This window comes from Paenibacillus kobensis NBRC 15729, assembly GCF_004000825.1.
Classification (GTDB): domain Bacteria; phylum Bacillota; class Bacilli; order Paenibacillales; family Paenibacillaceae; genus Paenibacillus_T; species Paenibacillus_T kobensis.
Map to the genome: position 1 here is coordinate 57,672 of NZ_BILZ01000017.1, position 42,693 is coordinate 100,364.

The 42,693-nt window shown below is 52.6% G+C and carries 33 protein-coding genes (1 of these 33 cut by a window edge); 24 read left to right on the top strand and 9 right to left on the bottom strand.

Annotated elements, in window-relative coordinates:
- The 4 genes from PKO01S_RS12310 to PKO01S_RS12325 form a co-directional block, all read left to right on the top strand.
- A protein-coding gene (locus PKO01S_RS12310; protein ID WP_127531644.1) for an MFS transporter crosses the window boundary here: on the top strand, positions 1–601 show its end. The gene continues 605 nt to the left of window position 1, outside the view; 601 of the gene's 1,206 nt are visible here — the last part of the coding sequence; its start codon lies beyond the left edge, outside the window; it ends in the stop codon at positions 599–601.
- Positions 602–707: 106 nt separating this feature from the next.
- On the top strand, positions 708–887 hold the full coding sequence (locus PKO01S_RS12315) for a methyltransferase domain-containing protein (protein ID WP_127531645.1): 180 nt from the start codon (positions 708–710) through the stop codon (positions 885–887).
- Between the two features lie 124 nt (positions 888–1,011).
- Positions 1,012–1,992 carry an aldo/keto reductase gene (locus tag PKO01S_RS12320; RefSeq protein WP_127531646.1) on the top strand — a complete coding sequence of 327 codons (981 nt, stop codon included), beginning with the start codon at positions 1,012–1,014 and terminating at the stop codon, positions 1,990–1,992.
- Positions 1,993–2,225: 233 nt separating this feature from the next.
- A complete protein-coding gene (locus PKO01S_RS12325) occupies positions 2,226–2,846 on the top strand; it encodes an NAD(P)-dependent oxidoreductase (protein WP_127531647.1) in 621 nt (206 codons plus the stop codon).
- 47 nt (positions 2,847–2,893) lie between these two features.
- On the opposite strand, the gene PKO01S_RS12330 is transcribed toward PKO01S_RS12325, so the two are convergent.
- Positions 2,894–4,918 (bottom strand): right-handed parallel beta-helix repeat-containing protein, encoded by a 2,025-nt coding sequence (locus PKO01S_RS12330; protein WP_127531648.1) that lies wholly within the window; start codon positions 4,916–4,918, stop codon positions 2,894–2,896.
- Between the two features lie 370 nt (positions 4,919–5,288).
- Here PKO01S_RS12330 and PKO01S_RS12335 point away from each other — a divergent pair, with 370 nt between their 5' ends.
- Positions 5,289–5,690, top strand: a complete 402-nt coding sequence (locus PKO01S_RS12335; RefSeq protein ID WP_127531649.1) for a VOC family protein — start codon at positions 5,289–5,291, stop codon at positions 5,688–5,690.
- Positions 5,691–5,736: 46 nt separating this feature from the next.
- Entirely contained in the window at positions 5,737–6,318 is a 582-nt protein-coding gene (locus PKO01S_RS12340) for a GNAT family N-acetyltransferase (protein ID WP_127531650.1), read from the top strand.
- A gap of 43 nt (positions 6,319–6,361) precedes the next feature.
- Here the strand turns inward: PKO01S_RS12340 and PKO01S_RS12345 are convergent, their stop codons facing one another.
- The gene (locus tag PKO01S_RS12345) at positions 6,362–6,823 is read right to left on the bottom strand and encodes an AraC family transcriptional regulator (protein ID WP_127531651.1); all 462 of its coding nucleotides are present in this window, start codon (positions 6,821–6,823) and stop codon (positions 6,362–6,364) included.
- Positions 6,824–7,310: 487 nt separating this feature from the next.
- Here PKO01S_RS12345 and PKO01S_RS12350 point away from each other — a divergent pair, with 487 nt between their 5' ends.
- Positions 7,311–9,038 (top strand): extracellular solute-binding protein, encoded by a 1,728-nt coding sequence (locus PKO01S_RS12350; protein WP_127531652.1) that lies wholly within the window; start codon positions 7,311–7,313, stop codon positions 9,036–9,038.
- A gap of 86 nt (positions 9,039–9,124) precedes the next feature.
- Here the strand turns inward: PKO01S_RS12350 and PKO01S_RS12355 are convergent, their stop codons facing one another.
- Together PKO01S_RS12355 and PKO01S_RS12360 are read right to left on the bottom strand one after the other, a co-directional pair.
- Positions 9,125–10,771, bottom strand: a complete 1,647-nt coding sequence (locus tag PKO01S_RS12355; protein WP_127531653.1) for a response regulator — start codon at positions 10,769–10,771, stop codon at positions 9,125–9,127.
- A gap of 9 nt (positions 10,772–10,780) precedes the next feature.
- Positions 10,781–12,490, bottom strand: coding sequence for a sensor histidine kinase (locus tag PKO01S_RS12360; RefSeq protein WP_127531654.1), 1,710 nt, complete (start codon positions 12,488–12,490; stop codon positions 10,781–10,783).
- A 240-nt stretch (positions 12,491–12,730) separates the two neighbouring features.
- Here PKO01S_RS12360 and PKO01S_RS12365 point away from each other — a divergent pair, with 240 nt between their 5' ends.
- From PKO01S_RS12365 to PKO01S_RS12375, 3 genes are all read left to right on the top strand, one after another.
- Positions 12,731–13,591, top strand: a complete 861-nt coding sequence (locus tag PKO01S_RS12365; RefSeq protein WP_127531655.1) for an ABC transporter permease — start codon at positions 12,731–12,733, stop codon at positions 13,589–13,591.
- Between the two features lie 56 nt (positions 13,592–13,647).
- On the top strand, positions 13,648–14,526 hold the full coding sequence (locus PKO01S_RS12370; RefSeq protein ID WP_127531656.1) for a carbohydrate ABC transporter permease: 879 nt from the start codon (positions 13,648–13,650) through the stop codon (positions 14,524–14,526).
- 132 nt (positions 14,527–14,658) lie between these two features.
- The gene (locus tag PKO01S_RS12375) at positions 14,659–19,056 is read left to right on the top strand and encodes a carbohydrate binding domain-containing protein (RefSeq protein WP_127531657.1); all 4,398 of its coding nucleotides are present in this window, start codon (positions 14,659–14,661) and stop codon (positions 19,054–19,056) included.
- A gap of 411 nt (positions 19,057–19,467) precedes the next feature.
- Here PKO01S_RS12375 and bglS read toward each other — a convergent pair whose 3' ends face one another.
- Positions 19,468–20,157, bottom strand: a complete 690-nt coding sequence (gene bglS / locus PKO01S_RS12380; protein WP_246070551.1) for a beta-glucanase — start codon at positions 20,155–20,157, stop codon at positions 19,468–19,470.
- A 268-nt stretch (positions 20,158–20,425) separates the two neighbouring features.
- Between bglS and PKO01S_RS12385 the strand changes: the two genes are divergently transcribed.
- The 4 genes from PKO01S_RS12385 (at position 20,426) to PKO01S_RS12400 (ending at position 25,210) form a co-directional block, all read left to right on the top strand.
- Positions 20,426–22,471: a serine hydrolase gene (locus PKO01S_RS12385; RefSeq protein WP_127531658.1), complete on the top strand. Its 2,046-nt coding sequence runs from the start codon at positions 20,426–20,428 to the stop codon at positions 22,469–22,471.
- A 68-nt stretch (positions 22,472–22,539) separates the two neighbouring features.
- Positions 22,540–23,241, top strand: coding sequence for a response regulator transcription factor (locus tag PKO01S_RS12390; RefSeq protein ID WP_246070548.1), 702 nt, complete (start codon positions 22,540–22,542; stop codon positions 23,239–23,241).
- On the top strand, positions 23,228–24,619 hold the full coding sequence (locus PKO01S_RS12395) for a HAMP domain-containing sensor histidine kinase (protein ID WP_246070549.1): 1,392 nt from the start codon (positions 23,228–23,230) through the stop codon (positions 24,617–24,619). Before PKO01S_RS12390 ends, PKO01S_RS12395 begins: the two co-directional genes overlap by 14 nt.
- 90 nt (positions 24,620–24,709) lie before the next feature.
- Entirely contained in the window at positions 24,710–25,210 is a 501-nt protein-coding gene (locus PKO01S_RS12400) for a hypothetical protein (protein WP_127531659.1), read from the top strand.
- Between the two features lie 459 nt (positions 25,211–25,669).
- Here PKO01S_RS12400 and PKO01S_RS12405 read toward each other — a convergent pair whose 3' ends face one another.
- The 3 genes from PKO01S_RS12405 to PKO01S_RS12415 are packed head-to-tail and all read right to left on the bottom strand — an operon-like array spanning position 25,670 to position 29,079.
- Positions 25,670–27,601: a carbohydrate-binding domain-containing protein gene (locus PKO01S_RS12405; protein WP_127531660.1), complete on the bottom strand. Its 1,932-nt coding sequence runs from the start codon at positions 27,599–27,601 to the stop codon at positions 25,670–25,672.
- A 60-nt stretch (positions 27,602–27,661) separates the two neighbouring features.
- Complete coding sequence (locus PKO01S_RS12410) at positions 27,662–28,342, bottom strand: DUF4956 domain-containing protein (RefSeq protein WP_127531661.1); 681 nt, start codon at positions 28,340–28,342, stop codon at positions 27,662–27,664.
- On the bottom strand, positions 28,339–29,079 hold the full coding sequence (locus PKO01S_RS12415) for a polyphosphate polymerase domain-containing protein (RefSeq protein ID WP_127531662.1): 741 nt from the start codon (positions 29,077–29,079) through the stop codon (positions 28,339–28,341). Before PKO01S_RS12415 ends, PKO01S_RS12410 begins: the two co-directional genes overlap by 4 nt.
- 217 nt (positions 29,080–29,296) lie before the next feature.
- On the opposite strand from PKO01S_RS12415, the gene PKO01S_RS12420 reads away from it, so the two are divergent.
- Entirely contained in the window at positions 29,297–29,974 is a 678-nt protein-coding gene (locus tag PKO01S_RS12420; protein ID WP_127531663.1) for a response regulator transcription factor, read from the top strand.
- A complete protein-coding gene (locus PKO01S_RS12425; RefSeq protein ID WP_127531664.1) occupies positions 29,974–31,260 on the top strand; it encodes a sensor histidine kinase in 1,287 nt (428 codons plus the stop codon). The genes PKO01S_RS12420 and PKO01S_RS12425 overlap by 1 nt, the downstream gene beginning before the upstream one ends.
- A gap of 330 nt (positions 31,261–31,590) precedes the next feature.
- On the opposite strand, the gene PKO01S_RS12430 is transcribed toward PKO01S_RS12425, so the two are convergent.
- The gene (locus PKO01S_RS12430; protein ID WP_407669648.1) at positions 31,591–33,027 is read right to left on the bottom strand and encodes a DHA2 family efflux MFS transporter permease subunit; all 1,437 of its coding nucleotides are present in this window, start codon (positions 33,025–33,027) and stop codon (positions 31,591–31,593) included.
- 287 nt (positions 33,028–33,314) lie between these two features.
- Here PKO01S_RS12430 and PKO01S_RS12435 point away from each other — a divergent pair, with 287 nt between their 5' ends.
- From PKO01S_RS12435 to PKO01S_RS12470, 8 genes are all read left to right on the top strand, one after another.
- Positions 33,315–33,914 (top strand): TetR/AcrR family transcriptional regulator, encoded by a 600-nt coding sequence (locus PKO01S_RS12435; RefSeq protein ID WP_127531666.1) that lies wholly within the window; start codon positions 33,315–33,317, stop codon positions 33,912–33,914.
- Positions 33,915–34,139: 225 nt separating this feature from the next.
- Complete coding sequence (locus PKO01S_RS12440; protein ID WP_127531667.1) at positions 34,140–35,054, top strand: hypothetical protein; 915 nt, start codon at positions 34,140–34,142, stop codon at positions 35,052–35,054.
- A 55-nt stretch (positions 35,055–35,109) separates the two neighbouring features.
- Positions 35,110–35,883, top strand: a complete 774-nt coding sequence (locus PKO01S_RS12445) for an ABC transporter ATP-binding protein (protein ID WP_127531668.1) — start codon at positions 35,110–35,112, stop codon at positions 35,881–35,883.
- Complete coding sequence (locus tag PKO01S_RS12450) at positions 35,855–36,607, top strand: ABC transporter permease (protein ID WP_127531669.1); 753 nt, start codon at positions 35,855–35,857, stop codon at positions 36,605–36,607. Before PKO01S_RS12445 ends, PKO01S_RS12450 begins: the two co-directional genes overlap by 29 nt.
- Before the next feature lie 11 nt (positions 36,608–36,618).
- The gene (locus tag PKO01S_RS12455; RefSeq protein ID WP_127531670.1) at positions 36,619–38,109 is read left to right on the top strand and encodes a sensor histidine kinase; all 1,491 of its coding nucleotides are present in this window, start codon (positions 36,619–36,621) and stop codon (positions 38,107–38,109) included.
- On the top strand, positions 38,106–38,792 hold the full coding sequence (locus PKO01S_RS12460; protein WP_127531671.1) for a response regulator transcription factor: 687 nt from the start codon (positions 38,106–38,108) through the stop codon (positions 38,790–38,792). The genes PKO01S_RS12455 and PKO01S_RS12460 overlap by 4 nt, the downstream gene beginning before the upstream one ends.
- Positions 38,793–38,860: 68 nt before the next feature.
- Positions 38,861–39,667 (top strand): polysaccharide deacetylase family protein, encoded by an 807-nt coding sequence (locus tag PKO01S_RS12465; RefSeq protein WP_127531672.1) that lies wholly within the window; start codon positions 38,861–38,863, stop codon positions 39,665–39,667.
- Positions 39,668–40,134: 467 nt separating this feature from the next.
- The gene (locus tag PKO01S_RS12470) at positions 40,135–42,132 is read left to right on the top strand and encodes an endo-1,4-beta-xylanase (protein ID WP_127531673.1); all 1,998 of its coding nucleotides are present in this window, start codon (positions 40,135–40,137) and stop codon (positions 42,130–42,132) included.
- Positions 42,133–42,693: the final 561 nt, after the last annotated feature.

Here is a 42,693-nt window from a genome sequence, read left to right on the forward strand (position 1 = left end):
GCGGAGCAGCCTGTTTTATCAGTTGGTCCATTCGTACCGGGAGCCGTACTTTATGGGCCTCGTCCTCGTGTTCGTCATGTCCTTCGGCTTGGCGAATTTCGAGACGTTGTTCGGACTGTTCTTCGATCATAAGTTTGGCTTCGGGCCCAAAGATATCGCCTTTATTCTGACGTTCGGCTCCATTGCCGGTGCGGTCGTCCAAGTTACTGCATTCAGCTGGATCTTGAACCGGTTTGGAGAGGCGCGAGTCATATCGGTCTGTCTTCTCTTTGCAGGAGTGTTTATTCTCGTGACGCTGTTCGTACACAAGTATTGGATTATTTTTGCCGTTACCTTTATCGTCTTTCTCGCAACCGATATTTTGCGTCCGGCGATCAGCACGCAGATGTCTAAGCTGGCTAAGGATCAACAAGGTTATGTTGCCGGTCTGAACTCTGCCTTTACGAGTCTTGGGAATATTGCGGGTCCCATCGTTGCAGGGGCGTTGTTCGATATCAACATTAACTATCCGTATATGTTAGCATGTATCGTGCTGCTTAGCTGCTTCGTCATGACGTTAGTCGCCCGAAGCCGCGGCATACGGGATACGTTAGTTGAGTGATCTGGGAGCAGTTTGCCGCTGTGCGGCAGCTGCTCCTTCTGCTGTTAAGTGGGTTCGAGGAATCAGCTGTGAGCAATGCCGTTCACGGTCAAGAGTCCGAGGTTCCTTGACCAATAGGCTCGATGCCTATGAAACGTTTCTGGCTGGAGCAAAGAAAGACGCTATTATCGATCTTGGGTGCGGTTACGGCGGTGATACACTCTACTTGACGGAGCGCGGTTATCGTTACAGTAAGCCGAAACGGTGTTGGGAACCGGCTGCTGTAAAGGTGCATTTCTCGCCGTAAATCCTGTCATGAGAGCGGAAGATAAATAACGCTTGCCTTAAAGTGTACTTTAAGATGTATGATGAATATGGCTGAACATAAATGACTATTTGACCCATTATTGGATAGAAAGGTGTGAATGACTTTGAAGTCAAGATCGTTAGGCAACAGCGGCTTAGAGGTGTCGGCACTCGGACTCGGCTGCATGGGCATGTCAGACTTTTACAGCGGACGTGATGAAGAAGAGGCCATCCGGACCATTCACAGAGCAATAGAATTTGGAGTCACTTTACTGGACACGGCCGACATGTATGGCGTAGGAAAAAACGAGGAGCTTATCGGCAGAGCCGTAAAAGGGCGCCGCGGCGAAGTTATTTTGGCAACAAAATTCGGTAATATGCGAAGCGAAGATGGTAAATTCCTGGGCGTCAACGGCCGTCCGGAATATGTAAAAGCTGCGTGTGACGCCAGTCTTCGCCGTCTTGGCGTTGATTATATCGATCTGTACTATCAGCACAGGGTAGACCCTCTTACTCCGATTGAAGAAACGGTCGGCGCTATGTCCGAACTGGTGAGCGAAGGCAAAGTCCGTTATATCGGGTTATCCGAAGCCGCTGCAACGACCATTCGGCGTGCACATGCGGTACACCGGATCTCCGCGCTGCAGACAGAGTATTCGCTCTGGAGCCGCGACGTGGAGGATGAGATCTTACCGGTTTGCCGAGAACTCGGAATTGGATTTGTTCCATACAGTCCGCTCGGACGGGGATTTCTTACGGGTCAAATCCAAAAGTTCGAAGACTTGGCGGAAGACGATTATCGACGGTTCTCGCCCCGGTTTCAAGGAGATAATTTCATCAAGAATTTGGAACTCGTTAGACGTGTGGAGGAAATTGCCGCCGAGAAAGGCGTAATGCCGTCCCAATTGGCTTTAGCTTGGTTATTGGCACAAGGAAACGACATTGTACCCATTCCGGGAACGAAACGCAGAGAGTACCTGGAGGAGAATATCGGCGCTCTTGCGATCGAACTGACGAAAGAGGATTTGGCGCGTATCGATGAAGCTGCTCCCAAAGGAGCGGCCTTCGGAACCCGTTATCCTGATATGAGAAGCGTAAACCTATAGCATAGCGATCTATGAGAAGGTGTTCATATTGAGCTTTTCAATAAAAGTAGTTTCAGAACGGTTCGGGATATATATGGAGCAGTTTGCCGGCGGCAGCTGCTCCATTTTTCATTAAGCCTACGGGCAGTTTCCCTAAGCCTCACTAAATAGAAGCCCCTATTAGTTGATATAGACGATATAATAACTTTTAATTACTGAGTCATATTTGTTTTCGTAAGAGGAGGTTCGTTCGCATGAATATTTTAATTTTGGGGGCAACTGGACGAGTCGGAGGTCACATCGTTACTTACGCCCTTCATGACAGACATCGTGTTACTGTATTAGTTCGCACTCCGGAGAAGATTCAAATGAACAATGAGAAGCTAACTATAATACAAGGAAATGTTCTAAATAAAGATGATATCGTACGTGCAACACATGGGATTGATGTAGTGATTAGCGCGTTGAATACGGACGGGACAACTACTCTATCAGAAAGTATGCCGCTACTTATCGAAGCAATGAACAACGAAGGTATACAACGAATTATAACTGTAGGAACTGCTGGCATCCTGCAAAGTAGAACCGCCCCTAATTTACTGCGATATCAGTCAAGCGAATCAAAGCGGAAGACAACCCGTGCAGCAGAAGAACATCATAAAGTTTACGAGATGCTGCAACAATCAACACTCGAATGGACGATTGTCTGTCCTACGTATTTGCCGGATGGAGAAAGCGTGGGTAACTATCGCGTAGAACGTCATTTTTTGCCGGAAGGCGGCGTTGAAATATCTGTGCCGGATACAGCGCAATTTACATATAGCCAAATAAACAATAGTGACTTTATCCAATCACGTGTGGGTATCGCCTACTGATATAAGAGGAGGATCCAATCATAAATGACTGGATCCTCCATAATAAACTAGAACTCAAAATCAATGGTACCATTGTCGGTCAATTCAAACGGACCGGGTGTGACATCTGCATCAGGTCTCTTTCTTCCGAACAAGTCGGAGTCGAGACGATATGGAGTGCTGTCCGGTTCCTCATACTTCATATCGGCGTGATAAGTTTTGCCAAGCAGGTCAGTGGTAACCAGCATCGCAGAGGCTCCCCGAAGCCATTCGGGCTCATGGATCTGAATTTGCACCTTGCCTTGCGCAGGATTTATCTCAACTTGTATGCCCTTCTGCGCATATATCTTCGCATTGGATTCATGACTGCTTGGAACCGCATTGTTCAGATATAAATTCCCGCCCATAGCCACCGGAAGAACTGCATTTCCGATAAAGAAATCCTTGGCGGCATCGCCAAGCTCAATAAGCTCCTCTCTGGTGTATTCCCACCATTTCTTATCTTTTACATCAGGGTGTTTGTCGTAACCCCCCAGTCCCACAGCATGAAGATAGCAAATGGAATTGTCCGGAACACCATCCATGACCGTCTTCCCGTCTTCTCCAACGGCATCCCTTGGTTTAAGTGGTAGATGCTCGAAAAAGGTTATTGGAACAGGCTCCTTATTAGCAGCATTATCCCCTAAGAAGATATTGTTGTAGTATCGGTCATCGCCTCCAGTGATATTGGAGTACCCTGCCATTGCCGTCTCGTGGGGGAAGTGATACGGCGTAATACGGGTAATCTCGGAACGAACTACAAATCTGCCTGCAAACAAATTATGGGCAAAAGCTCCGCCCTGCGCCATATTTCTGAAATTCATGGGAGAGAGGAACAGATTGTGATCGACCATATACGGACCATGGCAAACCTCAACGAATAAGTCTTCAGAAAGGTTGTCATAAAATACATTGCGGCTGATGCGGGTGCCTTGTGCCTGCCAGTCAAGCCAAAGCGCACGGTAACAGCTATAGATTGTATTTTCACTAATTTGAGTATCCAGGGAAGCATGCAGTTTGATTCCTGCTACTTCGGCACCGTGTCTGAGTCGTTTGTGGTGAATATTGTAAATACGGTTCTGATAAATGCGGCTGAAGGCTGCCCCCATATGACCCACAATACCTGCCTGTTCGCAATCATGAATCACATTACCTCGAACGACGTGACTGCCGATTCTATCCTTATGCCAGCCGGAACGTAATGCCCGCAGAATAACCTCCTGCTCACGTTGAGTACCGCCTTTAATATGCTTGTCCGAAGACTTAGTGTGGCCCGTACCGATTTCGGTACCTAGGCTGATGCCAACGCATTTGGATTCACTGATCGTATTGTTCTCAATAATCCAACCCTTGCTCCAGTGAGGTCCGATCAAGCCTTCCTGGTAGTCAGTAGGCGGCGCCCATTGAGGAGAGGCTTGACGAAGAGTGAATCCGCTTACAGTAATATAGTCAAGTCCTGGTTTCTCAGGCCAGAAGCAATAAGGACGGACATTAATTTCTACATTTTCCTTACGAGGATCCTTCCCGCCGAAATTGGCCCAGATTTTGGTCGTCGAAGAACCAACTTCAGCATGCCATTGCAACAGCGAGTCCTCGGGATATTTGGCTTCCGGCCAAACTTCGGGCTTATGAACCTTTTCAACACTATCGCATTCATACAAAGATTTGCCATCCAAATATACGTCACCAAGATGAACCGGGAAGGGCCCGTCAAACACCCAGTCTCCGCTCAACTCCACTTCAAAGGGATTACGAACGGAAAACATGGAATTGAGTACTTCCGTGCTCCAAACATTGTCTCCTTCAGACTTCCAGTCGGTAATTCGTTCAGCTCCTGTAATGACTACTTCTCCGTCTCCAGCGGATCGATATATGATTCTATGCTCCGCTGTTCCTCCATTAGCCGGGTTAACCCATTCCCTGTATACTCCGGCATGAACGACAACCGTATCGCCAGCCATGGCAAGAGCCGCAGCTCGTGATATTGTACGGAAGGGCTGATCGGATGTTCCTTTTGCCTGATCATTCCCATGTATGGAAACATGATATTCCATATAAACGCTCCTTCTTTCTACCTTATAAAAGGCAGGCGATGTATAAAATTATTGTTGTATAAAGCTATAATACATTTCCTTAATGAATGCATCTACTAGTACAGCAGTATTTTCTTTTTCTTTTGGAATATCACTGTTCATCTGACCCAATATTTGAGCTAGTCGCTGCAGCGGATTGGATAGGGGTGAAGGAGGGCCCGAACTCCCTCGGGAGACGATAGCATAACGACGAACTGACTGCCGATTAATCGGGGGCTTGTTGCGCTAAAGAGCAGTTTTATTGGAAAGTGCATATCCAGGGAAGGAATTTATTGGGTTTAAAGCGAAGATAATCTTGATTTGATATGATTCTTATTTGGGAGTGTTCACTATGTCAGAGATTATCATTAATGGTTCTTCTTTCGTCCTGTTAGTCAAAAATATGGAACAAACCGTTCAGTTTTATTCCGATTTAGGTTTCAAATATGAAGTGATCGGCGACAAGGTGCTTCACCACCATGTTTCGAGAGGTAAACTGACTCTTATTCTTGTTGAGGCTAAAGAAGAAGATGAGGTGAAACCAATCAGTTCCAGATATGAGGAACAATATTTTGATGTATTTTGTTATACGAATGCAGTTGATTTGATAGCTCGAGAAATAATGGAAAAAAATATAACCATCGTTAGAGAACCGAATTACACCAATCATTGGAGTGAGTTTACATTCCGTGATCTCAACGGCTATCAGATTACCGTCGGAGGAGACATTGTAAATAAAGAACTTATTTCGTGATAATGATTAATGGAAAACGTTTAGAGTTGGCCCTCAGGAGGATCATATGAGCAGCTTACAAGATATGAGCACAAGCATCTTTACAATTGAGTGCAGGGATATCATTCTGAGGGAGTATCAGGTTGAGGACTTAGACGATCTACAGAATGTTACTTGGCAACCTCACTTCTATGAATTTTTAATAGATTGGAATGTATCCAAGGAGCAACGGGAAGATTGGATCAAGAATTATGAAATCCCAGATAATGAACGGTTTTTAGAAGCAGTATCCAAAGACGGAGAAATTGGAGAACTGCGTTTGCGATTGGGTATAATATCTAAAGAATCTGGGCGGTTTATAGGGGTCTGCGGTACAGCGATGTTGGATAAAGTATCACCTCCCAATAGAGAGATTTATTATGGGATCTCTAATGACCACAGAAATAAGGGATACTCTACTCAAGCTGCAAAAGGATTAATCAAATATTTGTTTGATCATACAAACGTTGAGGAACTTATTGCTATCGCTCAGATACGTAACCTTCCATCGAATAAAGTGATACAAAATTGCGGGTTTGAATTACAAAGCGATATTGAAATCGAAAATAAGAAATTCAATTATTACAAACTTAGAAAGAACCGGCTGTAAAGCAGGAAACTAAGGGGCTGCCACATGGCAGCCTTTTAACTTTTCAATGAACGTCAGCCACAGGCACACAGATCTCGCAATAATCGTTGAGCAGCATGTCACCTGCGTATCGTTCAACGATCGGTCTATTATCCAATATGAACCCGCTGCTGTGCAGGTGGGCAGGAATAGTGTGCCACGCCTGTTGAATGTCTTCCGCTGTGTGTTTAACGGTATAAATCACATAGTTACCGCCGTTAAAAACATGCTCGCCGACGATGGGTTGATCGAGCGTGAGGTCGCTAGGAATGACGATGCACGCATCATACCGGCAGTTCTCGGGAGGCGTCGTCTGCGGGTTGTCCTGCGGAATGCCAAGCAGGATCGCCGATTCAGTAAGCAACTGGCGCTCTTGCGCCCATTCTTTTAATTTCCCCATGGCTTGGAGGTTCCCCGGACCATACGGCCCGGTCTGCCTCACATAGGCGAGACGGTATTGCGGCAATGTTTCGAGTTTGAATTCCATAGAGTATCATTCCTTTTTATACTATATTTGGTGCAATTCGAATGCTAACATGATATAAAATAATATTCCAATTGGAAATTTGTACGTTACGTAGACGCGTCAAATAGGTGCGTTTGGGCACCTAAGTGGCCCGAGGTTGGCGTAGATGCGTCAAATAGGTGCGTCTGGGCACCTAAGTGGCCCGAAGTTGGCGTAGACGCGTCAAATAGGTGCGTTTAGGCACCTAAGTGGCCCGAAGTTGGCGTAGATGCGTCAAATAGGTGCGTTGCTACGAACGGGACGTTAGTTTTTAAATGTAATTAACTGGTCGATTGTATCGTTTAAACATACCAAGTATGATGAGAGGGATACAAATTTTAAGATACATATTCAATTTGCAATATGATAAAGAAGTACAACTAATGTTGCAATCTTAGTATAGGCTGCCGAAGGCGAACTCCTTAATATTAGCGATGTAAGCTAACTGATCTCACAGGGGGAAAACCAGATGAACCAACTAAAAAGAAAACGGCTGCCAGTAGCGCTCATGGCGGGCATGGTGTCGATCATGGCCGTTGCAAGCGGATGCGGCAGCCAATCATCTGACAGTAAGCCACCGGCGCAATCGGCTACGGGCGAAACGAACAATACGGGCAGCGCGAATACAGATAACGGCAGCGGCTTGAAGGACGGCAAGTTCGATCCGCCGGTTACGATCACCTATTTGCGTCCTTGGGGACCGGACGTGAAGTTCAAGTCGGGCGAGGACGAGAACAATAACGTTCATACGAAGTGGGCGCACGACAAACTGGGGATTGATTTGAAAAATCTATGGACCGCGCCTTCGACGAATAACGCGTTCGAGACGAAGCTTCGCCTGACGCTTGCGACGAATGAAAAGATGCCGGACGTCATTTCGTACCGGGGCGATTTCAACCTCGTTCGGGAGCTGATCGATTCGGGCATGTTCATCGATGCGGGCGAATTGTTCGACAAGTACGCCAGCCAGACTTGGAAAGATGCGATGAACGAGGATCCGACGGTATGGTATCCATACATGGAGGACGGCAAGCGGATCGGTATCCCGATTCTGGACTATGCGTATAACGGCGATCCGGTCATGTGGATTCGCGAGGATTGGATGCAGAAGCTGGGCCTGTCCGCTCCGAAGACGCTGGACGATCTGGAGAAAGTGATGGAGGCGTTCACGAACCAAGATCCGGACGGCAATGGCAAGAAGGATACGTACGGTCTTGCAATCGGCTTCAAGAACTGGATTAATACGTGGATGTCGGATGCGGGTTGGGTATTCGGTGCCTATGGCACGATGCCGAACCAGTGGAACAAGAAGGCGGACGGCACGCTGGAGTACGGCTCGGTAACGGAAGGCGCGAAGCAAGCGCTCGGCACGCTGCAAAGCTGGATGTCCAAAGGCTATCTGCCTCAAGAGGCGGGGTTGTACGACGAGGCGAAGGCGGCGGAAGACTTCACGGCAGGCAAAGCAGGTATCGTCGTCGGCCCGCACTGGATGCCGGCATGGCCGCTTGAGGACGTTAAGAAAAACAATAAGGACGCGCAGTACAAGGCTTATCCGATCCCATCGGGTCCAGACGGCAAAGCGGGCAGACGCGGAACGCCGAATGGCAACGGCGTTGTTCTGATCAACAAAGACATGGCTAATCCAGAAGCGTTCTTTACCTATCAGAACTACCTGTTCGACAACTACGCGAACCCGAAGGCCGGCGGGGAATTCGAGAACGGTCTGGCGGAAGGCTATGATTATGCGATGGTGGACGGCAAGCCGGTGACGGATGTAGCCATCACGGGCGGCTATGCGCCGGAGAAATACACGCTTACATTCGATGGTGCGCGTATTCCAAGCCTGAACATGGCGGCATTGTCCAAGATTGCGGGCGGCGAAGCTCCGTCAACGCCGTTTGAGAAAAAGCTTGCCTCCAGCACGTCGAAGGCGATGCTCGAAGCAGCTTCGATCGTAATGAGCCAGAAGGACATCGTTATTCCGTCCATGTTCACAGGTGCGCCGACGGCAACGATGCAGACGAGCAACGATATTCTGGCTAAGCTGGAGAAAGATACGGTATCGCAAATCATTTACGGCAAGCTGTCGCTTGATGCATTCGATAAATTTGTCGACAAGTGGAAATCTTCCGGCGGCGACCAAATTACGAAGGAAGTCAACGAGTGGTACCAATCCGTTAGCGGCGGAGCAAAATAAGAATCAGATAGCCGGCGTAACGAAGAAGCCGATGCCCAAGGTCGTCATTGACCTGAGGCATCGGCTTTTTGCTGCGCTTATCGACGTTAAGTTTGCGCTTGATCGCGGTATTCCTGCGGCGTTACCTCGAAAAACTTCTTGAATACGCGAATGAAGTAGGCGGTGTTGTTATAGCCAACCGCCTCGGCAATCTCGAGCACTTTGGACGGTGTCGTGCGGAGGAGGAAAGCCGCCTTCTCCATTCGAAGCCGATAGACGTATTCCGTCAGCGCTTCGCCCGTTTCGGCCTTGTACACCTTCGACAGGTATACGGGATGCAGATGGACATGATCGGCAATCGCCGGCAGCGATACGTCGCCAGCGAGACGGAAATCGACAAAGCTGCGGACGCTGCGGACAATGGTGCTATGATTGTCCTTCTGCTCTTGCACGGCATCCTCCTTGATACGGTGCAGAATCCGGATCGACCAATCCATCAGCTGCGTTGCCGTGGTGTACGTCGGCGTACGGAAGTATTTCACCTCTTCGGGCGGCAGCATGTTCGACAGCTGTCTGCCGTTCTTATGAATAATGTACGCGAAGGCGCCCGCGAGCAGATGATACGTCTCAATGAGCTGCTCGGAAATGTCCTGGCCGGCATCTTCTTGAAGCAAGCCGCGGAAGATGTGCAGAATCTTATGCTCCACGTCCTCGAATCGTCCTGCATCCAGCAAGCTGTGCAGGGTAGGGGGCTCATACAGCGGCCATACGGTATGCACAGATCGCTGCGAGGATGGCTCAGGGGCCGAGGTGACGAACAAGCCCTGGCCTTGTCCCATATGCCTGCGCATAGTGACGACCGCATGCTCATACATTTGCTGCGTTTGAGAAGGGAACACTCCCCAGCCGCCGACGAGAACGGATATGCCGCCCTTCAGGTATGTGTGTACGTTCGTCTGAATTTGAGCGGCATACCGCTCGAGAAGCAGCTTCGGATGCTGCTTGTCGGACGGATAGGACGATCCATTGACGCTGCGCGGCTTGACGACGAACACGATATATTCGTGAGCATCCCTCGTATGCCAGATTTCATAATCGCCGTGCATCAGCTCGTTCACGATATTGCAGATTGCGTATTCCATCAGCGCAAGATCTTGGACGGGAAGCTCGGCGAAATACTCCTCCATCCGAATAAGCATCATGCCGGTATGATCGCCAGCGGCGAAAGGCAGATCGAGCAGCTTCATTTTATCGGCTAACGAGCTGTCCGAGTACGACTTGCCCTGCAGGAGCTCATTGAGCGTATTCGAGCGGAGCAGCGGCAAATTTTCTTGAAACGCATACAGCGCCTTCCGGACGGAAGCGACTTCTGCCCACTTGCTGCGAATTTGATCCCCGACGCGCTTCACGGAATGAATCAGGTCATCGTCGCTGACGGGCTTGAGCAAATAATCGAACGTTTGCTGCGTAATCGCTTGCTTCGCGTATTCGAAATCGGCATAGCCGGACAACAAAATCGAACGAATATGGGGCCATCGTTCATGCAGGATTGTAATGAGTTCAATGCCCGACATGCCAGGCATGCGGATATCGGTAATGACGATATCGATCGGATGCTTGTCCAGAATGTCCAGCGCCATTGCGCCGGATAATGCCTCATGCACCGTACCGATTCCGCATGTCTCCCAGGGAATCGTCTCCGCGAGCGTCTCCACCACCCAACGCTCATCGTCTACCAATAAAAGCTGCAACATTTGATTCACCTACTCTTTCTTATGGTCTTTCCAAGTAATCACGGTTCGGACTCCGCCTAAGCTGGAGCGGGAATAGGACAAGCCCGCCTCCTCGCCAAAAAGATGGGTCAGCCTTTGATGCACGTTCCACGTCCCGCAGCCCATGTTCTCGTCAAGCGGCTTGGTCAAATTGCGCTGCAGCTGGGCCAATGCTTCTTCCGTCATGCCGACCCCGCTGTCATCGACCGTAATGGTGCAGAATCCGTCCTCGTACGTCCCGGCTATTCGAATCGCGCCGCTCTCGGCCCGTGGCTCTAAGCCATGAATAATCGCGTTCTCGATGACCGGCTGCAGCGTTAGACGGGTTATCGACTTATCCAGCAAGCAATCTGGAATATCGATCGTATAAGTCATGCGCTCGATCCGAAGCGATTGAATGCTTAAATAGTTATTCACCATGTTGAGCTCGTCCCGGACCGTGGCGAGATCGTTCTCCGAACGGGTAATGTACCGGAAATATTCACCCAGATTGAGCGACATGGCGACGACGGCCTCTTCGTTCCTCATGCGCGCCATATTTTTGATAAAGAACAGGCAGTTGTACAGAAAATGCGGATCGATCTGGGATTGCAGCTGCTTCAGTGTCGCTTCGCGCCGCCGCAGCTTCTCTTCGTACACGTTCTCGATCAGCTCTTGAATCCGCCCCGCCATGATGTTGAAGCGGCCGATGAGCAGGCTGAATTCGGAATTTCCTTTCGGACTGAGCCGGACGGAGAAGTCACCCGACGATACCCTCATCGTGCCTCGAACGAGCTGCAGGAGCGGAACTTGAACGCTTCGGTAGATGGCGAATACGACAACGAGACTCATCACGAGTAGGACTGCGATCGACGAATAGAACAGAGTGCGGCTATTCGTGATCGGGCTCAAAATACGCTGTACCGGCACATAGTCGACGTAATACCAATCCAGGCTTGCCGACCTCATGTACGACACGTAATATTCGGTGCCGCTTAGCTTCGTTTTGAAGCCGCCGTTGTCCGACAGCGATACGGTGTTCAGCTGCTTCGCCAATTCCGCGATTAAGCCTTCGTTAGCCGAACCGTTGCGGAGCGTTCCGAATCCGGCATGGAAGAGAAATGGATCGCCGCTATTGTTCACTTTGTTCTGGTCGAGGAGGGCGGTCAACTGACTGACCGGGAAGCTGATCTTCGAGATGAGCCGCGCGCTGCCCGGATTGGACCATGCCGAGATCGGATCGGTCGCGTACCACGTGAAGCTGCCTCCCCCGAAATGCCAGGTGCGAGGGAACGGCTTCGAGAACTCCTTCTCATCGTATGTATACGCGTTGTAATAGTCGGTCGAGATGACCTCGCTTTTGCGCGGGAAATAAAGCGTAATAACGGAATGCCAACGGCTCGCCGCCGTATACAGATTCATTTTCTCCAGCACAGCGCTGCTCAGCTTAACGTGGTCATACGAGTTGCCGGTGTCCGGCTGTTGAAACTCTTGGATGCTGGAGTCCTGACCGATCGAGACGCCATATAGCGAAAGCTGGTAAATATTCGATTCTACCTGCGAGGCGAACATCGACAGCCGGTTGTTCGTGTTGCTTTGAATCTCGTTCTCGATAACGCTTACACTTTCTTCGCTGGAGTAGGTGTAGAGCGAGATGACCGGGATGAGAAGCAGCAGGACGAGGAGTGAGATTTTGGTGAAAACATTAGAACGCCACCGCATGAGGATGCATCCTCCATTTAGTTAAAATATCAATACTGTTGTTGCAATATTAGGATATAGTCCGGGAATTACCGTTGCTATAATAAATATATTACAAGTGATGTGGGATGAAAAGAAAAATATTTGTAAGAACATGGAGGTATTTAGTTGAAAGAATTAACAATAAATCGAGAGAGTGAACAGCTGTCTTTGAAAATAAGTAGAAAAAAATGGGATATTAAAAGAAATTGGCCGTTACATATGATGCTGGTTCCTGCTATTATACTGACGATTGTTTTTCAATATTTACCGATGGCCGGCATCGTGATCGCGTTTCAGGATTTTAAACCGTGGCTGGGCCTCACCGGCTCCAAGTGGGTGGGGCTGGACAACTTCCGCTTCCTGTTCAAGTATCCCGATATCGACCAGGTGATCTGGAATACGTTCATTATCGCTTTCTTCAAAATGGCTGCGGGCTTGGTCGTTCCTTTCCTGTTCGCCGTTCTGCTGAACGAAGTGCGAAATATCGGATTCAAGCGGATGACGCAGACGCTCGTATACTTGCCGCATTTTCTGTCGTGGGTCATTCTGGGCGGCATATTGCTCGATATATTGGCTCCGGACGGAGGAATGGTGAATAAGCTGGTCACGGCGCTCGGGGGCAAACCAGTATTTTTCCTCGGGGACGGGGATTGGTTCCGGGTGACGATTATCGTCAGCGACGTATGGAAGGAGTTCGGCTTCGGGACGATCGTGTTCCTGGCTTCGCTGGCAGGCATCAATCCGGCCCTCTACGAAGCGGCGGAGGTCGACGGCGCGACGAGGCTGAGGCAGACGATTCATATTACGTTTCCTGCGCTGATGCCGATGGCGATCGTGCTAGGAACGCTGTCGATCGGCAATATATTGAATGCCGGGTTCGACCAAGTATTCAATCTGTACAACCCGCTCGTATACGAGAAGGGAGATATTATCGATACGTTCGTCTACCGGCTCGGCATCTTGAATGGCAAGATGAGCTTCGCAACGACCGTTGGCTTGTTCAAATCAGTCGTCGGCACAGTTCTGATCGTTCTATCCTACCGGCTGGCTTATAAGCTTGCGAACTATCGAGTGTTCTAGAAGAGGTTCAAGCGTCGTCTTCCGATGCGGTTAACTATTTAGGAGGTTTATATTTTATGTACCACAAAACGCTTGGATACCGGCTGTTCAGTGCAGGGAACTATTTGATGCTGGGGGCCATTGCACTGCTGTGCGTTCTTCCGATCATTCATATCCTTGCCGTTTCGTTCAGCAGCATGGCGCCGGCCTCTTCGAACCTTGTCGGCTTCTGGCCGAAGGGATTTACGACGGATGCTTATGAGAAGACGTTCGGCAATACGAACTTCCTTCAATCGCTGTGGATATCGGTGCAGCGAACGATATTGGCGACTGTTATCGGCATGGTGCTCGTCCTGCTGACGGCATTTCCATTGTCCAAAGAAGAGCACGCGTTCAGAGGACGTTCGATATACATTTGGTTTTTTGTCTTTACGCTGTTGTTCAGCGGCGGACTTATTCCAAGCTACATTCTCGTACAAAAACTGGGCCTGATGAATTCCATCTGGGCGCTGATTCTGCCCGGTGCGGTATCGGTGTGGAACATCATTCTGATGATGAACTTCTTCAAGGGACTGCCGCGGGAACTGGAAGAGGCGGCTTACTTGGACGGAGCGGGCCAACTGAAGACGCTCGTCCTCGTCTTCGTCCCGCTGTCCATGCCCGCAATCGCGACGCTGTCGCTGTTCACGATGGTGTATCAGTGGAACTCGTGGTTCGACGGCATGATCTACATGTCGGATACGAAGCACTATCCGCTAGCTTCGCTTCTCCAGACGATTATCGTGCAGCAGGATTTCTCCAAAATCAACGTCGATCCGAAGCAACTGGAGAACATCTCGCAGCGTACGGTACGGGCGGCGCAAATTTTCATCGGGGCATTGCCGATCCTGCTCGTTTATCCGTTCCTTCAACGGTTTTTCGTTAAGGGCATGGTAATTGGGGCAGTGAAAGAGTAGTTCATTTTGGGAGAGAGCCGTGCATAGGGCCGCGCAAGCGGCCTCATGCACGTTTTATACATTGTTGTTGAATACTGCTCTCGCGTATTCGAAGTTTACAAGTGTCACACTTATCTTTAGGGGGATATGACAATGAAGAAGTGGTTAGCTCCGATTGCGGCAAGCAGCTTGCTGCTGACCGTCATCAGTCCGGCGGCATATGCCAGTCAGACGGCAGCGGAACAGAAGCCAGCGTCCGAATTCCAAGATTTAAAGGGCCATTGGGCGCTGCATGACGTTGAACGTATGGAAGAACTCGGTTTGATGAACGGTTATGAAAGCGGTCTCTTCGAGCCGGGCAAGCCAATCAGCCGGGCGGAATTTATTGCTGTGCTGGACCGTGCGTTCGGATTCGCCGGACAGGCAGACGGGTCATTCCAAGACGTGCCTTCCGATGCATGGTACTACGATTCCGTTATGCGCGCCTACGGATCGGGGATTGTGAAAGGGCTCGATGACGCGCGGTTTGAACCGAGTGCCTCGATAACGAGAGAGGACGCGGCAGTTATGCTCGACCGCGCATTCCAGCTCTCCCCGGCGTCCGGCTCCGACGAGCAATTGAAGGGCTTTCAAGATTACGGGCAAATTTCCGGCTATTCGAAGAAAGCGCTTACCTACCTCGTCGGCGAGAAGAAGCTTAAAGGCTATAACGGCATGCTGCGCCCGAAGGCGCCGATTACGAGGGCAGAATCAGCTGCCCTGTTATCCGGCATGATCGCCGATATGATCACGAAGCCGGGCGAATACGATGCGCCTAACGTGGAAGGGAACTTAATCGTACGGTCGGAAGGAGCCGTCATTCACGGAACGGCGGTTCACGGCAATTTGCTGCTGACCGAAGGCATTGGTGAAGGCGACGTTGCGCTCGACAATGTTACGGTTGCAGGAACGACAGTGATTAAGGGCGGCGGCAGTCATTCGGTCACGTTCAAGCACTCGCATATTGGGCCCGTCATCATCGATAAGAAGGGCCAGCCGGTCCGCGTCGTGTTCATCGACGGATCGGAAGGAGAAAGTGTGTCGATGCAGCAGCCATCCCGCGTTGAAGTATCGGCTGACAGCAAGATCGGGTCGCTCATGGTGAGTCCTCAGGCTCCAGGGGCAGAGATTGCGAGCGAAGGAACGATCGGCGAACTGACCGTCGAGGCGGGCGGCGTCAAGGTGAACGGGCAGGAAGTGAGCGCCGGATACCGGACAAGCCTGCAGCCGGGGGGAGGCTCAACGACGCCGACGACACCAACGACACCAACGACACCGACGGCACCAACGACACCAACGACACCAACGGTGCCGACCGCTCCTGCGGGCGAGACGCCTGCTGCGCCGACGACGATCCCGGACAGCGATTGGCGGTTGGTATGGAATGACGAATTCAACGGTACCTCGGTCGATTCGTCCAAATGGACGGTAATGGATACGGGTGTCGTGTACAATAACGAGCTCGAGTATTACAGCCCGAATAATGCATCGATCGAGCAAGACGGTGATCGAAGCGTATTGAGCGTTAAGGCGCGCAAGGAAAGCGTGAGCGGGAAAAACTACACGTCCGCTAAGCTGATCTCGCAGAACAAGGGCGACTGGACGTACGGCAAGATGGTCGTGCGGGCGAAGCTGCCCGTCCAACAAGGGATGTGGCCGGCATTCTGGATGCTTCCGACGGATGAGTCTCACTACGGCGGCTGGCCTGCTTCAGGGGAGATCGATATCATGGAGCTGATCGGTGGGGCTGGAAGCAGCCGCGCGTACGGAACGCTTCATTATGACAGCGTTAAGCCGGACGGCTCGCATGGCTCCGATCAGAACAGCTACGTCTTGCCGGAAGGCCGGACGTTCGCTGACGATTATCACGACTTCCAGCTCGAGTGGTTGCCAGGCGTCATTCGCATGTACGTGGACGGACATCTCTATCAGGAAGTGAGCAACTGGAGGACGAAAGGGCCAGACCAGCCGGAGTACTATACGTACCCTGCGCCGTTCGACCGGCCGTTCTACATGATCCTCAACCTGGCCGTGGGAGGAGATTGGCCGGGATCGCCGAACGCCGATTTCATATCGGACGAGATGAAGGTCGATTTCGTCCGCGTCTACGAATATGACAAGCTGAGCGAATGGCCGGATGTGACGGGACAACCGCCTCTGCCTGAACAGCAGCGGCCTGCACAAGCCGATGGCAATCTGATTTACAACGAGCGCTTCGCGGAAGGAACGGATGCTGCAGGCGTGCCAAACAACTGGCAGTCTATTATGAACGCAGGCGGAATGGGCAGCGTATCGGTAGTCGATGACCCGTCGAAAGGCAAAGTCGCCAAAGTGTCCATCGACCAGGCCGGCACCGAGCTTTATTCCGTCCAATTGACGCAGATGCCATTGTACGTTCAGACGGATAAAACCTATAAGGTCACATTCGAGGCTAAAGCGGATGCGAACCGTACAATCATGTCGAAGGTCAATCAGTTCCAGAAGAACTGGACGAACTATTCCGGCGAGCGCAATTTCTCGCTCACGACGGCTTGGCAGCCTTATGAATATGAATTCGACATGCGCGATAGCACCGATAACAATGCAAGGTTCGAGTTCAACCTCGGACGCGAGTCGGATGCCGCTGTATATATTGCGAACGTGAAGATTATCGAGACAGGTGATGCACCGCCGCTTCCGGTCGGACCTGGCGTGCGGGGGACGCTCTCTGACGGCAACTTTATCTATAACGGAACGTTCGATCAAGGCAAGGATCGGCTCGCATTCTGGTCACACGCCGTTGGGAATGACGCACAGGCGCAGATTAGCGTCAACAATTTCTTGGCGTTCCCGATTATGGAGCGTCAGTTGGTTGTCGATGTCAAGGATGGAGGCGCTGCGCCTGAATCGGTATCCATCTCCCAGCCAGGACTACCGCTTGAAGGGGATACCGAGTATGGCATTACCTTCGAAGCACGTTCGGAGGAGGCAAGAAGCATTGACGTTGAACTGTCCGTCTCGGGCGGCAATCCGGTGCAAGTGGTCGGAGGACGCACGATTCAGATCGGAACCTCGATGCAGACCTATGCGAAGGACATTGTCATCGGCGCTGGTGCAACCAGCGTAGAGGCCGAGCTTAAGCTGTTGTTTGGCGGGGCAGCAGGCAAGGTGTACGTTGATAACGTCCGAATGGTGAAGCGCGGCAAGCCTATTCACGTCAAGGAATACGCTCATATTGCGGCTGCGGAGGCTTGGGAACTCCGGGGCGTTCAGCTTGAGAACGCGAGCGAAGGCGGCAAGAATGTCGGCTATATGGACGAAGGGGACATGGTGCAGTACAAAATCAGCGTGGACCGGGCGGCCGATTACGTGATGAGCGCCAGAGTCGCAAGCGGTAAAGCCGGTTCGCAAATTCGTCTCAGCGTGAAGGACGAAGCGGGAACGACCGTATCGCAGTCTGTCTATAATCTCGGCGAGACAGGCGGCTGGCAGACGTATAAGACGCTCTACTTTGAGCCTGTCGCACTTGAGCCGGGCAAGAACTATTACCTGACGCTCGAAGGGGCAGACTATAATACGCTATGGATCGATGCGTCGGCCAGCAAGGTCCGCAACGGCGGGTTCGAAACGGACTTATCCGAGTGGAATCTTGTTACGGGAACCAATGCGACGATGAGCCGTTCCGGCGAAGGGGAACTGGTTGTCCAATTGCCGGGCACGGGCACGGAATGGTGGGACGATCAGGTGCAGCAGTACAGCCTGAATATCGAGAAGGGCAAGACGTACCGTCTCGAAGTCGATGCCTCGGCTTCAGCGCCGAGACCGATGCAAATCGCCGTATCCGAGAGCAGCAGCCCGTATACGAAATATTTGGACGAAGAGGCGGGGCTCACCGCACAGAAGACACGGTATGAGTATACGTTCACGATGAGCGAAGAGACCGATCCTGCGGCGGAAATCGTGTTCGGACTCGGCAAGCCGGGAGCGGCGGCCGTATCCATCGACCGCGTGCTTCTGTATGAGGTCAATCCGTCTGCCGAGGGCGGCGGACAGCCGATGAATGTCAACTTGATTCAGAACGGGAACTTCACGAATGGAACGACGGGATGGTTCTCGTATGCGGACGATGCGAGTCAGCTGTCGATTGCGGCCGCGAGCGGCAAGCTGGAAGCTTCGATCGGCAGTGTCGGCGTCAACCCGTGGGACCGTCAAGTGATTCAAGAAGGGTTCAAAATCCAACAGGGCTCGCGTTACACGCTCAGCTTCAAAGCAAAGGCGGATACGGCCCGCAAGATGGGCCTTGGCATTGGCTGGGTTGACGCGGCCAACAACTACGAGTGGCATGGATACTATGGCCAGCAGGTTGACTTGACGACCGGCGAGCAGACGTTTACCTTCACATTCGATGCGACGGCAGACAGCTATATGAATTCCCGCATATCGTTCGATATGGGCAACATCCCGGGCGGGAATGCGGATCATACCGTGATTACGATTACGGACGTGAGCCTGGTGAATATCGGATCGATCTAGAAAAAAGGCAGCGACAACAGCCCCTTGCTTGGCAAGGGGCTGTTTGGTGTTCGATAGAGCAGATTTTTCTGCACTATCGGGTGGTGGTGAGCACCAGTGAGCGGGCTAGAGTAGATTTTTCTGCACTATCGGGTGGCAGTGAGCAGGGGGGAGCTGGCTAGAGCAGATTTTTCTGCACTATCGGGTGGCGGTGAGCGGAGGTGAGCGGGTTAGAGCAGATTTTTCTGCACTATCGGGTGGCGGTGAGCAGAGGGGGAGCGGGCTAGAGCAGGATTTTCTGCACAATCGGGTGGTGGTGAGCAGCATAAAGACCGCATGCTTGGCGAAGAGTAGGCGGGTTGCGTTTGCCTTTTCGGTCGCTGAGAATGCGGTCGCTCTTACGTTTTTAAAGCGTTTACATTTAACGGTAAGTTAGTTGCCCGTGAACTTCACCCAGTCGTAATAAGCATACAGCGGATTCGCGCCGTTGTACGGTTGGAGCCAGCTGTCGACGCCAGTGCCGTTCCAGAGATTCATCATGATTTTGCCTGGATTCTTAGGGATGTTGCTCGTAGCCGTATGCTTCAGAACGCCGTCCACGTACCACTTGATATAGCCAGCCTGCCAGTCGAACGCATAGGTATGGTAGCCTTGCGACGCATCGAAGCCGAGATTGATGACTGCCTCGTGTCCGCCAACGCCATTCGTGTAATAGTTGAATTGAACCTTGGTCGTGTCCTTGCCGAGGAACTCGATATCGATCTCATCCCACGGGGTGCCGTCGGTTGGTCCCGTATACGTGAAGAAGGAAGAGACGATGCCTGGATTTTTGGCCGGCTTCATGTTGACCTCATACAGGCCATAGCCATACTTGTTGGTGGAGCGGTACTCGGCGCAATCGAATTTGTTGTACGACGGGCTCGTGAGCGCTAGGCGCATTTGTCCGCCTGACGTGAACGAAACGTTGTTGGCCCTCCATGTGCAGTTGAACATGTTGCCGTTCGAGTATCCGTCTGCCTTTTGCCACGTGCTGGAGTTGAAATAAGTAAGCGGTTCCGAGAATACCCATTGTGCAAATGCCGACGTTGTTAATAAAGTGCTGCATAAGAGTGCGATTGCCATGCAGCTGGCCACTAGCTTGTTCTTGCGTTTCATCATTATATTCCTCCTCAAATAATGGATTGGTAAATCATCCTTATCATAACGACCCGATGCAGCCGGCAGCTATAATAATAATTTAAGGTTCAATAGTAACAATGCAAGAGGATGAACCCTCCGCTCCGATCTGCTGAGATTTCACTTTGCATTAAGGTTGCATAGAAACCGCGTTAAGACCGTGCAGCTACTCTTATACGTGTAAGCAAATCGGGATAGAGAGGGAGAACGAGGGATGAGAAAATGGGGAGCGCTGCGTGCCAGCACGGTTGTCGGGATAGCGTTTGTGTTGTCGGCTGGTGTGTGGACAGGAGGAGGCTTGGAGAGGAAGGCCTCTGCCGCACCGGCACAGAAGCAGAAGCAGGGAGTTCCACTGCAAGCGGCAGATGTGCAGCAGTTCCTCGACACGTTCATGGCGCAGCCGGATATTCGCGATCATCTGGCAGGAGCCGTAGCCACGGTCGTCCAAGGGGATAAGGTTCTCGCGAGCGAAGGTTACGGCTATGCCGATGTGGCGCGCAAGATTGTCGTCGATCCGGAGAAGACCGTGTTTCGGATCGCTTCGGTCTCGAAGGTCGTGACCGCTACGGCGGTCATGCAGCTGACCGAGCAAGGGCAGCTCGATTTGAACGCGGACTTGAACCGTTACCTAGGAAAGGTGCATATTCCGAACAAGACCGGTACGCCGCTGACGATGCGGGATTTGCTGACGAACAGCACCGGGTTCGAATACGGGGACACTTCCGAGATGTCGACGAACGATTTGGAAGAAGAGTTTCCGCTGAAATCCTTCGTACAAAGCCATGTTCCAACGGTTATCCGGGAGCCGGGCAAGTATTACCGGTACGACAATCTAGGGTTCACGATTCAAGGTTATGCCGTCGAGCAAGTATCGGGCCAGCCGTTCGAACAATATGTGCGCGATCATATCTATAAACCGCTCGGCATGACCAGCAGCGAGTTCCGGCTGACGCCGCGCATGATGGAGCGGTTGGCTGTTCCTTATAATGTGGAAGGCGAGCCGATCCCGGCCTACACGACGATTCCAACCGTATTGCCTGCCGGAGGAATGCTTTCGACCGGCGCAGATATGGCCCGGTTCATGATGGCTCATCTGGGCGGCGGCAAACTTGGCGAAGCGGTTATTCTGAAGGAAGAGACGGCAGCTGAGATGCATAAGCCGCAGCTCGCGATCCATCCGAAGCTGCCGAACATGGCGTATGGGTTCGAGTACTCGAACCAACAAATTTATAACGGGTACAATGTGGCGGAGAAAAGCGGCGACGAATCCGGCTTCCATAGCGGCATGTGGCTGCTGCCCGATGAGAAGGTCGGCGTGTACCTGAATGTGAACAAAGACTTCGATTTCCGTACGCCGTTCTTCGAGGCGTTCATGGACCGCTATTTCCCGGAAAAGACTGAAACCGTGCCGCTGGGCAAGACTGGCCAATCATCCGACTCCGCGTCTGTCAGTCCGTCTCTGACGGCATTCGAGGGAGTGTACAGCGATCTGCGCAACCGGATGTGGACGACGCGCGTTCGTGCGGAGGATGGGCTGTTGATTGCTGCCGATCCGCTCGGCGAGCATAAACTTCGTGAGATTGAACCGCTTCTATTCCAAGACGAGAACGGCGTTAGGGCTGCTTTCGCCCTTAACGATGACGGTTCGGTGCGAGCCTTTTATTACGATCTGAAGTCTGACAGCTGGGCGCAGAAACGGTCGGAACCGCGCATCTACCCGGACATTGCAGCGGATGACCCTTATGCTTCGAACATTTATCATCTGCGCCAGCTCGGCGTCATTGGCCAGGAGGGCCTAGATGAGCCATTCCATCCGAAACAGGCGGTCACAAGAGGCGAATTCGTAGAATGGTTCATCCGCTGGTCGGGTATTGCGCCTTCCGTGCAGAAGCCGGTATTTTCGGACATCGCGGGCAGCCCTTATAAGCAAGAGATTCAAGCGGCTTACGAATTCGGCGTTATCAAGGGATCGGGAAGCGGGAAATTCGAGCCGCTTAAGCCGATCACGAGAGCGGAGGCGGCGGCGGTCGTCTGGAATTTGGCGTCCGCTTACCTTCATGCAGCCCCTCTCGAAGCGCGGATCGAAGGCCGCATTGCGCCATGGGCGGCAGAAGGGGTTCGGTACGTTGTGGCGAAAGGATTATACGGGCTTGACGTCACACGGTCCGAGGACGGGGCTGTACAATACCGGCCGAACGATCCGATGTTAAGAGAAGAAGCGGCAGCGCTGTTATCGAAGTTCGCAGACCGCTTGTACTAGCACACAATAAGAGATCCCTCCTGCTGCAGGCTTGCCGTGCGGCCGGAGGGATACGTGTATGATTAGGGGTGCAGACGATCAAATCGATTCTAGTTATCGACGATGACATGGAAATTCGCGAGCTGCTTGTCATCTATTTGCGCAATTACGGTTATGGCTGTTACGAAGCGGGCAACGGTAAGGAAGCGTATGCGCTGTTCCAGAAGGAGAGAATCGATCTGGTTCTGGCCGATGTGATGATGCCTGAGATGGACGGGATCGAGCTGCTAAGGGCGATGCGGCAGCAGTCTCAAGTTCCGTTCTTGTTCCTGTCTGCCAAGTCCGACGCGATGGACCGCATTAATGGCTTGCAGCTTGGCGCGGACGATTATATCGGCAAGCCTTTCAATCCGCTTGAAGTCGTCAGCCGCATTCAAGCTTTGTTCCGGAGGGCCGAGTCGTATGCTCAGCCGGATCATCAGAGCCGGAAGGCGATCGAAATCGCGGACATTAAGCTGGATATGGAGAGCTGCCAGCTGTTCAAAGGCGGCGAGAAGAAGGATGTCACGTCCTATGAATTCAAAATTCTCGCTTTGTTAATGAGCCGCGCCGGCCGAGTCTATACGAAAGCGCAAATCTACGAGCAAGTATGGGGCGAGGAATATATGGGGGACGAAAATTTGGTGATGGTCTACATCAGCAAGCTGCGGGACAAAATCGAGGACAACCCGAGGAAGCCTGTCCATCTTATTACGATCAGGGGGCTCGGCTACCGGTTTGAGAAACGATAACAACCGTTCAAGCAGGCGGCCGCTCATCCGATTGTTTCTGCGCAACTACATGGCCATCATGGGGATTCTGATCGGAGTGACGGCAGTCTCGCTCGTCATGATGGATTTCATCATGAACCATTTTCTCGATCAGGAGCCCGACTTTAACCGAATTGAGGCGGGCCAGCTGTACGACCAAGCCTCGGGAACGTTGAAAAGGCAGCTGCCAGACCGATATGGCGGATGGCTCGAGCTTGTCGATGAATGGGGCAACGTGGCCGCGGCCTGCGGCAAGCAAGACGATATCCTGTCGTACGCGGAAGACGATCTGTACGCCCGAATGGACACATTCCGGAAGGGCGATTCGATTCACTATCATGTCTATTCGGTTGCAGGGCCGAATGGTGAACATTATAAGCTGCTGTGGAAAATACCGGAGCCGCTCAGCAGCATCCTGCTGGCTTTATCGATTTTTGCAGGATCTGCGCTTGTGCTTCTGAGCGTCGCCCTGTATTTTTACACGATGCGTTCGGTCCGTCAGTTGAAGAAGCCGCTCCAGCAAATAGTCGGCGGCATTAAGGAGATGGAACGGTTCAACTATGCGACTCGTCTCGAGTTCTACGCGGAGAAAGAATTGGCGGAAATCCGCGATGCTTTCAACGGGATGGCCGAACGTATCCAGTCGGCTTCGCTCTATAAGGAGAAGGCGGAGCGGAACCGGCAGAACCTGCTGCTGCATTTGTCCCACGATTTGAAGACGCCCATTACATCCATTCTGGGCTATTCGCAGTTGCTGCTGGAACAGCGCGAACCGGGCGAGAGCCAGAACAAGCGGTATGTCCGGTACATTCACGACAAATCTTCATACATGAGCCAATTGGTGCATGATTTGTTCGAGCTTGCGAAGCTGGATGACCCGCATCTGAAGCTGGAGCTGGAGCGGATCAACATGACCAAATGGTTTCAGCAGACGATCGCGGAGCGCTATCCCGACATTGAACAGCAAGGATTCGAGCTCCAGGTGGATCTGGAAGAGACGCCGCTCTATGTTCGGATGGACCGTATGCAGATGAATCGCGTCGTAGACAACTTGATCGGCAACGCGTTGAAATACAATCCGTCAGGCACGACGCTGTACGCTGCATGCAGAGAGGAAGAAGGACGCGTCCTGCTGTGGATCGGAGATGATGGGATAGGCTTGCCTGTGCAGGACCGCGAGGTGCTGTTCGACGAATTCGTGCGCGGAACGGCTCCTTTGAAAGACGGAACGGGGCTCGGACTTGCCATCTGCCGCAAGATTATTACCCGCCACGAAGGAACGATCGAGCTTCTGGACGAGCCGCCATATTCTACGCTGTTTCGGATCGGTCTGCCGAAAGCGCCTGGAGCATCCGCTTAGGCGCAATTAAATTTTGTTCACAAATCTGTCACTTATGCGAGGCGGCCCCGGCATCCTATACTTACGAAATACAAGAAAGGATGAGGGAAATTGCCGACGAACAAGAGGGAAGATTTTTATTTTGGCTTGATGATGGTCACCGGAATGGTTATCGTGATGACGTTCTACAATTTATATAATCACGGGTTGATTGGCACGGCATCTTGGGCGGAGATCGGTCTTCAGCTCCTTGCAGGTTTTGTGGTCGCGTTCGTATTGGAGCTGTTCGTCGTCGGTCCGGCGGCGAAGAAGGCGGCATTCTTGCTGCCTTATGACAAATCCAAGAAAGGCCTTGTCATCGTGTCGCTTGCCCTCTGCATGGTGCTCGGCATGGTTACGGTGATGTCACTGTTCGGTTTGGCGATGTCCCATTTAACGGGCAATGCGGCTGACGAACCGCTCCTGGCAAGCTACGGTTCGTTATGGATTCGCAACTTTCTATTCGCGCTCCCGCTGCAGCTTATCGTGATGGGGCCGCTCGTGCGGTTTCTGTTCGCGAAGTTCGTGCAGGGCAGATTCTCGAACGCATCGGTCGAGGGCAGGGCGGCGTAGTAGCTCTGGACAAGTGCGAATGAGGCTCCTTTAAAAGACAGGCGTTCGGTAAGATGATGCGAGGTGAGGGCTTCTACTTCTAGTTGCCGGGGACTTCATTGTATTCCGTGCAACGAAATGAGACCGTCTGATTCGAAATGATACCGATCGTTGTATTGCGTACAATGAGAAAATGCAGATCGAGGCGGAATGGAAGCCATCGGGGCGATTAAGCTAGAATTTCGTTGTATGAATTACAATGAAACGTTCCGCATGTAAGTCGGCGAATTCTTTTCGTTGTACGAATTGCAATGAACATTACAGAAGAAGCAGCTCTACACGGAAAAGGACCCCGGATTCACACCAAGTGAATTCGGGGTCCTTCTATACTTCGCTTCGCCAAAGAACTATTCATTCCGAATGTGATGCGGATTGCCTGTTCATCTATTAATGGGCCGTCTGCATAGACGGCCCATTGTATTATTGCGCCGTCGCGGACTCGCCGTCTGCTGGCGGTGCGGCGCCCGCCGGCGGCGCCTCCATTCCTTCCGGCGGCGTGCCGCCATCCGGTGGGGCCATCCGGTCTCCGCCGTCTCCGCTTTGGCCGCCGCGGAAGCCGTCTCCGCTTTGGCCGCCGCGGAAGCCGCCCCCGCGTCCGCCCATGCCGCCTCCGCCTGGACCGCCCATGCCGCTGCGGGCTTCGGTGACGCCCGACTCGTTCACCCACGTGATGATCGAGGACGTATCGAACGAGACAATCTTCGTTCCGCCCGTGTAATCGCCGGCGTACACGCCGTTCACTTCGCTGCCCGAAGCCGATCCGCCCGAGTTGATCGTGTAAGAGCTGCCTTTCTTAATTTCCGGTGTGCTAATGAATACGGTCTGATAAGCTTTCGCCGGAGCGAAGGTGAAGAGGCTCTTGCCGCCCTTGTCCGTAAGGTTGACGAGCGTGCCGGCTTGCTGCGCTTGCGGATACGTCATGAGAATGCCGCCCTGCGTCGATTGATCGGACGCCGCCTGCGCCATGCCGGAGCTTCCGGCTGCGACGAGCGTGCCGCCCGTTACGATCAAGGTGCCGTCGTAATCGAGCGCGGCATTATTATTCTCGGTCGGTCCGCTGACGACGACGGTACCGCCGTTCATCTCGATCGAGCCGTTCGCATCCAAGCCGTCGCCTTGCGAGTCGACGTACAGATAGCCGCCGTTGATCGTCAGTTTATTCGTGGACGAAGCGCCGCTCTCCGGTCCTTGCCGCATGCCGCCGCCCTCGGCCGGCTCGCCGCTGCTGCCGCTGGCTGCATTCACGCCGTCATCGCTTGCGGCCAGAACAGTCTCGCCTCCGTCAATGATGATCGAAGGCGCTTCAAGTCCTTCATTGCTTCCTGCGATATGAATGGTGCCGTCCTTGATCGCGAGTGCGACATCGGCATGTACGGCATCATCCCCGGCCGTAATCTCCATGTCTCCTCCGGCGATCCGAATGCCGCCGCTGCTGTGCAGCGCGTCTTCGCCGGAATCCAGGCTCCACGTGCCGCCGTCGATGGCAATAATGCCGAGCTTATCTTCCGCGTCGTTCGTCGTCTTCACGGCATGACCTTCGGCCTTGACCGTAATCGTGCCTTGCTGGACGGCGACGAGGTCACGTCCCATGATCCCGTCGTCAACGGCGTCAACGACGATAGTGCCGCCCGTAATTTTCAGCTTGTCTTTACTCGTGATCCCGTTGTTGTAATGGCCTTGTACGGTCAGCTTGCCGGTTCCGTTGATCGTCAGATCGTCTTTGCTAAAGATCGCCGAGTTCGGCTCATCCGCCGAGTCGTCGGACTCTTCGGCCGAAGAGTCCGTCTCCGCATTTGCTTTTGTATCTGCCGCCGCATTCGCATATTGCTTGCCGTCCGAGATGGCGTTCTCGGTACCGTCTTCGAGCGACAGAACCGTTTTGCCGGCTTCCTTCACATAGATAGGGGAAGTCGTGCTGCTATTGATTTCCGCACCGTTCAGCACCAAGCGGACATTGCCTTTGTCTGGCACGTCGACGATGAGCTGCCCGTCGTCCAGCTTGCCGCTAATAACGTAGGTTCCGGCAGCCGCAACCGTAATGGTGCTGTCCGTAACCGAAGCGCCTTCACCCGTGACTGAGGCGGCCGAACCGCTCAGCATAATCTCCGTCGAGGCGCCGGAGCGCCAGTCGGTGTACGCATCATCCTCGTCATACTCGATACCTTCTGTCAGATCGAGACTGACGGTTTGCGCGCCGGATGCCGTATTGTCCGCACCTGCTGCTTCTGCAGCCGAAGTCCCCGTTGTTGTACCGTTCGTCGCGCTTGTCGCTGCTTCGTTGCTGCACGCCGCCAGCATAAGGGCGCATAACAGAGCGATGCTCCAATGTTTAAGGCCATAAGATTTATTCATCGTAAAACTTCCTCTCCATGATTATGATCTGCTTTTCGTTCCGTTGATATTTAAGGATCATTAATATTCCGCTGCTGCCGGTGCCATCGTAAGCGTAATGTCGAGGTTGCCGTTGCGGCAACGTATCGCGTCGATCAGTTCCTTCTGGTTCGTCAGATGGTCAATCGATACGGCATACACGAGCTCGTACAGACTGCCTAGCTCCGTCGTGCGCACTTTGCGCAGCTCATACTTCACGTCGAACATGTGGAACACTTCGGCGAATGCTTCTTCGTAGCCGAGGTTTTCTGGAACGGTTACTTTAAGCATTTTTTGCGTCGATTTTTGGCTGCCGAACCGAATCGCTTTCAGAATGAACATGAGCAAGCAGAGGACGATTGTGAACAGTACCGCATAGCCGAACGCGCCGACGCCGCATGCAAGACCGGCCGCCATTGTGAACAGAACGAAGGCGATGTCTTTCGGATCGCCGGGCGCGCTTCGGAACCGGATAATGGAGAACGCGCCGGCGAGGCTGAATGCTCTGGCGACGTTGCTGCCGATAAGCAAGATAATGATGGCGACAATCGTGGGCAGCACGATCATCGTTAATGCGAAATTTTGCGTATAAGAGGCTTGTGTCCTCATATAAGTGAAGCTGATGATTGCGCCGAGCGCGATAGATACGAATAAAGTCAGCAGGATGTCGGTAAACGTGAGTTCCGTAATCGTCGTTGCCGAAGCAAATAAGGAATCGATCATAGCAGGATGCTCTCCTTCGTCATCGTTGGATTTGAAAGATGCTTGCGGTATTCATTGCCGTACTTCGAGAAGCTTGTCCGGTACATCCGCAGCTCCGACAGCAGGGAGGACAGCCAGACGGGAATCGTCTTCTCGGCTTTCACTTCCATCAGCCATCGTCCGCTTTCCATGAGCGGCTCGCCATGATCGCCTTTCTCCAGCCGAACGTCATGCCGCCGGGACCGGATGTTCGTATCGAACGTGATGCGCAGGTCGCGGCTCGTTTTGCTGAAAAGGGCGATTCGGTCGTAAGCCAAGTACGTCTTCGGCTGCAGCACGTAACGCTGCAAGAAGTAATGGATTTCTTGGATGACTTGCTTGTTCATATAGTCTTTGAACGCCGGAATCTCTCCTGTCCGGACAAATTCGTATGCTTCGTTAAGCTTCATGGCTGTCCTTCGTTTGTTCACCAAGCCGAAAACTTTCTTCTTCAGCTCCAGATACACTTTTGCGTCCGGTTCCGGCACGCCATAAGCCCGGATGCGAAGCTTCTCCTTGTATTTCGGCTTCGCCAAGCTATTGCGGATTAAGGTATCGTGTTCGGTATCGTAATAAATGTTGCTAATGGAATAGAACCGGTCATGCTTGTTGAATTCGTCCAATTCCATATATTCGAGCAGCCGGCTGTAGATGATGTGGAACATCGGGCTGTTCATCAGATATTTGTTCTCGTAACGGTTGAATACTTCGATCGCCATCGGTGCCGTGCTCCTTTCCTGTGTTGTCGACGTCATGTCGTGTGTTCGATGACTGAAGCTTACCGCTTTAACCTTTAACGAAACTTAAATACCCGGCATTGATTGGCGGTCAATTTGCTCCCGCCGGCTGCAATGGTAAGATTAAGGTTGATTAAAGGTTCGGCCCATATAGTAGCGGATACAGGTACGACAACGCGCACACGAAGGGGAAGCAGCTATGCGAATATTAATCGTGGAAGACGAGATCAATCTGGCAGATGCTTTGACGCAAATATTAAAAAAACAAAATTACTCGGTCGACGCTGTGTATGACGGCCAATCCGGGCTCGATAACGCGCTGAGCGGTATATATGACTTGATTCTGCTCGACATTATGCTGCCGGAGATGGACGGGATAACGGTACTCAAGAAGCTTCGCGGCGAAGGAGTTGCAACATCGGTCATTTTGTTAACGGCAAAAGGGGATACGTCGGACAAAATAACCGGACTCGATTACGGCGCGGACGATTACGTGGCGAAGCCGTTCTCGACGGGCGAGCTGCTCGCCCGAATCCGGGCTGTCATGCGGCGCAAGGGCGAGCTTGTACCTGAGGACGGAATGAAGTACGGCGATATCGAGCTGAATACGTCGAGCTTGAAGCTGACATGCAAGGGGAAAGAGCTGAAGCTTATCCTGAAGGAGAGCGAGCTGATGGAGCTGCTGATGACGCGCAAGACGTCGGTGACGTCCAAGGAGCAGATGATCGAGAAGATGTGGGGATTCGATTCCGATGTGGAGCATAACAACGTAGAGGTGTACATTTCGTTCCTTCGCAAAAAGCTGGTGTTTCTCCAATCGTCTGTCCGCATCAACACGATTCGGGGCGTTGGCTACGTATTGGAGGCGAGCGACTAATGTTCAATAAGCTCCGCAACCGTTTCCTTATCGTCAACATGGTCATTATTACGTTCATCATGCTCGTTGCGTTTGCAGCCATCTATACGATTACGTATCAGAACGTCCGTCACGATATCGACATGGAGCTGAATCAGGTATCGGAATTTTTCCATAAGCCGGACGGCGGCAACCGGGGCGGCGATCAGCGTTTTGACGGGAACGGGAAGCAGCCGAAGCAAGGCTTGATGGACAAGCCGATGGACGCCCGGTACCCGCCGGCCGAGCGGTCCGTCTCGTTCTCGCTGTTCGCGGACGAGCAGTGGAATATAACGGCGACGGATTCGCGGTTTGACATGGATGATGAGTTCTACCGATCGGCGATTGCAGAGGCTTCCGCGAGCTCGTCGCCGAAGGGGCAATTCACATTGGACGGCAACCGGTGGGCGTTTTTGGTACAAAATTTTGCGGATGGGGGCCATTCGGTCGTATTCTTGGACGTTACCGCTCAGCAGACGATTCTGAAGAATCTCGTCTATACGTTTCTGATCGTCGGACTTGCGATGCTCATCCTTATTTTCTTCGTCAGCCGATATTTCGCCGCACGCTCGATCGCGCCGGTGAAGGAAGCGTTCGATAAGCAAAAGCAATTCATCGGCGATGCTTCGCATGAGCTGAAAACACCGCTTGCCGTTATCAATACGAATGCGGACGTGCTCTTGGCGAACAGCAGCGATACGATTGCCGATCAATCGAAGTGGCTGCACCTGATTAAGTCGGAGACGGAGCGGATGAAGACGCTGACGAACGACCTGCTGTATTTGACCGAGATGGATGATGCCAGAGAAGGTGTGCTGCATACGGATATGAACGTGAGCGAAGCGGTCGAAAGCGTCATCCTGACGATGGAGGCTGTCATGTTCGAGAAGGAGCTGGATCTTCAATACGAGATCGAGCCGGGATTGACAGCGCATGGCAACAGCGAGCAGATGAAACAGGTTGTTATGATTCTGCTCGACAATGCGGCGAAGTATACGAATGCGCGCGGATCGGTCAGCGTGACGCTGAAGAAGGCCCATCACGGAACAGAGCTTATCGTGTCCAACACGGGAGCCGGTATTCAGCCCGAGCATTTGGGACGATTGTTCGACCGGTTCTACCGCGTCGATACGTCCCGGTCCCGCAAGCACGGGGGCTATGGCCTTGGCCTCGCCATCGCGAAGTCGATCGTCGAGCAGCACCGGGGCAAAATATTTGCGCGCAGCGTGCCGAACGAGACAACGTCGTTCCACGTACAGCTGCCGTGACCGATAAATCGAGTTGTCGCGCATGAGATGAGAAGCCTGCACAAAGTGCAGGCTTTGGTGCGTTAAACGGCGGAGCGCGGTGAGGTTAATGCACAAAATGCAGGCATTCAACCGCTATTGCACGTTAGAAGGGGAGGACGGCCGAAAAGCCTGCACATTATGCATTCCTGGATGCATCCCCTGCGAATGGTGGAGAAAATTCTGCACAATATGCAGGAATCGAAACGGAACGCTTCATCGAGATGGCCGTAAGTAAAAAAGGCGGAGCCAAGAGTAACCTCTTGGCTCCGCCTCCGACAGGCGCGCTATTATTGCGGCCTCACCTTTAAATTATGCTTCCTGCACTGACGCTTTTTTCAGCGCGTTCTTGGACTCCGGCTCTTCCGCCTGCGCTACGCGCTTAATGAAGAACGAAAGCAGCAGTCCGACGATGCCGATCGCGATAATGACAAGGTATGCATCGTTGATCCCTTCGATCTGAGCATGCGTAGCCAGCTGTTCCTTCGTCCAGCCTTGCGCCGCGCCCGAGGTTATCCAATCCTTGGCGTGCGTCGCAGCTCGGTTGGTCATGATTGTTACGAGCAGCGCCGTGCCGACGGCGCCGGCCACTTGCCTAATCGTGTTGGAGATCGCTGTGCCGTGTGCATTCAGTCGCTGCGGCAGTTGGTTCAAGCCCGCCGTCTGAATCGGCATCATGAACAACGCCATACCGATACGGCGGCCGGTCGACATAAGCACGAGATACGTAAAGCTCGTCGAATCCGTCAGATTGATGAAGCCGAGAGTCGTTACGATCGTAATGGCGAGACCGACAACGGCCAGCCATTTGGCTCCGAACCGGTCGAACAGTTTGCCGGCGACCGGCATCATGAAGCCCATAATAAGCGCACCAGGGAGCATGAGCAAGCCGGACTCGATCGCGGTGTATCCGCGTGCGCCTTGCAGGTACAATGGAAGCAGCATCATGTCCGCATACATGACCATCGTTACCGCAATATTAATGATAGTTGTCAATGTGAACATATTATACTTGAACGCTCTCAGATCAAGCAGCGGATTGCTGGACATCAGCTGGCGCAGCGTGAACAAGACCAGTGCCACGACGCCTCCTACAATGGGGAGGATAACTTCCGCGCTCGACCAGCCTTTCGAGCCGGCACTGCTGAAACCGTACAGCAAGGCGCCGAATCCAATGGTGGACAAGACGACGCTGAGAATGTCGATCTTCGACTTTACCGTCTCCGATACGTTGCGCAAATAAATATAACCAAGTGCAATGACGATGATCGCGAGCGGAATCATGCCGTAGAACATCGTTTCCCATTTGTAGTTCTCCAGAACGTATCCGGCAAGCGTAGGTCCAATAGCCGGAGCGAAAATAATCGCAAGCCCGACCATGCCCATTGCGCCGCCCCTCTTCTCAGGAGGGAACAACGTCAAAATGACGTTCATCAAGAGCGGCATAATGATGCCGGCTCCGGCAGCTTGAATCATACGGCCGGTTAGAAGAACAGGGAATCCGGTTGCTAAGGCGGATACGATCGTGCCGACGAAGAACGTCAGCATCGAGGTCAGGAACAACTGACGGGTCGTAAACCGCTGCATGAGATATGCCGTAATCGGAATCAATACGCCGTTCACCAGCAAATAACCCGTTGTCAGCCATTGTGCGGTCGCTGCCGTTATGCTGAAGTCTTTCATCAATTCCGGCGTCGCAACGCTCATAATCGTCTGGTTCAACGTTGCAAGAAAGGCGCCTATGATCATGATGAATAAGATCGTACCGCTTTTAAGTGTGCCGCTAGACGTTTCTTTTCTCTCTCTCACTCCACTCATCCCTTTCCTTTTTCTCGTAGACTAAATTTACAACCTGTTGTATAGTCAACAAAGTATGAATTAGATTATATACCGATCCTTAAGGTTTACAAGCAACGGTTTCGTCTCAAGTGTCAATTAGTTTACGGTTATTTAATGTTGTGTATATTAAGTTCCGGATATACGACGGAACGGGGTGAATTGTAGCTTACATTAAGGGTTGAAAGGAATGAAACGGGATGGAGAATCGCAAACAAACGACGGACCCTCGTATTGTCAGGACGCGCCAGCTTATCCGGGAAGCGTTCGTCGAACTGCTTCAGGAGATGGACATCGAGAAAATATCGGTCAATCGGATCGCAGAACGTGCAACGATTAACCGTGTCACCTTCTATCTGCACTACAAGGACATTCCGGATATGATGGATAAAATGGCGGACGAGATGATCGATCATATCACGCGTATATTGAACGGTCCGGCGGACGCGGCTTGGACGCCTAAGACAGAAGGCGAGTGGCCGCTGCTGGAGAAGCTGCTCGAGCATATCGCCGAGAATTCGAAGTTCTATAAGGTCGTGCTCGCCTCGAGGCGGACACCGATTTTTACGGAACGGCTGCTTCGGCTGTTGACGGGCATCATTACAGACCGGATCGAACGTATCGGCAGTGATTACCTGACGGCAGCAGGCATTCAGAAGGATATCGCCATCTGGTACAGCTCTTCGGCCTTGATCGGCACCATCGTCTCTTGGCTGCGCAAAGATATGCCTTATTCACCGCGCTATCTGGCGGAACAGTTCCGGTTAATCCGCACGAACGTGCATCATCATAAAGCATGAGCTTAGCTTCTTATTGAATGGTGAAAAAGACAGGCGAATGTTCTTACGATCGCAGACTTCTTTGCCATAAAAACAAACAACTCCCGGCCGAAGCCGGGAGTTTATTTTTTGTTAATCTTTTGCTTCTTTTCTCTTAATACTCGTTTCTCGGCATTTCAGATTTGCCCTCTATTATTGGTTATGGGTAGCAGAGATGCACCACAATCGTGAAGGAGGCAATAAAAGATGAAGAAGAAAGTGTGGATCATTGGGACGGGATTGGTAGTGGGGAGCGCGCTGATGGTTTCCTCGGCATTTGCGAACATGGGAGACGCACGCGGCTACGAAGCATACAAGACGGCACTGAAGACGACGGCGGCGGTGGATAATGCGACGCAGCATATCGTATTGTCGGTCCGGGATAACGGCAGCGAGCTGCTGAACGTGGACGCAACGGTTAAGGAAAGCCAGTCCGGAAGCGCCGTCAGCAGCAAGACGTCCATTCGTACGGGAGCGGAAACGGCGGCAATCGATTTCTATAAGCAGCAGGAAGGCATGATCATCAAGAATTCTCGCAGCGACATCTACAACGTGGTGAAAGGCGAGAACGAGCAAGACGACCAAGAACGGGAGTGGAACGGTGACCCGGCGTTCGATCAGAGCGTGGAGAAAATCATCGATGCTCTCGTCGGCAATGTGAAAAACAACTTCACCTTGAGCGAAGCATCCGGCGGCCGGACTACGGTCGAGATGAAATTGGCCGGTTCGCAAATTCCGACGGCAGCCAACGTCATCGGTTCGATCATCGTGAAAGAGGCGTTAAGCGGCAAGCACTCGCAGGCGGAACATGGCTCGAAGCAGCCAGAGGCGGCCGAACTGCTGGGTCTGGACCTCAAACAGCTTGATCCTCATCTTCCTCAGCTGTCCGATCAGGTCAATATCGACCAAATTACACTGCATGCCAACATCGATGAGCATCATTACGTAACAGATCAGACGCTCGAATTGACCGTGTCGGGCAAAGACGCAAGCGGACACGCGCATAAGCTGGTCGTAAGCGCGGATATCGGCATCAGCGGCATTGATACGACGGTTCCGGATAAGGTCGATCTTGCGGGCAAGAAAGTCAAAGTCATCGAAGAAGCCGACCTGAAAGAGTAGTAAGGAAGCAAGAGGGCGGCTGACCGGCCGCTCTCTATCGCAGAGGGGGAGCATGATGGAAGAAGGAACGGTTCTGGACATATGCGGCTTATCCAAAACGTACAAAAACAAACGGGGAGTCGACCGTATCTCGATCCAAGTATCGCAAGGGGACGTATATGGTCTCTTCGGGCCGAACGGCGCCGGCAAGACGACGGTTATGAAAGCAGCGACCGGCTTGATGAAAGCCGATCAAGGCATCATTCGGCTGTTCGGGCACGATGTGGCAGTCGATCATGAGGCGGCTATGAATCAGGTAGGTGTATTAATCGAGAAGCCTGCGCTTCTCGAGTATATGACGGGTTACAAAAATTTGGAGCTGGCCGCCAGATTATATCCTCGCCTGCCTAAAGCGCGGATCGATGAAGCGCTTGCTCTCGTCGGATTGGAAGCGCACGGCCGCGAGAAGGTCGCGCATTATTCGCTGGGCATGAAGCAGCGGCTCGGCATTGCATCCGCGCTGCTGTCGAAGCCGAGGCTGCTCATTCTGGATGAGCCGACCAACGGACTGGATATCGAAGGCATGATCGAGATGCGGTCGCTTATTGCGCAGCTTGCCCGCGAGGAACGGATGACGTTCTTTCTGTCCAGCCATCTCATCACGGAGATGGAGTTGGTATGCAATAGGATCGGCATTGTGTACGGCGGCAGGCTGATTCAAGAGGGAACGATCGATGAGCTGCTGCAGAGCGGCGGCCAGACGCAATCGCTCGAGAGCTTCTATGTTAGCCGAATTCAAGCAGTAAGGGAGGAAGAGCGGAATGGAGCTGTTGAAGCGGGCCGCCGTTAATGAGCTGGATAAATTATTAGCCAAAGGGAAAACGAAGCTGTTTCTTCTGCTGACCGGGCTGCTTCCGGTAATCGGGATGCCGATTGTCTTGCAGCTGCAAAATATGTTCGGTGTTACAGGTGTAGGCCGGGATCAGTACCCGATCGCCGTATTGAATATGATGACGCTGTTCATCGTGCCGCTCACCGTATTTATGAATGCTTCCGATATGTTCTCCGGGGAGCTCGGCGACAAGACGATACGATCCATGCTGGTCAGGCCGGTAAGCCGTATGAAAATTTTCGCTTCAAAGCTGCTCGCCTTGTTCGCGGCAGTTGCTGTACAGCTAGGTCTCGCCGGACTTGTATCGGCAGGCGCATCCTTCTTTCTCCCCGCAGCGGGCAGTATCGGCCAAGGGATGGCGGAGGCTGCACTAGCCTATGCGGCGGCAGCGCTGCCGATGTTCGTCTTATGCATCGCGGCAGCCGTGCTTGCGCAAGGGTTCAAGAATGCGAGCGGCGCGCTGGCCGTCCTCATTTTATTGTACGGGGCGCTTAAGCTGCTCGAATATATTTTCCCGCATGTCATGGCGTTCTCGCCCACCGCGTATACGGATTGGCATTCCTTATGGATTGGGGGTTCCGTTTCGTTCGGCAAGCTGTTTACTATATTTAACTTTTTGGCAGGATGCGGTATAGTGATGTATGCATTGGGATATATGGCGTTCGATAACAAAGAAGTTTAGGAGAGATCGTTATGTCGATCCGGATTCGTCTCTTGCTGTCTTATCTGGTCATGCTGATCGTACCGCTTGTGCTGCTCAGCATCGCTGCCATTATTCTATTATTCACTGTACTAGGGGATCTGAGCTCCGTATTCACGCTGGATACGACCAACAAGAACCCGGTCGCGGCGGTTATCGGCGAGGAAGCCGACATCGCGGCTGACATTCGTGACCGAATTGATCACAATCCGGAGTCGCTGCTTGATGGAACGCTGCAGCAATCCTACGATAATCGGCTGAATAAAATTAATATGGGACTTGTCGTACGCATGGATGATCAGATTCACTATACGTCCCGCAATCTGCAAGAAACGAAGGTCGCCGCACATTTGCCTCCGTATGAAGACAGTGTCGTCTCGGAGCCGAAGACGATGATCGTGGATCTGGGCGACAATGACTGGGTGCTGGACCGGCAATATAATTTTGAACTGAACGGCGCTAAAGGAAGCTATTATTTGTTGTTCAACCTTGATTTCGTAGGCTTTCTGTTAGCCAAGTTTTCGAAAATGTTCCTGATCACATTGCTTATCATTCTTGCCGTTGTGAACGGCATTCTGACGTATTTCGTATCGCGAAGCATCATTCGGCCGCTCCGCAAGCTGCAGCGTGCGGCGGAACAAATTAAAGAAGGCAATCTGACCGCTCCGGTCGTCCCGGAATCGAAGGACGAGATTGGCACGCTTGCCGCCTCGTTCGAGGCGATGCGCGTCAGGCTGAAGGAATCGGTTGAGCTGCAGCTGCAGTACGAGGACAACCGCAAAAGCTTAGTCTCGAATATTACTCATGATTTGAAATCTCCGGTAGCTGCCATACGAGCTTATGTAGAAGGAATCATGGACGGCGTGGCCAGTACGCCTGAGATGCTTGACCAGTATGTCAAGACGATTCACCGGAAGGCGGTCCATATGGACCGGCTGATCGATGAGCTGTTCCTATTCTCGAAGCTGGATTTGAAAGGGCTGCCGTTTCATTATGAACAAGTCGACCTGGCGTCGTTCCTGGCGGATTGTGCGGAAGAGCTCCAGTTGGATGTTGAGAAGCAAGGCGTGAAGCTGGAGTATAAACCGGCCGTTAAGCAAGGGACGGCCATCGTGACCGCCGACCGCGACAAGCTGAAGCGGGTCATGGTGAATATCATCGAGAATGCGGTGAAATATTCCGACAAGGCGGACGGCGGTGTCTGGATCGAGCTGAAGGAGACGGATGAGCGCTACGATATCGTCGTGAAGGATAACGGCAAAGGCATATCGCCCGAGGCGCTGCCCTTTATTTTCGACCGCTTCTACCGGGCCGACACTTCGCGTAACGTAGATACCGGCGGGAGCGGCCTAGGACTTGCGATCGCCCGGCATATCGTAGAAGAGCATGGAGGCACGATTACAGCGGCCAGCGAGCCGGGAATCGGCACGGTGATCATGATTACTCTTAGGAAACCGACGGATCGGGGGCTTGCGGCAGGATGAAGCGTATTCTCATTATTGAAGACGATACGAGCATGGCGAATTTGGTACGCGATTATTTGACCATCCATCAATATGAAGCCCATATCGAAACAACCGGCGACAAGGGGCTGAGCCGGGCGCTCGATGAACCGTTCGACCTCATCGTCCTCGATCTGATGCTGCCGGTAGTCGACGGCTTCGAAATATGCCGCAAGCTGCGCAGTCAGCTAGACATTCCGATTGTTATGATGTCGGCCAAGAAGGAAGATATCGATAAAATCCGGGGGCTCGGACTCGGTGCCGACGATTACGTCGTGAAGCCGTTCAGCCCGAGCGAGCTCGTTGCCCGCGTTAATGCTCATCTTTCCCGTTATGAGCGTCTATCGGGAAGCGCGCGGAAGCGGGAGGAAATTCAAATTCGGGGCCTGCTGATCGATACGGCGTCCCGGCGTGTCTATGTGAACAACAAGGAAGTAACCTTCACCACGAAGGAATTCGATCTGCTGGCGTATTTGGCATCGAACCCTAACCGCGTCTTCAGCAAGGAACAGCTGTATGATCAGCTGTGGGGCATGGACGCGTACGGCGACCTGACGACGGTCACGGTCCATATTCGCAGAATCAGGGAAAAGATCGAGGCGGACACAGCCAACTCGCAGTACATCGATACGATATGGGGAGCCGGATACCGGTTCAAGGTATAACGGTGCGAACGTATAAATGAGAGCAGAATAGTAGTCATTTCAACACGATTATAGGAGGCTGCACCGGTATGCCCAGCATCTTGTTATGTTATCCCGGCGGGCGCCATAAAGCGTTGACGCTTAGCTACGACGACGGGAATATCGCGGACCGCAAGCTCGTTGCTATGTTGAACCGGTACGGAATCCGGGGGACGTTCCATCTTAACTCCGGGCTGCTCGATACCGGCGACCGCATCACGGCACTGGAAGTCCGTTCGTTGTATGAAGGACACGAGGTGTCGGCGCATACGCTGACGCATCCGACGATCGAGCGCTGCCCAAGCGAGCAGATCGTCCACGAAGTGATGGAGGACCGCAAACGATTGGAGCGGCTTGCCGGCTGTGCGGTTCGAGGCATGTCTTATCCGAACGGTTCGTACAACGACAGAGTGAAGCGGATCGTGAAGGAGCTGGGAATCGAATACTCGCGCATCGTCGGCGACAGCATGCAGTTTGGTCTGCCGGACGATTGGCTGGAGTGGGAGCCGACGTGCCATCATAATAACAATCTGATGAGTCTGACCGAACAATTCGTTCAGTTGGACAAAAAGCAGTATTTGTACCTGATGTATGTGTGGGGCCATAGCTATGAATTCGACCGGGACTCCAATTGGGAGCTGTTCGAACGGTTCTGTCAGCTTGCCGGCGGGCGCAGCGACATCTGGTATGCGACGAACATCGAGATCGTCGATTATATGAAAGCATACGAGCAGTTGAAGTTTTCGGCCGATTTGTCGTTCGTTTATAATCCGATGGCGGCGAGCGTCTGGCTGAGCGTGGACGGCCGGATCGTGGAAGCGGGAAGCGGAACGCATACGATGCTGAGCTCGAAATAGTAGATTCGTTAAAGGATAGATTGCATAGAGCAGTCCTAGGTCATGGAGACATGACCTGGGGCTGCTTTTTATTTTGGATCAAGTTGGAAATAATCTGGAAGAGGATTCGACCATACGACGTGGATTACGACGGTGTTAGGTGTCGGCTACAGGTTCATGTCGGCAGATTGACGGAAGTGATCCTTAAGCATTATTTCAGGAGGCCTAGTTCGCTGGGCGTCCTTTTTGTTCAATGTTTCATACCAAGTGCCTAAGAAATAGAATGTCGAATTTTCAACCTATAATTTCTAGAGAAAATGCTATATTTTCCTAAGTTTATTCTAGTGGATGGGGCTCGTATAATTATAGATTGTAAGCGCTATCCGGGTAGTGAAGGAGGATCGTTCACAACGTTGTGCAGCTAGCTGACAGATGTCTATGCTCACAGATCAGACATAATATTTTCCGAAAATGATAGGAGGATGATTATGTTAACCGTGAAGTCCAAGTCAGTGAATTTATTACTCGCATTCGCATTGGTCGCATCTTTATTCGCATTGCAGGCTCAGCAGAAAGCGCATGCAGCAATGGCGACAGGATCTAAGTTCGTGGGCAACATCATCGCGGGCAGCGTGCCGTCCAACTTCGGTACGTACTGGAACCAAGTGACGCCGGAGAACGGAACGAAGTGGGGCTCCGTCGAAGGAAGCCGCAACTCGATGAACTGGTCGCAAGCGGATATCTCATTCAACTATGCCAAAACCAACGGGCTGCCTTTCAAATTCCATACGCTCGTATGGGGAAGCCAAGAGCCGGGCTGGATCTCCGGACTGTCTGCGGCTGATCAGAAGGCGGAAGTGACGCAATGGATTCAAGCGGCGGCAGCCCGTTACGGCACCTCCGAATATGTAGACGTTGTCAATGAACCGCTTCATGCCAAGCCATCGTACCGCAACGCCATCGGCGGCGACGGTTCAACAGGCTGGGATTGGGTCATCTGGTCGTTCGAGCAGGCAAGACAAGCATTCCCGAACTCCAAGCTTCTCATTAACGATTATGGTATCATCGGCGATCCGAATGCGGCTGCTCAATATGTGACGATCATTAACTTGCTGAAAGCCAGAGGCCTTGTAGACGGCATCGGCATTCAGTGCCACTACTTCAACATGGATACGGTATCCGTGAGCACGATGAACAGCGTTCTGAACACGCTGTCGGCGACGGGATTGCCGATCTACGTATCGGAGCTCGACATGACGGGCGATGATGCGACGCAATTGTCCCGTTATCAGACGAAGTTCCCTGTTTTATATGAAAACTCGAACGTTAAAGGCATCACGCTGTGGGGCTATATCCAAGGCCAAACATGGGCAGACAACACGCACCTCGTAACGAGTTCTGGCGCTGAGCGTCCGGCGTTGACGTGGCTGAAGCAGTACCTTGGAAGCAATACGAACCCTACGGTTCCGGCAGCGCCTACGGGCTTGACGGCTACGGCGGGCAACGCGCAAGTGGCGCTGAGCTGGGCAGCATCGAGCGGCGCGACAAGCTATACGGTCAAGCGCGCGACGACGAGCGGCGGCACCTATACGAACGTGGCTACGAATGTCACGACGACGAGCTACACGGATACGGGCGTAACGAACGGCACGACGTACTACTATGTCGTCAGCGCATCGAATAGCGCAGGCTCCAGCGCCAACTCGGCGCAAGCAAGCGCTACGCCTACGGGCGGCACGACTCCGACGGTACCGGCAGCGCCTTCGGGCTTGACGGCAACGGCCGGCAACGCGCAAGTGGCGCTGAGCTGGGCAGCATCGACCGGCGCAACGAGCTACACGGTGAAACGCGCGACGACGAGTGGCGGCACTTATACGAACGTTGCGACGAACGTGACGGCGACGAGCTACACGGATACGAGCGTAACGAACGGCACGACGTACTACTACGTTGTCAGCGCATCGAACAGCGCCGGATCGAGCGCGAACTCGGCGCAAGCAAGCGCTACGCCTACGGGCGGCGGTACGACGCCGACGGGCTCGCTCGTCGCGCAGTACAAAGTGAATAACGCCAACGCGACGGACAACCAAATCTACGCAACGTTCAACATTAAGAACACGGGTACGAGCGCTGTTAACCTGAGCGACGTGAAGCTGCGTTACTACTTCACGAAGGACAGCTCGGCGACACTGAACTCGTACGTGGATTGGGCGCAAATCGGCGGCTCCAACGTAAACCGCGCATTCGTGAGCACGACGGGCACGAACGCCGATACGTATCTTGAGCTGTCGTTCAGCTCAGGCGCAGGCTCGATTCCGGCAGGCGGACAATCCGGCGACATCCAGATCCGCATCTCGAAGTCCGACTGGTCGAACTTCAACGAATCGAACGACTACTCGTTCGACGGCACGAAGTCGGCATTCGCCGACTGGAACAAAATTACGCTGCTGCAAAGCGGTACAGTCGTATGGGGCGTAGCTCCTTGATTGCAGGGTAGCGAAAGCGCAGCAAGAGGAAATCTTAATCAGGATGGGGCAGCATTGGGCTGCTTCATCCTGATTTTTTGTTGTGCTTGTGCTGGATGGTATGAGGAGGGGAGGCTTCTTCTGCACCGCGCGCTCCTCCGGGCGCGAGGTGCCGTCACGTCACGGGCCTTCTGTGGTCAAAGAGAAGGCGGCTTCTGCTTCGTTGTAATGTGTACAACGAGAATCGGTCGATTCGTTTCAAGTGGCAGGGTTCGTTGCAATATATACAACGAGCGAATGCGGATAACGGCTCGAAGAGTGTCTTTTGACGGTGGAGCTGTTTTTTGGGTTGTATAGAATACAATGAGACATTACTTTGGGGTGGAGTTGATTCAATTCATTGTACATTATGCAATGAAGGTTAAAGGGGAGCGTGCGTTTCGTTTACTTGATATTCTGCGTCGGGCTTTGCGGGCGTGCATGGGAGGTGATGCACCACATCGGGGAGAGCGCACTAGTTGAATTGCCTGCACAAAGTGCAGGCATAACGACCGGAGCGCTCCGCCGTATATGAATGCCTGT

What these genes read in the sequence shown, in the direction of transcription:
- PKO01S_RS12370 (WP_127531656.1), top strand. Translation starts at nt 13,648, where the DNA reads ATGTACCACAAAACGCTTGGATACCGGCTGTTCAGTGCAGGGAACTAT.
- PKO01S_RS12410 (WP_127531661.1), bottom strand. Translation starts at nt 28,342, where the DNA reads ATGATCGATTCCTTATTTGCTTCGGCAACGACGATTACGGAACTCACG.
- PKO01S_RS12355 (WP_127531653.1), bottom strand. Translation starts at nt 10,771, where the DNA reads ATGTTGCAGCTTTTATTGGTAGACGATGAGCGTTGGGTGGTGGAGACG.
- PKO01S_RS12385 (WP_127531658.1), top strand. Translation starts at nt 20,426, where the DNA reads ATGAGAAAATGGGGAGCGCTGCGTGCCAGCACGGTTGTCGGGATAGCG.
- PKO01S_RS12465 (WP_127531672.1), top strand. Translation starts at nt 38,861, where the DNA reads ATGCCCAGCATCTTGTTATGTTATCCCGGCGGGCGCCATAAAGCGTTG.
- PKO01S_RS12325 (WP_127531647.1), top strand. Translation starts at nt 2,226, where the DNA reads ATGAATATTTTAATTTTGGGGGCAACTGGACGAGTCGGAGGTCACATC.
- PKO01S_RS12330 (WP_127531648.1), bottom strand. Translation starts at nt 4,918, where the DNA reads ATGGAATATCATGTTTCCATACATGGGAATGATCAGGCAAAAGGAACA.
- PKO01S_RS12375 (WP_127531657.1), top strand. Translation starts at nt 14,659, where the DNA reads ATGAAGAAGTGGTTAGCTCCGATTGCGGCAAGCAGCTTGCTGCTGACC.
- PKO01S_RS12405 (WP_127531660.1), bottom strand. Translation starts at nt 27,601, where the DNA reads ATGAATAAATCTTATGGCCTTAAACATTGGAGCATCGCTCTGTTATGC.
- PKO01S_RS12440 (WP_127531667.1), top strand. Translation starts at nt 34,140, where the DNA reads ATGAAGAAGAAAGTGTGGATCATTGGGACGGGATTGGTAGTGGGGAGC.
- PKO01S_RS12460 (WP_127531671.1), top strand. Translation starts at nt 38,106, where the DNA reads ATGAAGCGTATTCTCATTATTGAAGACGATACGAGCATGGCGAATTTG.
- PKO01S_RS12430 (WP_407669648.1), bottom strand. Translation starts at nt 33,027, where the DNA reads ATGATCATAGGCGCCTTTCTTGCAACGTTGAACCAGACGATTATGAGC.
- PKO01S_RS12435 (WP_127531666.1), top strand. Translation starts at nt 33,315, where the DNA reads ATGGAGAATCGCAAACAAACGACGGACCCTCGTATTGTCAGGACGCGC.
- PKO01S_RS12420 (WP_127531663.1), top strand. Translation starts at nt 29,297, where the DNA reads ATGCGAATATTAATCGTGGAAGACGAGATCAATCTGGCAGATGCTTTG.
- PKO01S_RS12425 (WP_127531664.1), top strand. Translation starts at nt 29,974, where the DNA reads ATGTTCAATAAGCTCCGCAACCGTTTCCTTATCGTCAACATGGTCATT.
- PKO01S_RS12340 (WP_127531650.1), top strand. Translation starts at nt 5,737, where the DNA reads ATGAGCAGCTTACAAGATATGAGCACAAGCATCTTTACAATTGAGTGC.
- PKO01S_RS12350 (WP_127531652.1), top strand. Translation starts at nt 7,311, where the DNA reads ATGAACCAACTAAAAAGAAAACGGCTGCCAGTAGCGCTCATGGCGGGC.
- PKO01S_RS12335 (WP_127531649.1), top strand. Translation starts at nt 5,289, where the DNA reads ATGTCAGAGATTATCATTAATGGTTCTTCTTTCGTCCTGTTAGTCAAA.
- PKO01S_RS12455 (WP_127531670.1), top strand. Translation starts at nt 36,619, where the DNA reads ATGTCGATCCGGATTCGTCTCTTGCTGTCTTATCTGGTCATGCTGATC.
- PKO01S_RS12365 (WP_127531655.1), top strand. Translation starts at nt 12,731, where the DNA reads ATGATGCTGGTTCCTGCTATTATACTGACGATTGTTTTTCAATATTTA.
- PKO01S_RS12345 (WP_127531651.1), bottom strand. Translation starts at nt 6,823, where the DNA reads ATGGAATTCAAACTCGAAACATTGCCGCAATACCGTCTCGCCTATGTG.
- PKO01S_RS12470 (WP_127531673.1), top strand. Translation starts at nt 40,135, where the DNA reads ATGTTAACCGTGAAGTCCAAGTCAGTGAATTTATTACTCGCATTCGCA.
- PKO01S_RS12415 (WP_127531662.1), bottom strand. Translation starts at nt 29,079, where the DNA reads ATGGCGATCGAAGTATTCAACCGTTACGAGAACAAATATCTGATGAAC.
- PKO01S_RS12360 (WP_127531654.1), bottom strand. Translation starts at nt 12,490, where the DNA reads ATGCGGTGGCGTTCTAATGTTTTCACCAAAATCTCACTCCTCGTCCTG.
- PKO01S_RS12450 (WP_127531669.1), top strand. Translation starts at nt 35,855, where the DNA reads ATGGAGCTGTTGAAGCGGGCCGCCGTTAATGAGCTGGATAAATTATTA.
- bglS (WP_246070551.1), bottom strand. Translation starts at nt 20,157, where the DNA reads ATGGCAATCGCACTCTTATGCAGCACTTTATTAACAACGTCGGCATTT.
- PKO01S_RS12445 (WP_127531668.1), top strand. Translation starts at nt 35,110, where the DNA reads ATGGAAGAAGGAACGGTTCTGGACATATGCGGCTTATCCAAAACGTAC.